Origin of the sequence: Methylobacter sp. (assembly GCF_023227905.1) — a bacterium.
Classification (GTDB): Bacteria; Pseudomonadota; Gammaproteobacteria; order Methylococcales; family Methylomonadaceae; genus Methylobacter_A.
In genome coordinates this window covers 1-41,823 of the sequence record NZ_JALOCF010000041.1, presented here as the reverse complement: position 1 = coordinate 41,823, position 41,823 = coordinate 1, and the positions used below count along the sequence as shown (strand labels likewise).

General features: G+C 48.1%; 36 protein-coding genes, 3 tRNA genes and 1 pseudogene. 12 read left to right on the top strand and 28 right to left on the bottom strand.

All coding sequences use genetic code 11. The features are described 5' to 3' along the window. Positions 1 to 621: 621 nt before the first annotated feature. A complete protein-coding gene (locus M0R47_RS15450) occupies positions 622 to 1,641 on the top strand; it encodes a hypothetical protein (protein WP_292556410.1) in 1,020 nt (339 codons plus the stop codon). A gap of 37 nt (positions 1,642 to 1,678) precedes the next feature. On the opposite strand, the gene M0R47_RS15445 is transcribed toward M0R47_RS15450, so the two are convergent. Continuing rightward, a complete protein-coding gene (locus M0R47_RS15445) occupies positions 1,679 to 2,686 on the bottom strand; it encodes a class I SAM-dependent methyltransferase (protein ID WP_292556408.1) in 1,008 nt (335 codons plus the stop codon). Positions 2,687 to 3,353: 667 nt separating this feature from the next. Between M0R47_RS15445 and M0R47_RS15440 the strand changes: the two genes are divergently transcribed. The 3 genes from M0R47_RS15440 to M0R47_RS15430 are packed head-to-tail and all read left to right on the top strand — an operon-like array spanning position 3,354 to position 9,027. Continuing rightward, complete coding sequence (locus M0R47_RS15440) at positions 3,354 to 4,499, top strand: efflux RND transporter periplasmic adaptor subunit (RefSeq protein WP_292556406.1); 1,146 nt, start codon at positions 3,354 to 3,356, stop codon at positions 4,497 to 4,499. Next, positions 4,496 to 7,624 carry a multidrug efflux RND transporter permease subunit gene (locus M0R47_RS15435; protein ID WP_292556404.1) on the top strand — a complete coding sequence of 1,043 codons (3,129 nt, stop codon included), beginning with the start codon at positions 4,496 to 4,498 and terminating at the stop codon, positions 7,622 to 7,624. Before M0R47_RS15440 ends, M0R47_RS15435 begins: the two co-directional genes overlap by 4 nt. 2 nt (positions 7,625 to 7,626) lie before the next feature. Beyond that, positions 7,627 to 9,027 carry an efflux transporter outer membrane subunit gene (locus M0R47_RS15430; protein ID WP_292556402.1) on the top strand — a complete coding sequence of 467 codons (1,401 nt, stop codon included), beginning with the start codon at positions 7,627 to 7,629 and terminating at the stop codon, positions 9,025 to 9,027. 634 nt (positions 9,028 to 9,661) lie between these two features. Here M0R47_RS15430 and M0R47_RS15425 read toward each other — a convergent pair. The 19 genes from M0R47_RS15425 to M0R47_RS15335 form a co-directional block, all read right to left on the bottom strand. Next, positions 9,662 to 9,737: transfer RNA gene (locus M0R47_RS15425), tRNA-His, on the bottom strand. Between the two features lie 33 nt (positions 9,738 to 9,770). Beyond that, positions 9,771 to 9,847: transfer RNA gene (locus M0R47_RS15420), tRNA-Arg, on the bottom strand. A gap of 5 nt (positions 9,848 to 9,852) precedes the next feature. Next, positions 9,853 to 9,929: transfer RNA gene (locus M0R47_RS15415), tRNA-Pro, on the bottom strand. Between the two features lie 249 nt (positions 9,930 to 10,178). Continuing rightward, complete coding sequence (gene fchA, locus M0R47_RS15410; protein WP_292556401.1) at positions 10,179 to 10,808, bottom strand: methenyltetrahydrofolate cyclohydrolase; 630 nt, start codon at positions 10,806 to 10,808, stop codon at positions 10,179 to 10,181. 946 nt (positions 10,809 to 11,754) lie between these two features. Further along, a complete protein-coding gene (gene waaA, locus M0R47_RS15405; RefSeq protein ID WP_292556399.1) occupies positions 11,755 to 13,020 on the bottom strand; it encodes a lipid IV(A) 3-deoxy-D-manno-octulosonic acid transferase in 1,266 nt (421 codons plus the stop codon). A 77-nt stretch (positions 13,021 to 13,097) separates the two neighbouring features. Beyond that, positions 13,098 to 13,547 (bottom strand): 50S ribosomal protein L9, encoded by a 450-nt coding sequence (gene rplI / locus M0R47_RS15400; RefSeq protein WP_292556397.1) that lies wholly within the window; start codon positions 13,545 to 13,547, stop codon positions 13,098 to 13,100. A 48-nt stretch (positions 13,548 to 13,595) separates the two neighbouring features. After that, complete coding sequence (locus M0R47_RS15395; RefSeq protein ID WP_292556415.1) at positions 13,596 to 14,444, bottom strand: hypothetical protein; 849 nt, start codon at positions 14,442 to 14,444, stop codon at positions 13,596 to 13,598. A 60-nt stretch (positions 14,445 to 14,504) separates the two neighbouring features. After that, positions 14,505 to 14,732, bottom strand: a complete 228-nt coding sequence (rpsR, locus tag M0R47_RS15390) for a 30S ribosomal protein S18 (protein ID WP_292556395.1) — start codon at positions 14,730 to 14,732, stop codon at positions 14,505 to 14,507. Positions 14,733 to 14,764: 32 nt separating this feature from the next. Next, complete coding sequence (rpsF, locus tag M0R47_RS15385; protein ID WP_292556394.1) at positions 14,765 to 15,220, bottom strand: 30S ribosomal protein S6; 456 nt, start codon at positions 15,218 to 15,220, stop codon at positions 14,765 to 14,767. 205 nt (positions 15,221 to 15,425) lie between these two features. Then, positions 15,426 to 16,955 carry a flagellar hook-length control protein FliK gene (locus tag M0R47_RS15380; RefSeq protein WP_292556392.1) on the bottom strand — a complete coding sequence of 510 codons (1,530 nt, stop codon included), beginning with the start codon at positions 16,953 to 16,955 and terminating at the stop codon, positions 15,426 to 15,428. A gap of 28 nt (positions 16,956 to 16,983) precedes the next feature. Continuing rightward, on the bottom strand, positions 16,984 to 17,442 hold the full coding sequence (gene fliJ, locus M0R47_RS15375) for a flagellar export protein FliJ (protein ID WP_292556391.1): 459 nt from the start codon (positions 17,440 to 17,442) through the stop codon (positions 16,984 to 16,986). Positions 17,443 to 17,471: 29 nt separating this feature from the next. Beyond that, positions 17,472 to 18,836 carry a flagellar protein export ATPase FliI gene (fliI, locus tag M0R47_RS15370; RefSeq protein WP_292556389.1) on the bottom strand — a complete coding sequence of 455 codons (1,365 nt, stop codon included), beginning with the start codon at positions 18,834 to 18,836 and terminating at the stop codon, positions 17,472 to 17,474. Continuing rightward, entirely contained in the window at positions 18,833 to 19,792 is a 960-nt protein-coding gene (locus tag M0R47_RS15365) for a flagellar assembly protein FliH (RefSeq protein WP_292556388.1), read from the bottom strand. The genes fliI and M0R47_RS15365 overlap by 4 nt, the downstream gene beginning before the upstream one ends. Next, complete coding sequence (fliG, locus tag M0R47_RS15360; RefSeq protein WP_292556386.1) at positions 19,776 to 20,783, bottom strand: flagellar motor switch protein FliG; 1,008 nt, start codon at positions 20,781 to 20,783, stop codon at positions 19,776 to 19,778. The genes M0R47_RS15365 and fliG overlap by 17 nt, the downstream gene beginning before the upstream one ends. Then, positions 20,776 to 22,605, bottom strand: coding sequence for a flagellar basal-body MS-ring/collar protein FliF (gene fliF / locus M0R47_RS15355; protein WP_292556384.1), 1,830 nt, complete (start codon positions 22,603 to 22,605; stop codon positions 20,776 to 20,778). The genes fliG and fliF overlap by 8 nt, the downstream gene beginning before the upstream one ends. Positions 22,606 to 22,627: 22 nt before the next feature. Beyond that, positions 22,628 to 22,942, bottom strand: a complete 315-nt coding sequence (fliE, locus tag M0R47_RS15350) for a flagellar hook-basal body complex protein FliE (protein WP_292556382.1) — start codon at positions 22,940 to 22,942, stop codon at positions 22,628 to 22,630. Between the two features lie 58 nt (positions 22,943 to 23,000). Beyond that, on the bottom strand, positions 23,001 to 24,410 hold the full coding sequence (locus M0R47_RS15345) for a sigma-54 dependent transcriptional regulator (protein WP_292556380.1): 1,410 nt from the start codon (positions 24,408 to 24,410) through the stop codon (positions 23,001 to 23,003). Beyond that, entirely contained in the window at positions 24,397 to 25,710 is a 1,314-nt protein-coding gene (locus tag M0R47_RS15340) for an ATP-binding protein (RefSeq protein ID WP_292556378.1), read from the bottom strand. Before M0R47_RS15340 ends, M0R47_RS15345 begins: the two co-directional genes overlap by 14 nt. 128 nt (positions 25,711 to 25,838) lie before the next feature. Then, complete coding sequence (locus M0R47_RS15335; RefSeq protein ID WP_292556414.1) at positions 25,839 to 27,311, bottom strand: sigma-54 dependent transcriptional regulator; 1,473 nt, start codon at positions 27,309 to 27,311, stop codon at positions 25,839 to 25,841. A 301-nt stretch (positions 27,312 to 27,612) separates the two neighbouring features. On the opposite strand from M0R47_RS15335, the gene M0R47_RS15330 reads away from it, so the two are divergent. From M0R47_RS15330 to M0R47_RS15315, 4 genes are all read left to right on the top strand, one after another. Continuing rightward, positions 27,613 to 28,863, top strand: coding sequence for a CNNM domain-containing protein (locus M0R47_RS15330; protein WP_292556376.1), 1,251 nt, complete (start codon positions 27,613 to 27,615; stop codon positions 28,861 to 28,863). 105 nt (positions 28,864 to 28,968) lie between these two features. Beyond that, positions 28,969 to 29,601 (top strand): FHA domain-containing protein, encoded by a 633-nt coding sequence (locus tag M0R47_RS15325; RefSeq protein ID WP_292556374.1) that lies wholly within the window; start codon positions 28,969 to 28,971, stop codon positions 29,599 to 29,601. A gap of 4 nt (positions 29,602 to 29,605) precedes the next feature. Further along, complete coding sequence (locus M0R47_RS15320) at positions 29,606 to 29,977, top strand: PilZ domain-containing protein (RefSeq protein WP_292556372.1); 372 nt, start codon at positions 29,606 to 29,608, stop codon at positions 29,975 to 29,977. A 493-nt stretch (positions 29,978 to 30,470) separates the two neighbouring features. Further along, a complete protein-coding gene (locus M0R47_RS15315; RefSeq protein WP_292556370.1) occupies positions 30,471 to 30,623 on the top strand; it encodes a hypothetical protein in 153 nt (50 codons plus the stop codon). A gap of 119 nt (positions 30,624 to 30,742) precedes the next feature. Here M0R47_RS15315 and M0R47_RS15310 read toward each other — a convergent pair whose 3' ends face one another. Together M0R47_RS15310 and yeiP are read right to left on the bottom strand one after the other, a co-directional pair. Further along, on the bottom strand, positions 30,743 to 31,882 hold the full coding sequence (locus tag M0R47_RS15310) for a methyltransferase (RefSeq protein ID WP_292556368.1): 1,140 nt from the start codon (positions 31,880 to 31,882) through the stop codon (positions 30,743 to 30,745). A 3-nt stretch (positions 31,883 to 31,885) separates the two neighbouring features. After that, positions 31,886 to 32,452 (bottom strand): elongation factor P-like protein YeiP, encoded by a 567-nt coding sequence (gene yeiP, locus M0R47_RS15305; RefSeq protein WP_292556366.1) that lies wholly within the window; start codon positions 32,450 to 32,452, stop codon positions 31,886 to 31,888. Positions 32,453 to 32,627: 175 nt separating this feature from the next. On the opposite strand from yeiP, the gene M0R47_RS15300 reads away from it, so the two are divergent. Next, positions 32,628 to 33,512, top strand: coding sequence for an NAD(P)-dependent oxidoreductase (locus tag M0R47_RS15300; protein WP_292556364.1), 885 nt, complete (start codon positions 32,628 to 32,630; stop codon positions 33,510 to 33,512). After that, the gene (locus M0R47_RS15295) at positions 33,505 to 34,275 is read left to right on the top strand and encodes a TIM barrel protein (protein WP_292556362.1); all 771 of its coding nucleotides are present in this window, start codon (positions 33,505 to 33,507) and stop codon (positions 34,273 to 34,275) included. The genes M0R47_RS15300 and M0R47_RS15295 overlap by 8 nt, the downstream gene beginning before the upstream one ends. A gap of 141 nt (positions 34,276 to 34,416) precedes the next feature. Here the strand turns inward: M0R47_RS15295 and M0R47_RS15290 are convergent, their stop codons facing one another. The 6 genes from M0R47_RS15290 to M0R47_RS15265 all read right to left on the bottom strand — a co-directional run bounded on the left by M0R47_RS15290 (position 34,417) and on the right by M0R47_RS15265 (position 38,924). Beyond that, on the bottom strand, positions 34,417 to 34,662 hold the full coding sequence (locus M0R47_RS15290; RefSeq protein ID WP_292556360.1) for a YfhL family 4Fe-4S dicluster ferredoxin: 246 nt from the start codon (positions 34,660 to 34,662) through the stop codon (positions 34,417 to 34,419). 43 nt (positions 34,663 to 34,705) lie between these two features. After that, positions 34,706 to 34,936 carry a 4Fe-4S binding protein gene (locus M0R47_RS15285; protein WP_292556358.1) on the bottom strand — a complete coding sequence of 77 codons (231 nt, stop codon included), beginning with the start codon at positions 34,934 to 34,936 and terminating at the stop codon, positions 34,706 to 34,708. A gap of 3 nt (positions 34,937 to 34,939) precedes the next feature. After that, positions 34,940 to 35,425: a pantetheine-phosphate adenylyltransferase gene (coaD, locus tag M0R47_RS15280; protein WP_292556356.1), complete on the bottom strand. Its 486-nt coding sequence runs from the start codon at positions 35,423 to 35,425 to the stop codon at positions 34,940 to 34,942. Positions 35,426 to 35,633: 208 nt separating this feature from the next. Beyond that, positions 35,634 to 36,191, bottom strand: a complete 558-nt coding sequence (rsmD, locus tag M0R47_RS15275; protein WP_292556354.1) for a 16S rRNA (guanine(966)-N(2))-methyltransferase RsmD — start codon at positions 36,189 to 36,191, stop codon at positions 35,634 to 35,636. Beyond that, positions 36,181 to 37,482, bottom strand: a complete 1,302-nt coding sequence (locus tag M0R47_RS15270) for a pitrilysin family protein (RefSeq protein WP_292556412.1) — start codon at positions 37,480 to 37,482, stop codon at positions 36,181 to 36,183. Before M0R47_RS15270 ends, rsmD begins: the two co-directional genes overlap by 11 nt. 77 nt (positions 37,483 to 37,559) lie before the next feature. Further along, the gene (locus tag M0R47_RS15265; RefSeq protein ID WP_292556352.1) at positions 37,560 to 38,924 is read right to left on the bottom strand and encodes a pitrilysin family protein; all 1,365 of its coding nucleotides are present in this window, start codon (positions 38,922 to 38,924) and stop codon (positions 37,560 to 37,562) included. Between the two features lie 312 nt (positions 38,925 to 39,236). Between M0R47_RS15265 and acs the strand changes: the two genes are divergently transcribed. Next, positions 39,237 to 41,174: an acetate--CoA ligase gene (gene acs, locus M0R47_RS15260; RefSeq protein ID WP_292556350.1), complete on the top strand. Its 1,938-nt coding sequence runs from the start codon at positions 39,237 to 39,239 to the stop codon at positions 41,172 to 41,174. A 155-nt stretch (positions 41,175 to 41,329) separates the two neighbouring features. Beyond that, positions 41,330 to 41,823: pseudogene (locus tag M0R47_RS15255) on the top strand (ABC transporter ATP-binding protein); the annotation flags it as partial.

Here is a 41,823-nt window from a genome sequence, read left to right as displayed (position 1 = left end):
GCGGCGGCAAAATTGTCATCGGCATTGTTTTCATCCCAATAGCCCCAGTGCAAATGCCCACCAAACAATATCGGTCCCAATTGACCTTCCGGTGAATCATACAGGGTGGCGACTTGTTCCGACTCTGAACCTAACATTGTGAACATCTCCTAATTTGTTATTTGGCATAAATTATCAAGCCGGCATACCGCCCGTATTCAGCTTTGCATTTTCTTTCGTTTAATCTGGACAGATCAAATCATAACTTCATATCAAAAACTGCATATAAAATCGGCTTTGCCCGATTATAAAGGCCCTTATTGCTAAAGACTACTTTTATATCGACTGCCGACTTCCGTTAATAGCCAGTGAAAACTATCCGACTTTATAGACAGCGATCCGCCCTATTAATCGGGCGCACTGTATTACCAAGATTTTATCAACCAGCATGCCAAACCGGGTATTTGGCTAAGCCCTTTCAGGGAATAGTTTTGTGTTATTTTCATCAACCATTCAAGGATTCCAAAATAGCTTAATACTGACAGCGCATTAAAATAATGAATAAATGGATTTCAATCTGCCTGATGCCTATAATGCAAAAAAACTTAACCGAAAAATGGTATTTATTGGGAGATCGTGGCAATGCACAATATTCTGAAAGAAAATTATTTTAACGAATACTATTCCAGCGGATTCGTGGAAACAAACTTATCGTTACCCGATGAACTGGTGGATGAAATCAAGCAACACTATCTAACAAAAGCGGAAGGCCATAACGACTTCCCGAAATTTTTCGTTAATAACGAGCATCAGGTCTATATGGAAGGCCGGGCATTAGGCCTTTTTTTTAATACCTTCCCCAACATCGCCAAAAAAATGGTGAAAAAACTTTATGACAAGACCTATAGAAAAGCCGTCTACGGTGAGCAGGCTTATATAGAAAAAGTTTTAAAATACCTGCTGAAAAACGATTTTCAGCGATTCTTTAAAACCCGTTACATAGTCGCTTCTTACGATATGTACCTGCGCAATGACTATCTGCGTTCAGCAGCGGGAATACACACCGACTTTCCCAATTTCCATCATTTTTATGAAACCGAAAATGACATTACCATCTATATACCATTGGTCGATCTCGATGATGAAAACGGCGGCCGAATTCGGGTACTGCCGGAAAGTAAATTAAAAGTTCCCGGTAACATATTGCTGAAATTCCTATACCAGTATTTTTCAGTAGACAGCAGCAACCTGGATGAGGACGGTTATGTGGACCCTGACAAAATCAGCCCGGAAGCCACTGCCGCTTTTGCCAGGAGCAAGCCGCATCAGGATTTGATGAATCTGTATAAAAGCGTTATCGGTCTGGCTAAAAGCCACTATGCCGATGATTTCCTAATGACTACCGAAACCAAAGGCAAGGTGCTGCTGTGGAACAACAAAAATTTCCATGCCGCCGAACGCTGGAAGAACGAGCAGATAGACAGGGAAGTCTATGTTATCAGGATGTTCCCGATATACGACGTCAATATCAAATTAAAAAGAAACCTTCACGGCAATCTGTTCAACAACTTCCTGCTGGATACCGAAAAGGGAGAAATCCACCGCTACGATCATCAGATTGACCTCAGCCAGATCCCTGCCGAGGCCAAATTGGAATTATGAAAACAGGCTACTTACCGGGAGCAATGAAGCTCAAGCATCATTTTTGTGCGCTGACAAAAAGGCACAGCCCGGTGATTGAGTTTAAGTGATAATAAGTCCACAGAATTTCAGTCAGCTGAACAATATTCAGATTGCCTTTATAAAACTCTTCATGAATCTTGTTTACGGTATGCAGAAAATGCGCACCCCAGACCTCTTTGCTGACATCATTGATAATAATGTTGCTAAAACCCACCTCGGATAACAGCTTCCGGTATTCCTCAACCGTTTCGATATGATTTTCAGGGCTTGGAAAAACGGCATGCTGCACCAGCCTTTCCCGGGATGTAAACAGCGTATCGGATAAAACCAGACGCCCTCCTTTTTTGAGAATCCGATGCGCATCTTCGAGGAATTTCCGCCGGGTTTCAAAATGAAACGCCGCCTCAATGCACAGAATATTATCGAAAAAATCATCGTCAAATTTCATATCGACTGCATTCATAACCTGGGCATTACATCCCGGCGCATTCTTTCGAACTGATTCGAGTTGTTTTTCCGAGATATTGATCGCCCAGACATTCTCGGCCGGATAATGATTCAGCAAACGCCGTGTTGACGCTCCCATTCCGCAAGCCACATCCAGAATTCGTCCTGTTTTTTCCGGTATAAAGTCCAGCAAAGCGTCTTGCAGCCGTTCGGATGCTTGATTCTGCGTGGCAGTCGTTTCGTCCCAGTAACCGATATTTCTGTATTCGGTTCCACCAAGTAAAATACCCATGATGCCATCGCTGCTGTAAAACGCCTGGTCATAATAATTATTAATCTGACTCGCAAGACTGTCCTTGTCGTAGCTGTTTTCCATTAACTCTGCATCGGCATCTTTGCGACGTGCAAATTCCACATCATCAGGCGACTGACCGACAACTTCGGTATCAAAGGTAAAATTCTTAACCAGTTTGGCTATATCGTCCGGCACATAGCCAATCAAATCGATCTGCGCGGAGATACTTTCGAATAATCGTTTTTTTAATAATTCTTTTAAATCATGCGGAGTATCAGTCATTGTTCGTCCTTTGTTAATCGCTTATCATTAAATTATGAAACTTTAGAAAAATAACAAGCCATAGATAAATAATAAAACGCGATAAATTGAATATAATTATAGCTAGTTACAAACCAAAATAAATTTGAATAGGCGACTCAATAGAGGGTACCCTAAGTTTTGTGAAAAGCCATTTTTCAGTTATCGGATAGGCCTTCGACTTTAAAAAATAATATTAAATCTAACTGTAAGCGGCTTTCCATTTCTGCAATGGAATCATCCATATTTAACTGACATTCAATACTAATCTTGTCTAAGCGCACATTCGATAAAAAGAGTAACGTCTAATAATAAAAATAAAAAATAATTAAATACCAAATCTATTCGTAAAAAATATACAGCACAGTCAACTTATCCACATTTGTGGCAATTCATATATAGGGTACCTAGAAATACCACCAAAGCTACCAACACTCGGTGTACAATAAGTATCAAATCAGAAACTGATTAGCCGACGCATATTTGCCCTGATTTAATCCCGTTTTTTAGCCTGTCAATAGCTTTAGCTAAATAACCTTGTTCGCAGATAAGTGCAGCTTGCACTTTATGAATATTTGCGACAAAACCTAAGCCTTCGACTATATTTTATTCATTTTGACCGTATAACCGGATAAATTCAAGGCATACCGTGAAACCCAATCTGCGCCTATTAACCCTTTGGATGTTTCTTTGCCTGCTGGCGCTAGGCTTGGCGGCATGTCAGGAGCAACATGCCCCCCCCGAATTTTCGCCGCCCGAGGTCACCATCCAACGGATTGAAGAGCGTACGATTCCCATAGAATGGGAATTCGTCGGCCAGACGGAAAGCTCCCGCCTCGTGGAAATCCGCACTCGCGTTGAAGGCGTGCTTGAAAAGCGTATATACGAAGAAGGTACGCTGGTGCAGAAAGGACAAGTGCTGTTTCAGTTGGACGACCGTCCTTTTGCCGCCGTCCTGGAAGGAGCAAAAGGGATGTTAGCCCAGCAGGAAGCCAGGCAGCAAAACGCTAAACGCAATTTGGCGAGACTTAGAAACCTGATATCGCAAAATGCGGTTAGCCAAAAAGACGTAGACGATGCGGTTTCCGACTTGGCAGAGGCCGATGCGTTGGTACTGACGGCCCGGGCAAATGTCACCTCAGCGGAATTAAACCTGAGTTACACCACGATCAAATCACCGTTAACCGGCTTAAGCGGGCAGGCGAAAAAAGCCGATGGCAGTTTTATCAGTCCAGGCCAGGAGGGTTTACTGACCACGGTGACCCAGACCGACCCGATGTGGGTCAAATTCAGCATTTCGGAAACACGTCTGTTGAAAGGCAACGAAGCCGTTGCAAAAAAACGGGTGCTGATGCCTGAAAACGGTGACTTTGCGATAGAACTTCAGATGTCCGATGGTTCGGCCTATCCCCTTAGCGGCAAAATGAATTTTTCCGATAAGCAAATTTCTACCGAAACCGGTACCAGCGGTTTTCGCGCCACATTTGAGAACCCCGACATGAAAATGGTTCCCGGCCAGTTTGTGCGGGTTAAATTGAAAGGGGCTGTTCGGCCCAACGCCATTTTAGTGCCTCAACGCGCAGTATTGCAGGGACAACAGGGCAAGTACCTTTATGTGGTCGGAACCGATAATAAAGCGGAAATACGTCCGGTCGAAATGGGCGATTGGTTCGGCGACGAGTGGATTATTGAAAACGGTTTAAAAAGTGGAGAACTGGTTGTCGTGGACGGCATGAGCCATGTGGTTCCTAATATGCCGGTAAAACCGCAGCAGCCTACCGGCGGTCAGTCGTGAATATTGGCTTTTTTATCAGCCGGCCTATTTTCGCGGCGATTCTATCGATAGTCATAGTCATGGCCGGCCTATTGGCCCTTCGTCAGCTGCCGGTGACGCAGTTTCCCGATATTGCTCCACCGCAAATCCAAGTGTCGGCCATCTATCCCGGCGCCAGCGCCGAAACCGTGGCGCAAACGGTGGCAGCGCCGATTGAGCAGCAGGTCAACGGCGCCGAAAACATGCTTTACATGAACTCGACCAGTTCATCTAACGGTTCCCTGAACCTGAGCATCGTATTCGACATCGGCACTGACATTGATAAGGCTCATGTCGACGTGCAAAACCGCGTCAAGATGGCCGAAGCGCAACTGCCGAACGAAGTGCGAAGGAGCGGCGTATTCGTAACAAAGTCGACACCCAACATTTTGCTGCTGGTGGCGATCAAATCGGATGGTCGTTTCGACCCGACCTATGTCCGTAACTACGCCAGCCTGCATGTAGTGGACAAGCTCAAGCAGATTCCCGGCGCCAACCAAGTTGCCGCTATCGGTTCCTCCGATTACGCCATGCGCATTTGGTTGAAACCTGACAATATGGCGCACTTCGGCATCACCACAACGGACATCCGTAACGCAATATCCCAGCAGAACACCCAGTTCGCCGTCGGCCAGATTGGACAAAAGCCGACCGCCCAACCCGTCGCACTGACCATACCCGTAGCGGCGGAAGGACGACTTACCAGTCCGAAAGAATTTGAAGACATTATCCTGCGCGCCCACAATGACGGTGCCGCCATTCGTTTACGCGACGTCGCAACGGTGGAACTGGGGGCGCAAAGCTACGACATGGTAACCCGGCTTAACGGGGAAAATGCTGCCCTGATAGCGGTGTACCAACAGCCAGGCGCCAATGCGCTGGATGTCGCCGACCAAGTCAGGGCAACCATGGACCGGCTGTCCGCGACGTTTCCGACGGGCATCGGCTATGAAATTCCTTTCGACACCACCGAGTTTGTCGAAATATCCATTGAGGAAGTCATCCACACACTGTTTGAAGCCATTCTTTTGGTGGTCGCGGTCGTGTTCTTGTTCCTGCAAAATTGGCGCACCACGCTGATTCCGATTTTAGCCGTGCCTGTGTCCATTATCGGCACTTTGGCGGGTATGTACTTGCTGGGCTTTTCGGTTAACACGCTCACCCTGTTCGGCATGGTGCTGGCTATCGGACTGGTGGTTGATGATGCTATCGTGGTGATCGAGAATATCGAACGCAATATTCGCGAGCTTGGGCTTAAGGGGCGCGAGGCCGCAACTCATGCTTTGTCTGAAGTTGCAGGCCCGGTCGTTGCCACAACGTTGGTGCTGATTGCCGTATTTCTTCCGGTGTCTTTCCTCGGCGGTATGACCGGACAACTCTACAAACAATTCGCCATCACCATCGCCATATCGGTCACTCTATCCGCTATCGTCGCCCTCACGTTGAGCCCGGCACTGGCAGCCATCCTTATCCAACCGGCCGAGCAGCAAAAACCGCGCCTGTTCCTCTGGTTCGACGCCGCGCTGGAAAAAACCACCCAACGCTATCTGGGCGGCGTCCGCTGGCTTTTCCGGCATACCGCCATCGGCATCATGCTGTATCTGTGCATGGTTGCCGCTATCGTCGGCTTGTTTAAAATCGTACCCACCAGCTTTGTTCCCCCTGAAGACCAAGGCACCTTGTTTACCATCGTGATGCTGCCTGACGCGGCCAGCCTGGACCGCACCAGTGCCGTAATGCAGAAAACGGAAGCCTTGGTAAAAGACAATCCGGCATTGCGCGATATAGTCTCCATTACCGGCATGAACCTGATGGATGGCGGCAGCGCCACCAATGCGGGACTGCTATTTCTCACTATGAAAAACTGGAAGGATAGAGTCAAACCCGAACTGCAAGCCGAAAACGTGCTGGGTAACTTGGCGAAACTAGCCTCCAGCATCAAAGAAGCGCTGGTAATACCGATGAATCCTCCCTCCATTCCCGGTCTCGGTATGGTCGGCGGCTTCGAATTCTGGCTACTCAATCAGGGGGCCGGCGATACCGCCGTTTTGGAAGCCATGACTCAAAAGGTTATCGCCAAAGCCAGCCAGCGCCACGAACTGACCGGCGTATCATCTACTATCAATTCCAGCTCGCAACAGCTATTCATCACCTTGGATCGAGACAAAGCCTGGGCGATGGGCGTGGCGATCGACGATGTGTTCGACACATTACAGGGCATGTTCAGCACCACCTACGTCAACGATTTCAACAAGTTCGGCCGCACCTACCGGGTGTTGTTGCAAGCAGCCCCGCAATACCGCAGCCGTCCCGAGGATATTGAAAAAGTGTTTGTGCGCAGTCACTCCGGCTCGATGGTACCTTTAAGCAGCCTGATCAGCGTACGTTACGCCAACGGCCCTAACTCCATCACCCGCTTTAACGGTTTCCCGGCGGCCCGTATTAACGGTGCGGCGGCTGCTGGCTATAGCTCTGGCCAAGCCATGGCTGCGATGGAGCAAGCGGCGCAAGAAGTTCTACCGGACAGCATGTCATTCGCCTGGGGCGGACAGTCATTTCAGGAAAAGGCTTCCGGCAGTTCATCCAGTTCCGCGTTTATCTACGGCATTATTATGGTGTTCCTGATTCTCGCGGCCCAATACGAAAGGCTGGTGCTGCCTTTCGCCATCATGCTGGCGGTTCCTTTCGGCTTATTCGGCGCTTTACTGGCCGTCTGGGCCAGCGGCATGGAAGACGATGTCTACTTTCAAATCGGCTTGGTCACGCTGATCGCACTTAGCGCCAAGAACGCCATACTCATCGTCGAATTCGCGGCGGAGAAACACGGACAGGGCATGGCTGTCGTGGATGCCGCACTGGAAGCTTGCCGGCTCCGTTTTCGTCCGATCCTGATGACTTCATTTTCCTTCATTCTTGGCGTATTACCCTTGGTCCTCAGCACCGGCGCAGGCGCAAACAGCCGGCACTCCATCGGCGTGGGCATTATGGGCGGTATGGTCAGCGCTACCCTGTTGGCCGTATTTTTTGTGCCATTATTTTTCGTGCTGCTGGAGAGGATCCGAACGCCGAAACAGACCGATAGCGCTATTTCAAGACAGGAAATCTAATTATGCGCCACATTGCTATTTCCCTATTGTTGCCTTTAACGCTAAGCGGCTGTTTTATGATCGGCCCGGATTACCAACAGCCAGCCGTATCGATACCGGATGCCTGGCGTTTTGCTCCTGCCGAAACCGTTGCGGCTAACGATACCCACTGGTGGGAGCAATTCGGCGATCCGCGCCTGACCAAGCTCATCGAGCAGGCGCTACAGCATAACAAAGACCTGCTGATCGCCACAGCTAGCGTCGAAGAATATTTGGGGCTCTACAGCATCGCCCGTTCCGATTTGTTTCCGCAAGTTAGGGGCACTGCATTCGGCCAACAGCAGCGAGATTCAGGAACAACTTACGGCGTTGCCGTCACTCCCGCTTATGACAACATACAGGCTGCTCTAAACCTGTCCTGGGAAATAGACGTGTGGGGCAGATTACGGCGCGCCACAGAAGCCGCCCGCGCCAATCTTTATGGACAGGAAGAAATCCGGCATACGGTAGTGCTTACTTTAGTCACCGGTGTGGCGCGCTCTTATGTGCAATTGCGTGAACTGGATCTGCGCTTGGAAATTGCCAAGCAAACTTTAGCCGACCGCAGGGAGGCCCTGCGTATTGCCCAAGCGCGTTTCGATGGCGAACTCAACTCAAAAGCTCAGGTGAGCCAGGCGAAATCGGAGGTGCATAACGCCGCCGCACTCATACCGCAACTGGAGAAACAGATAGCGCAAAAAGAACACGAGCTGAATGTGCTGCTGGGTCATAATCCCGCCGCCCTAGAGCGCGGCCTGCCGTTAGCCGAACTACGTTTGCCCGGCGTACCTGCCGGTTTGCCTTCCGAATTACTAGCCCGGCGCCCGGATATACGCCAAGCGGAACAGGACTTAATTGCCGCCAATGCCAATATCGGCGTCGCTAAAGGTGAATATTTCCCCAAATTTACGCTAACCGGAAGGCTAGGCACTGCCAGCGCCGATTTTAGCCAATTACTGTCGGGGCCTTCAGGTATGTGGAGTTACGGCGTAGCGCTGGCTATGCCTTTGTTTACCGCAGGCAAAATTGCCGGCCAGGTAAAAGCTGCCGAGGCGCGTGAGCAACAAGCCTTATTCCGTTACCAACGCACCCTGTTGCAAGCTTTCAGGGAAACCGAGGATGCGTTGATAGATAATACTAAGACCCTGGAACAGGTGCAGGAACTTAGCCGACAAGAAACTGCTTTGAGCGAGTATTTAAAGCTGGCATGGTTGCGTTACAACAACGGTCTTACTAATTATCTGGAAGTGCTGGATGCTCAGCGCAACCTGTTCGACACAAAGCTTGCTCTTGCAACAGGCCGTAGCAATTCATTGCAGGCACTCATCAATCTATACAAAGCGTTTGGCGGCAGCTGGGTGGATAAGGTGTCAGAAAATCAATAGCCTTTATTCGGTTTCAACTCCAAAGACGAGTGCTATCATAAAAAAGTAACCGATTCAGCAGAAACGATACCTGGTAGTGGTTCAGTTTGAAGTTTGATTGGCTGAACTGCCGCCACATCTGAGAGCAATGGCGCAATTTAGTTTAATGACAGAATTGCGAGAATCCAACGTAACCAGCTGGAATGGAACCAGATCAACATGCAAAGGCGCGTTTGCTTGGATCCACCCGGATCAAGCGAAGGCTGGGAAAGCAATTGGCGTACCGTTAAATGATGTGGCTGTTAACATTATTAGAGAACAACTTGGTAAAATAACCAGCGTTAGGTGTTTGTGTGCAAAGGAAAGACTGTTTTAAGGGCTAATAATCATGCTTGGAAAAAGCATTATTGCGAGCGGGGATTGATGATTTTCGTTGGCATGATTTACGCCGCACTTAGGCAAGCTGACATATTCAAGCGGGAACGCCGTTAAATGTTCTTCAAGAACTTGGCAAATGGACTGATTATAAAATGGTTCTTCGCTATGCTCATCTAGCACCTGAGCATTTAGCACAACATGCTGCTAATGTGGTCACGAATTTGGGCACAGTTCCTGAAAGGAAGATTGTAAATATCAGTTAAGTGCTTGATATAGATGGGGTGAACGATGGGGCTCGAACCCACGACAACCGGAATCACAATCCGGGGCTCTACCGACTGAGCTACGCTCACCATAATATGGTGTGTTACGGGATATACAACGAATGGCGCGCTTGGCAGGACTCGAACCTGCGACCCCCAGCTTAGAAGGCTGGTGCTCTATCCGGTTGAGCTACAAGCGCCGAATTGGTCGGGGTAGAGAGATTCGAACTCCCGACATCCTGCTCCCAAAGCAGGCGCGCTACCAAACTGCGCTATACCCCGACGATCTTCTTGTAATGGCTTGCTAACTTCCCAACCACCCTGGAAGAGCTGTCTATAATAACGATGTTCACTTATATCGTCAACATTTATTTTCGTTACATAGGATAATTTTTTCAAGGAAATTACAAACGACTCAATTTACACTTGCCTAACGAAACATCAATAATATACATCAAACACCCCAGATATAATTATTTTTCATATATAATCAATAATATAAGAAGCGACTGTTTACATTACTTTTAACGATTAAAGCTTGGCTTTAACGATTTGATAAACTTCTTCCGCCGCCACATCGGCGCCATTCAAAATAGCTTCCAGCTCGGCTAATTTCGCATCAGCAAAGTCTCTGTCTTTAAGCCCTCCAGCATTAATATAAACATTTAATGCTGCACTTTTTAGCGCACCGTAAGCCGCCATGACAGCAACACCTGCATCACTGATTACCCCTGCATTACCTTTTTCTGCAGCAATTCTGCTCAATGAAATTGCTTCTGCGCAAGCATGTGCGCATTTTAAGGGTACTATCGTGGCTTCCCTTAATGCCGATTGTATTGCCTCGCTACGCGTAGCCTTTTCTTCGTTAGAATCTTTTGGCAAACCATATGTTGACATTAAGCGATCAAAAACATCAACGTCAGCTTTGATCATGCTTGTCAGTGTTTCTCGCAACGCTTCTGATTTTTCCAGCAAGGCCTGCATTTCAACTTCAACTTCAGCGTACCTAGGCTTACCTATCGTCAAATTACAAACCATACTGACTAAAGCCGCAGCTTGAGCTCCCATGACCGCTGCCGCGCTACCACCACCAGGAGTAGGCGACTTGCTAGCCAATTCATCAATAAAGGCCTGAACTGATTTATCTTTTATTTCATTCATATGGTGTAACGTCTCTTCAATATAACCAGCTAAGTAAAACTTATAAAAACAGCGAGGACTCTCAAAACAAAAAATTTATCTGCATAATTACAAAGACTATCTTCGAAGATATTCACGGCATAAATATGCGGTCTTATCATACAAGGAAAAATCAACGATATTACCGAACCACAAGTGACCTTTGCTTCCAAAATATTAGCAAAACCCCACTTGAATCTGCATCGTTATAACGAGTTGAATGTCTCATTAGCTTAAAACCCGGAGGCCGTAGCGGATACAGAGGTTTACATTATATGAATCCGATTACATGAACCCGCGATGATAAATATATTTAATTATGAGCGATAACGCACAGATAGTTTTCATATATCTATTATTATTTTAATTAAATACGTTTTGGTGCAAACCACCAAACTTAAGATTGATCAGCCCTCCTCCTAGTGCTGTACCTACTAGCGGTATTTACTGATAATACACCGCTTAACCTCCCTGCCGTTTCCAGCAAGGCATCGGGAGGTTTTTTTTGCCTGTTTCCTCTACCAACCATCCAAGAAAAACCAGCCGATATGCGCCTAAATCACCGAATATAAGCCATATTATTACCTATCAAGTCAAGTAACCTTATCGCATCATTGCCCTTTCATTAAGGTGCATATTGCCGTTTAAGTTATAAAACAAGCTTTCTTTCTCACTGCGATACAAGCATAAAACTAACAAGCAGCAGAATAAATATTAAATATATTTATAGCCACCTTATTATCCAGATAATATCAAGGCACTTATTGAATATATACGCAAAGAAACCCAATGCAGACGCATCAAGCAGATCATGCCGAATCGCTCCACAAATACTTCGCTGATCCGGTAAAAGCATACTCTTTGCCTAACTGAAAACAGGTCATACATCGATCTTATCGATGCCGAACAAATGTACCGGTAGTGCAAGCTAAATTAAAATATCCTGGATAAGCATGTCAAAAATTCTGGTGATCGCGCCTTGGTTCTGCCGAACAAATACCTTGCCTTTTTCAACCAAGGATTGCCTATACTCGGCATCCACATACAAGGCAATCATCGAATTGATTATCTCGCCTTCATCCTGGCATTGTATGGCGGCATCCTGCCTTAGTACGCCTTCAGCTATTTCCTTAAAGTTTGCCATATACGGACCAAACAAAACCGGAGTTCCAACTGCGGCAGCCTCAAGAATATTATGCCCACCAACAGGCACCATACTCCCGCCGACAAAAGCCACATCAGAGGCCGCGTAAAGCATCTTTAATTCGCCCATAGTATCGGCCAGGTAAACATCATCGTACGAACGGCAAATTTCGCCAGACGTGCGCATTACCACAGCCAGCTGATTCTGCTCACACAGCTTTTTCACCTCAACAAAGCGCTCAGGATGCCTTGGCACAACAACTAACAATAATTCAGGAATTTTTGATTTTATTTCTTTATAAATCTCAAGAAATATTGCTTCTTCATCTTTGTGGGTGCTGGCAATCAACCAAACAAACCGTCCGGCAAACAATTCGGCTTTTAATTGCACGCCTTGCTGAATAACTTCATTTGAAACATCAACATCAAACTTTATATTGCCTAGCGTTCCAACCGTTTCGGTTTTTGCGCCAATAGCGGCAAACCGGCAGGCATCATCTTGGGTTTGCGCGGCAATTGACTTGACGCAAGCTAAAGCAGGGGAAATAAGGGCAGGGATTTTTCGATAACCACGTGCCGACTTTTCCGATAAGCGGGCATTGATAATGTACAAAGGAATTTCATTTTTACCGCAATAGGCAAACAGATTTGGCCAAATCTCGGTTTCCATGATGACAGCCATTCTAGGCTTAAAACACCGCATAAACCGGTTGATCGCACAGGGTATGTCATACGGCAAGTAGACATGCTCCACACTGTCTTGCATTATCGCTTTAACCCGGGCAGATCCTGTGGGCGTTGTGGCCGTGATTAATAACGTTGCATTGGGGTATTCCCGTTGTATCTTCTTGACCAGAGGAAATAAAGCTTCGACCTCCCCCACTGAGACCGCATGAAACCAAATAACGTTCTGGGGAAAGCTTTTTTTGTAGAGAGCAAATCGCTCACCCCACCGGTATCGATATGCGGGCGCGCTAATGCTTCGCCAGATCAGGCGAACTAATATGAAAGGAATTAAGAGATAAAAAAGGCAGGAGTAAAAAGATCGCATAATCAAAAAGTTAAGGCATCAGGGATGATTTTACTCGCCCCCTCAACCTTTTACTCTTTTTACCTTAACCTTAGTTATTATGCTTCAGCAGCAACTTTAATAGGCATTTTTACAACGACATCGGTATGGCAACTAATGTCAATCTGATATTCGCCAATTTGACGAATAACACCTTGAGGCAAACGAATCTCATGCTTTTCAACTGAAACACCTGCTTCGGTAATAGCGTCAGCGATATTTTGCGTTCCTATTGAACCGAACAATTTGCCTTCATCGCCAGCCTTATGCGTAATAACAATCTGAAGCTTCCCTAATGCATTGGCGCGTTCTTGAGCCGCACCCAGCTTTTCAGCTGCCGCTTTCTCAAGTTCTGCGCGACGCGCTTCAAATTCAGCAATTTTAGTAGCTGTTGCAGCAACAGCCTTACCATACGGAACAAGATAGTTTCTGCCATAACCTGCTTTAATGACAACCTTATCACCCAAGTTACCTAAGTTCGCTATCTTTTCAAGAAGAATAACTTCCATCTTTCATTACCTCATTATCGGATTTTATCCGGCTATTTTTTTACGCCATCAAGGCGTTTGTTGATTCGAAATTTTATTTCGTAAGTTCATCCATGCATCGCTCAGCCCAACTATAGCAACCGGCAACATGGCATGGGGTATCAAAAACATTGTCACATAAAACATCGGCACTATATAACGGCCCATTTTCATCGCGGCAAATACAGTATGCAATACTGCCGTTCCAATAAATGTGTATAGCACAAACAGCAAAATAGCGATATTCCATGAAATTTCAGAAATCACACCGGAACTTAATGATGCAATAACTACCACTAAAATACTGCCTATTGCTAGTCTTGGGGGCGTACTCAATGACAAAAACTCTTGTCTAAATCCACCGGGATTATACAGCAAAGCCTGCCACCACCGCCCTAGAAACAGGCCGAACAGCAAGCCAAACACCGATGCGGCCGCAACGATTCCCGTCATATAACGGGACAGCATATCAAGCGTACGCTGTACATCTTCAACAGGAGCATTTGGAGGTACCATTTGTGAAAGCATAGCCTTCCACATTACTGCCGGCTCGGGATTGTAGAGATAAAAGCCAATAACCCCCAAAATACCAAGCAATACCGCAATTTCAACTGTTAGCGACAAATACCGACCTTCCCTTAGGACGATTGAAATCAACCAGACAGGACCCCATAGCACCATTCCATATAGCAATACAAACTGATAACTGCCTAACAGGAAAAATCCAAGCACCCCCGCTATTGCAGTTGAACACCCCAAAACCACTAAGCCTTCGACAGCTCCTCGTCTTAACGTGACGAGAGCGACGGAAGCCGAACTTACTATACTCACTGGAGGCATGATCAGTGACACTATAGCGAGAGTAGAAGCCACTATCATGGCTTGCATCCGTCCCCGCATAATATACTCAGCTAAAAAGCCCACTGATCGTCCAGCGTATTATTTGTGAGCGTCGCAGAAAGGCAATAATGCAATAAAACGTGCTCGTTTAATTGCAACGCCTAATTGTCTTTGATACTTGGCGCTGGTTCCTGTAATGCGGCTAGGAACGATTTTACCGGTTTCAGTGATGTAATCACTTAATAAATCCAGGTCTTTATAATCGATCGCTGTTCCACCTTCTGCACTGAATCGGCAGAATTTTTTGCGTCTAATGTTACGTGCCATAATAATTCTCGTAAATCCAAGTGTTAAAAATGTTATTCAGAAGCCAATGCGTCAGCGTCAAAATCTTCGTCGATATCATCAAGATCAGCTTCGTCATCAGTACCTGCAACTACTGCTTCTCTGGCCGCCGCATCTTTAGCTCTTGATTCAGCTACTTTATTTTCTTCGGCTGTTGATGTAGCAATGATAGATGGCTCAGTAATAGCCACTTTTTGCAATAAAGTCATACTACGCAAAATAGCATCATTAAAACGAAAGCCACTTTCTAATTCCTCCAAAGTAGCTTGATCACACTCGACATTCATCAGCACATAATGCGCTTTATGAATTTTATTGATTGGATAAGCCAAGTGTCTACGACCCCAGTCTTCCAAACGATGAATTTTACCGGAGGCGGTTTCAATAGTTGATTTATAACGCTCAATCATCGCAGGAACCTGAGAACTTTGGTCCGGATGAACTAAAAAGACAATTTCATAATGTCGCATGATTTTTCCTTTCGGGTTAAGCCTCCCACCTCTGTCTTAATAAAGATGGTAAAGCAAGGAGGAGCCGATAGCTCCTAAGAACCGCGCATTATAGATGCTTTTTCAGGTATTGGAAAGCGTGCAGTTCAGAAACGACATCACTCCCAAGAAAAAAGTCAATATCTCAGCACAACAAGCGTAATATGGAATACGAACCCCTGATTGTCTATGCGTAAATACTCAACAAACCTTTACTAACGACAGCCCGTCCGCTTGCGACCTCTTGTTCCACCTCATCAATTTCATCGCCGGCAACAGTCATTGGCACCTGCCTTTGACCATCAGCCGTTTGTGCAAAATTTTGCGATTGCGGACGGCCTTGATCCGACGTGGGTCCTTGAAAAACGTTAGCCTCCACCAAATTAAGATGCTGGGCGCCCATCATCTCCCGCAACTTAGGAATGGAGGCCTCAAGTGTTTCTCTTACAACTGCATGTTGCGCTGTAAATACAACAGTTGCCTGATCATCCACAACATCAACGCGAACCGATATAGGCCCCATATGCGGTGGATTCAACCTGATCTCCGCCGAAGGTATTGTTCGGCTGTTCATCCACACGATCCGCTCCCCCAAATCTTTACTCCATTCCGGATGCGATAGCGGCTTGTTCATTGCTGGAACATCTGTTTTATTATCGACAATCTTATTAGGCAGGGCCATATCCGATCCAACCCGAGGCAAAGTTTTTTCTCCTTCCAAACTCAAGGCCTGCGACTCAATCCGCCCGGCCTTCTCAGTTTGTCCCGAATTCTGAAAATCGTTTAAATTAAAACCCTGTTTATCCGAAACCGGTAGACGGAAAACCGTTTCACCTTGTAACCTGTTTTCGGAAATATTAGCCGACTGATTCGGTCTAGCAGTTGCAATCGACGGTTTCGTAAAAGACAGCAACCCAGCCTCGTTATCGACATCTGCAGATGCCAAATTATGGGCTGCTTTTGCTTGTTCGGCTTGCATTACCGGAGGAGCGATAACAACTGCGGCCAACAACTCTTCCGTTATGCCATTATTTTCAACAACCGTTAATTGGGCATCATCGCCCTCCGCCTGCCCCTTATCAGGCCTATCATTGCCCTGCCCCAAATTCATTTGATCCGGCGCATCCATAACAACAACGCCTTCCAGGTTTTGCCCAGCTTCAGCGACCACACCCACGATGTCTTGCTCGGGCGAAACAGCTTTTTCATCCATTCTTTGCGCACTTTGTTCGGCAGGAGCAGCCATTGCAATTACATTCTTCGTGCTTTGCGGGACTGAAGCAGCCATTGCAATCACCTCTTTCATGTTTTGCTCGGCCATTTTGGCTTTTTCTCCAGCCGAAGCGTCTAATCCGATATATTTCAATGTATCCGTTACCGCAGCCAAGGCAGCCTCATGATCGACATCACCTGCTGTTTTGTATGACGGCGGCAAATCATTGCCTAGTAAAGCGGCAAAATCCTGCATACCCACTTTGTCTTCGGGCAAATCGGCAACGCTCTGCAGACCGCCGACACCTTGTAAAGCAATAGGATCTGATATCTGCACGGGCGCGGGACCCTCTGTTTTCATAGTGCTTAACAGCTCAATCTGCACAGCTAATGCACCCGAGAAACCCTCGGAAATACCCGCGCCATCAAGCAAAGGCGGAGTCACGCTTTCAACTGCGGCACTGCTTGACGCCAAAGATGATAAATTTGCACTTTCAATAACCATAATCAATCCCCTGAGATTCAATTAATTATTAAGCATTTCCTATGCCACTGGAGTTATTGCGACCGATTCTGGATGCTCGCTCATCCTGCTCTTGCTGTTCCCGTTTAGCCTCTTGCTTCATCTCTACCACTAGAGCTGAATCGCAAACCTTCTGCAAGCTTTGGGTTTTATGATGCAGCTCTTCCCATATTTTTCTTTTGGCTGTCACTTCAGCTTCAATTGAATTCAGCGTTTGTTCCTGCCCCATTATTGCCTTATCGAGCTTGTCAATAAATGACCTAAACTCCAGAAGCTGCGCAACATTCACGCCCTTACTGCCCAACTGGTCAAACCTATCCTGATATTCCTTCCGATAGTTTCTTAATCCTTCAACTTGCGCCTGCATGCCCTGGAGTTTTCTCTGAACTGCGCCCAGCGTTTCCAGGGCGTTTTTTTCCTGAGTCGCTTTAATTTCTATAATTGTTTTAATGCGTTGCGATTTTTTCATTTATGCCTTTTCTCGAGGAGACCTGACCATCAGTCGTTGGCAGCCCTGTTTACGCCCAACAACACCGCCAGCTCTTGTAAACTTCGATTAATATCAACCGGCTCATCCATGTCCTGCTGCAAAAAATCTAAAATCGCCGGATTTTTTTCAATAGCCTTGTCGAGCCTGGGATTCGACCCCGCCTGATATGCGCCGACACTGATTAAATCGCGATTTTGTTGATAGAGCGAATATAACCGTCTTAATTCCCGCGCCATTTGCATATGCCCGGCGTCAATAATGTCCGGCATGACCCGGCTGATTGACGCTTCTATATCGATAGCCGGAAAATGCCCGGACTCAGCCAAGCTTCTTGACAAGATAACATGCCCATCCAGCACCCCCCGGGCTGCATCGGCAATGGGATCATTAGTATCGTCACCCTCGGCCAGAACCGTATAAAAAGCGGTGATAGAGCCGCCACCATGATCGGCATTACCGGCGCGCTCGACCAAATGCGGCAATTTGGCAAAGACCGACGGCGGGTAGCCCTTGGTAGCAGGGGGCTCGTCAATAGCTAGGGCAATTTCGCGATGCGCCTGCGCAAATCGGGTCAATGAATCCATCAGCAACAAAACATCAAGCCCCTGATCACGAAAATACTCGGCGATACTGGTCGACAATAACGCCGCATGAACGCGCATCAAAGGGGGACAATCCGCCGGCGAAACCACCACGACCGCTCTTTTAAGCCCGTCTTCACCCAAAGTCTTCAGCACGAACTCATTAACTTCTCGGCCTCGCTCGCCAATCAGCCCGACAACGACAACATCCGCTGTCGTAAATTTGGTCATCATGCCCAGCAACACGCTCTTTCCAACGCCGGTGCCCGCAAACAAGCCCATACGCTGCCCTCGACCCACGCTAAGTATCGAATTTATTGCCCTGACACCAACATCAAGCGGCTCTCGTATAGGCTTTCTCGCTAGGGGATTGATCGGCACGCCGTTGAGTGAAATCAGCGCATCCGTTTTCAGCGGGCCTTTACCATCAATCGCATTGCCGGCGCCATCCAGCACACGCCCCAGCAATCCGAAGCCGACTCTGGCCAGACTATTTTTACCCAGGGGAATGACCCGACAATCCGGCTCAAGCCCATGAACTTCAGCAGTCGGCATCAAAAAAATTCGTGCATCGGAAAAACCCACAACTTCCGCTTCAATCATTCTGCCGTTTTTGGTCTCAATGCGGCAGCGGGAACCGATAGCCGCTCGGCAGCCCACGGCTTCCAGCGTCAAACCGACCATACGGGAAAGCTTGCCTTCAACAACAAGCTCAGGGACATGCGCTAATCTTTCAGAATAAGGTTTTAAGTTAGCCAGCCAAATTCGTGACCGATCCGCATCCGGAATCACAAACTTTTATCCTCGGCAACTGCTCCTGCGTCGCCTAAAGCGCCTGCTGTTGATGCTCTCGGCAATCGCTCCCTGTATTGCTCTACCTCCTCCATCCCTGGAGTCGTACCTCCTCCATCCCTGGAGTCGTCGGTAACTGCGTCTTGTGCTATCGGCAACTGCGCCGTGCGCTGCTCCTCTATCTCTGTCCGGGGAGCCGTACCCTCTGGCTCGACCGCCACGGCTGGAGAAATTGCCTCAAGGGTGCCGGCAGCCGTCTTGCAATCGCTCTCCCGCTCGCCGCCTAATAAAGTAGCGATAACGGCAGCCAATCGATGCTCTACAGTCGCGTTAACATGAGAAATATCGGTGTCAACTTCGCAACCGCCGCGAGTAATCAACGGGTCCTCAAGGATGGCCCAGCTTGGCGACATCTCATCCAACGCTAATGCAGAGCGCACCAATTCGGCATCTTCGGGATGTAATTTCAAGCTAATTTTTTGTGACGCCAGCGGCAAGACATTAATTGATTCCCGAACAACAGCAATGATTTGCCCCGGATCCAACTTGATTTCCCGGCGTATCATTTGTGTTGCGATGGCTATTACCAGTTTAACCAGCTCTTTTTCCACTTCCTCATCAAGGCGCTTAAACGGCTCGCTTAAAGATTTCAAAAGGCTGACTAGTGTTGCCGCCTGGCTTTGCAGCAAATGTAAATTATCTTCGTAGCCTTTTTTTGAGCCTTCATCGAAGCCTTGCTGAAAACCATGCATTTTGCCTTGCGCAAACGCTTCGTCGTACGCCTGCTTTTGCATGGCTTCAATTTCATCGACCGTTAAAATCGGCGTCGGCTCATCCTCAAGCTCCACCGTCTCCGATTCCCTGGCCTCTGCTCCGGAGACGTCCGGCATGCTCCATAATCTTAACGACTCCAGTTCGGCTGCTGTAAACCTGTGCGCCTTAGATGAGTTCTTCACCGCCGACTCCCATTTGTATCTCGCCCGCATCCGCTAATTTTTTAGCAATAGCCAATATATCTTTCTGCGCCAACTCTACTTCGCTTAGCTTGGCTGGAGGCGAAGCCTCCAAATCGTCACGCAGCATTTCTGCCGCCCGCTTGGACATATTGCTGAATATTTTCTCCTTAAGCTCACTGCCCACACCCCGCAGCGCCAACAACAGTTGTCCGGTTGAAACTTCGCGCAACAATGTTTGCATGCCTCTTTCATCAATTGAAGTGAGATCTTCAAAGGTGAACATTTTTTCCTGAATTTCTAGAGCCAGTTCAGACCTGTGCTCGGCAATGCCTGACATGACTAAATCTGCGGCGCTGCCATCGAGGAAATTCAAGATATTAGCCACCGCATCAACACCGCCGATATTTGTCGACTTAACATTATCAGAGCCGGTGAGTTGTTTTTCCATGATCTGGTCCAACTCGCGCAGAGCGGATGGCTGGATGCCTTTCATCGTCGCAATTCTCATCATCAAATCGGCACGCATGTTTTCGGGCAGGAACATCATCACATCAGCCGCCTGCTCGCTATCCATCAAAGACATAATAGTTGCGACAATCTGAGGATGCTCCAAACGAATCATGTCGGCAATCGACCGGGTATCCATCCATTTCAGTTGTTCAATACCTTTGGTATTGGTGCCCTGTAAAATCCGGTCAAGGATGCTGTTCGCTTTATCCGCGCCCAACGCGCTGATCAGCACATTACGAATATACTCATCGGTATCCATCCCCAAGGCAGTTTGTCTTTTTACCGTAACGATAAATTCCTCAACCACCTCATCCATCATGCCGGTGGAAATCTCTCCCACGCTTGCCATGGTGATACCTAAAATCTGCACTTCCCTGGGCGTCATATGTTTTAGAACGAGTGCCGCCCTATCCATTCCCAATGCCAGCAACAATACAGCGGCACGATCAACTTGGGTTAACTGCTTTTCCGCATTAGCCATCTTTTTTAATCCAGGATTTAATAACTTGTGCGACTACTTTCGAGTCATCGTCGACCAATCTCTTCACATATTCCAAACGATGTTCGTAACTCTGGGGCACATCCAAAAGCAGCAGATCCTGCATTTCCTTTTCAGTAGGTATCGCAAAGCTTGTGTTTTCTTGACCGGCCGGCACAGCGACAGGTACACCTTTTTCGTCAAGGCGAACGGTCCCTCCCATGGCGGCGGCCTTTTCTTGAGCCTCAGCCAAAGCCGCGGCTTTTTTCTCTTCCAGATCCCGAGCGACAAGACTGCGCATGGTAGGGCGCAGCACCCCGAACAACAAGAATAACACGGCCAATACCGCAGCAGCTTGTTTCATAAGATCAAGAAACCAGCCCTGCTCCCAAACGGGTATCGCCGGCAACTCCTCAACAAGTTCGTCTATTTTGAAAGCCACGTTCGTGACCGTAACCTGATCACCCCGGCTGCTATCAAACCCTACCGCCTGCTTAACCAGATCACTAAAGCGATGAATGTCTTCCTGAGAATAAGGCTGCGCTTTAACGGTGCCATCGCCCTGGGACACATGCCGGTCATCAACGACCACGGCCACTGATAATCGGCGCAATGCCCCAGTAGCCAACCGGGTATGAGTAATGGTTTTATCGAGTTCGTAATTCCTGGTGGCATTTTTTGCAAGCGACCCCGGCGTAGCAGCCGAATTGGCCGCCGTAGCTGGTGCATTTGCAGCGGTCGTTGCCGGTGCCGGCGTTGCTTCCGGAGCCGCGCCTGCCGGAGTAGGTTGATTTGATAACGCGCCGGGCACACCTTGAGTTGCGGATAACGAATTTTGCTCTTCGGATGTCTGCTCGCTTCTTAAAGCCGGCAAATCCGGATTGAACATTTCTTGCGTTCTGTCAGTCTCGGTAAAATCCACATCCGCTGAGATTTGTACGCGCATTCCGTCGCCGCCCACCAAGGGAGATAAAATATTTTGAATGCGCCCCATCAGGTGTTCTTCAATATTCTTCTTGTATTCAAACTGCTTGGAGGTCAAATTGCCCGCTACTGATGAATCATTGCTATTTAATAACTGACCTTTCTGATCGACGACTGTTACTTGCTCGGCGTCCAGTTGTGGCACGCTGGACGCGACTAAATGAATGATTGATTCGACCTGGCCTTTATCCAGCGACCGGCCTTGATACAAATTGACGATAACGGAAGCGCTGGGTTTTTTACGCTCCCGCACAAACACCGACTGAACGGGCATCGCTAACAGCACCCTAGCCGATTTTACATTCTGTATAGCCATAATGGTTCGGGCAATCTCGCCTTCCAAGGCTCTCTGGAAGCGCACTGTCTCAACACTTTTACTGGCGCCGAAGCCCTGGTCTTTATCCAGCAGCTCGTATCCCAGGCTATTACTTTTGGGCAAACCCTGCGCCGCTAATTTGAGCTTTACGGCACTTACCTGATCCATCGGCACCATAATAGCCCCGGAGCCGGTTTCGACTTTATACTTAATATTTTCCTTATTGAGAACGTCAAGAATTTCAGACACGTCACTTTCGCCGATCTCGGAGTACAAGCGTCCGTAAGAAGGCTCCTGAGACCATAAAACAACAGCAACGCCAATAGCCACACTAAGAGCCAGGCCCAGCATCAGCCCCATCTGGCGCGCGATGGTTAGCCCTGCCAAACCTTTAAGGGCGGGATGCGCATCGACCTTGGTCGCAAAAATATGAGACGCTTCACCATCAAGATGCCCCTTGCCCTTTGACATTGGGTCCTGCTGGCGATTTGCCTGAATTAGACTATTACCGCTCTGTTCACTCATGTTTTATTTACAGTTTGCCGCACTACATGGGCATATTCATGACATCTTGATAGGCTTCAACTAGCTTATTTCTGACCTGTAGCATTGCCTGAAATGAAACGCTAGCCTTTTGCGAAGCCACCATGACCTCAGCCAGACTGACGTTAGTATCGCCCGACTCAAAAGCCTCCGTCATTTTTCCGGCGGTTTGCTGGGTGTCATTAACAGCCCCTATGGTCTGCTTTAACATTGCCGCAAAGTCAGCGCCGCCACCGGTCTCCTGGACTTTACTGCCACCGGCTTCAAGCGACATTGCCCGCATCTGAGCCAAAACTTGGTTGACATTCATCTCACTCATGGGGTTTTCCTCTTACATTTTTATAGTACAGAGTCTAAAGCATTTTTAATGCCACATGTTAACATGAAATAATTACCCCCGAATCTTTCATCCTGGCCATCTTATACCGGAGCGTTCTGGGACTAATGCCCAATTTTTCAGCGGTTATCTTACGGCTGCCATTTTCCTTCTGTAAGGTCTGCAAAATGATGTTTTCTTCGGCCGAGCGAACCCCTTCGCCCAACCCCCCAATCTCGACCACTTCACTTTTAGCATCAATTAGATACGACGATTCACTTGCAGCAACTAAAATCTCAGCTGAAGGAGTATTAGTCATAACAGCCATCATTGGCCCCGTATCCTCAAACACCAAATCATCAACCGTAATCTTATCGCCAATCCGCAAAATAAGTGCCCGCTGCACCACATTATCCAGCTCCCTGACATTACCCGGCCAACTATAGGCTGACATTTTTTTAACAGCCTCATTATCAAATTCAGGCAAGTTTTTGCCGTCCATCATGTGCCGCTGCATCAATTCCCGTGCCAGCGGCAAAATATCGCCCGGCCTGTTGCGTAACGGCGGAATATTAATAGGGAACACGCTGAGGCGATAATACAAATCCTCACGGAACCGTCCCTGCTCCATCTGCTCTTTTAACTTCTGATTGGTGGCCGCCAAAATTCTGACATTCAACTTGATTTTTTTATGACTGCCCAGACGTTCGACTTCCTTCTCTTGCAATACCCGCAATAATTTCGCCTGCAGGCCTAAATCCATTTCGGCTATTTCATCCAACAACAAAGTGCCGCCCTGCGCCTGCTCAAATTTTCCGGGCATGGCCTGAACCGCTCCGGTGTAAGCGCCTTTCTCATAGCCGAACAGCATCGCTTCCAGCATGTTTTCAGGAATTGCCGCGCAATTTACCGCAATAAACGGCCCCTGGTACTGCATTGAATTTTGGTGAATATAGCGGGCAATAACCTCTTTACCGGTTCCGCTTTCACCCTGCAGCAGCACGGTAACATCGGTTTTAGCGACTTTGGCGGTCAGGGCATAAAGTTTTTTCATGCTTTCGTCCTGCACGACTCGCTCACTAGCGGCTTTATTTGCGGCCAACGGATTGGCCGACACATAATCGGCCACCTTGCTCACCAGCGCCTGCGCGTCAAATGGTTTGATTAGATAATCGGAAGCGCCGGCTTGCATGGCCTCGACTGCCTTGGGAATGGTTCCGAAAGCCGTCATCAGCAGCACCGGCGTTTCCGAATACTTGTGCTGCATATTTTTCAACAATTGAAAGCCGTCCATAACCGGCATCTGTACATCGCTAACGACCAGTTTAAACTGACCATGCTCCAGCTTGATTAGCGCTTCAGTGCCATTGCGAGCCGAAACCACACGATATCCGCCTATCTCCAGGGTGTCACAAAGCGCTTCGCATAATGACAGATCATCCTCAACAACCAACACATCATACTGTTTCATGTCTAATCTCCATTTGATGGTGATTTTTACCGGACAAATCTGTCTGGAACAGATTTGCATTTACCCGAAGGGCATCAGGCAGGGAAGCCTGATGTGAAAAACCGCCCGGCAACAAGTTATATGCCTGATTTATACAAGGAAGGACTAACGTAAAAGTGGTTCCACGCCCCGGAGTGGACTCAACAGACACATGGCCGCCATGCGCTTTCACTACGCTGTCGACGACAGCCAAACCCAATCCGGTACCGTGGATCTTGGTCGTGAAAAACGGTTCAAAAACCCGCTGACAAAGCTCTTGGGCAATACCCGGCCCATCATCCTTGATAGCAATCCGCAACTTATAGTCATCAAGCTGAACCACTGAAATTTGTATACATCCAGCCTGCCCTACGGCATCGACTGCATTATTCAATAAATTAAGCAGCGCACCGCGCAAGGCATTTTCATTACCCAGCATTGCATCATTTTGCGCGTCATTGACAATCTGCAGATCAACCCCGCCGCTGCCGGTATATTCTTTTACCGCTTCCCTGAGGTGATTTAATAATTCGGCCAATGAAAAAGACTCCATCGCCAGGCGCCCGTCTTTGGCAAAAATCAACATATCGTTAACCTGCCTTTCCAAATACTGCAAGCGCTCCAGAATTTTCTGAGAAAACCGCTGCCGCTTTTCGCTATCCAGAGCCGGGCTGCTCATTTGCGACGCATAGAGTATGGCTGTAGCCAGCGGCGTCCTGACCTGATGCGCCATACTCGCCACCATTTCTCCCATGGCCGACAACTGCTTTTGCTGATTCAGCGTATCCTGTAAATTTCGCATTTCACTGACATCCGATAGCAAGACAATTTGCCCGGAATCGGCAGGATCACTGCGTGCAATATCTCTGCTGACGGTCATATTGACCCGTTTGCCGTTACGCAATTGACGCTCATGAGGATTACCAACAGGGATCAGGCTGCGGATGACAACATCAGACCAATCCATGCCAACCAGAGGCTCGCCCAAAAAATCGGTCGCCACCGCGTTACAATCCAAAATTTTGCCGCCCGCATCCAGCACAATAACGCCTGCGGGAAGCGCCGCCAGTATTTTTTCCAGGCGACTGGCGAGCTTTTCTTTTTCTTCAAGGGTTTTGAGCCGTTCACTATGAGCGAAGGCGAGTTCCCCATGCAGCTTAGCAACCTGCTCTTCCAGACCTTGGTAAGAAACAGATAAATTCTGGGATAGCTCGTTAAAAATCCGGAACGCATCGGTGAGCTGTTCGGTTTTTTGCTTTTTTTGAGTGGTGTGAATATTCATGTCTGATCGCCCTGGTTTACAACTTAAACTTAACGTTAAGAAAAGAAAGCAAAAATCAGACCAAATATTATTGATTATACTTTCAATAGCTTACACAATGCGTGACAAAAAAATGACATTACTCCTTATTAACGCTGCAAATCATATTTGCGCAGTTTTTCAACCAATGTTGTACGCCGCATATTCAACCGCTTGGCGGCGTGAGCCACTACACCACCGCATTCGCTTAATGCCTGGCGTATCAAATCGATCTCTAAATCATTCAAATATTCTTTCAAATCTATGCCCTGCTCCGGCAGTTGCGCCAAGTTACTCACTGTCCCTTCAAAGGTATTCATTGCTCCTTCAAAAGCCTTGATAGCTTCAACTTGCTCAGACTGCTCATCTTCTTCTATATCAGCCGCTTCGATACCATCAAGAATTTCTTCAGGAACTTGGTAATGTTGAAATTTTTCCGGCAAATCAGCGGCATCAATAAGCCCTTTGGGTTTAATAATGGCTAGTCTTTCAATTAAATTTGCCAACTCCCGAACATTTCCAGGCCATTCATGTTGCATCAGCATAGCCATTGCCGCATTGGTTAGTCGCACTGAACCGCGATTGGAAGCTTCCATGCGCTCGACAAGATCATTCACTAACAGCGGGAGATCCTCAGTCCTATCCTTTAGAGCCGGTATTTCAATAGGGAAAACATTTAAGCGGTAAAACAAATCCTCACGAAACCGGTTTTCTTTAATCTCATTTTCAAGATATCGGTGTGTTGCAGCAATAACCCGTACATCGCATTGTATGGTCTTGTTACTGCCTACGCGCTCAAAGGTCCGTTCCTGCAATACACGCAATAGCTTAACCTGCATAGCCAAAGGCATGTCGCCAATTTCATCCAGAAAAAGAGTTCCACCTTCCGCCATTTCAAAACGCCCTTGCCGGGCGTTTAAAGCCCCGGTAAACGCGCCTTTCTCGTGACCGAACAACTCGCTTTCCAGTAATTCGCCCGGAATGGCGCCACAATTTATAGGTACAAACGGCTTGTCTTTTCGAAATGAAGCATCATGCAAAGCACGGGCAACCACTTCTTTTCCTGTTCCGGATTCGCCCAAAATTAGAACCGTTGCGTCCGACTCTGCAACCTGCTCAATTAATTTGCGGATACCGGCAATGGCCTGACTCTTGCCCTTTAGCCGATCAACTGAAGACGAGCGACGATCTGACTCGCTTCGCACCATAAAAGTTTTTTGCGCGCCGGACACAAGCAACTTGTCAAGTATCGGTTTCAAAACGGGGTGCGTGGCAGGCCATTCCAGCACATGAAATACGCTATTTGTGATTGCGGTCGGAACCTGATGCGCCGTGCCCTCAGCAATCACAAAGATAACAGGGACTTTATTTACCCGTTCGACAATATTACTGATTACAGTTGCCTGCTTTTCAATGCCGTCACCGACAAAAACCCCGGATAACTGGTCAGTTTCGGTAAAACAAGATGCATAATCCGCTGAGCCGGCAGTATCTATTTTATATTCCATAAACTGAAAAATCGTTTCCAGTTGCTGGGTTCTTATTTTATTGTCGTCAATTAACAAAACACGCGGCAACGCCATATTTCTTATACCCGTTTCCCATATTAAGGTCATTAAGGTTTAGCCATACAGTTTCCGCAACAATAACTGCGCTCATCACTCGGCACGACCTTAAAAACAATCCTTTTTAATTATTTAGCTATTTGACTAAAGTTAAGCATCGAATCACCATCCTGTCAAAATTCTTTTTATTTCATACTCTTCTAAGGCCTTTTTAATGTGATTTACACAGACAAAATAGCACGCACTCCCTATCCAGGCTTGACAAATATTTCTCATAATAGACACTAGGGTTGTTTTCATAACCTTGAGCGCGCTTTCTTTGAACGATATTCCCCTTAGCATGCTGTTTGGCATGCTTGCCGCTATGCTTATTTTTTCCGCTTTTTTCTCCGGCTCGGAAACGGCTTTAATGACGCTAAACCGTTATCGGTTAAGGCATTTAGTCAAACTAAAGCACCCCAGTGCAATCAAAGCGCAACAATTACTGCAAAGGCCCGATCGCTTACTTGGCCTGATTTTGCTGGGCAATAACTTTGTTAATAATTTCGCTGCATCAATAGCCACCGTTATTGCGATTAAACTCTATGCCGACGAAGAAGCCATTGTAGCTATCGCTACCGGTATTTTAACGATCGTAATGCTTATCTGCTCGGAAGTAACGCCCAAGACACTGGCTGCAATCAAGCCTGAACTGCTTGCCTTTCCGGCCGCCTGGGTCTACACCCCCTTACTAAAAGTCTTTTATCCTGTCGTTTGGCTCGTCAATTTATTTGTTAATCTGTTACTCCGCATAGTCGGTGTCGACGTCAAAAAAAACCGCCATGACCCGCTCAATAAAGACGAATTAAAAAGCATCATTAGCGATGCAGAAAGCTTAATGCCTGTTCGCTATCAAAAAATGCTGATGGGCATACTCGAACTCGAGTCGGCGACCGTTGAAGACATTATGACGCCGCGCAATGAAATTATCGGCATAGACCTTGAACTGCCGATCGAAGACATCATCGCCAAAATAAAAACCAGCCCGCACACCCGGTTGCCGGTCTATAAAACCAGCATCGACAGGATTATCGGCTTTATCCATTTAAGAAAAATACTGATCTTGCTTAACCAGGAAGATTTTGACAAACAAACCATCATCAACTGCTTGGATAAACCCTCGTTTATCCCTGATAGCACCCCCGTGCATAACCAAATGCATCGTTTTAAGCATGAAAAAATCCGCATAGGCCTGGTAGTTGATGAATATGGGGATGTGCAGGGCCTGGTTACGCTGGACGATTTATTGCAGGAAATTGTCGGCGAACTGATCACAGAAGATGTCGCTGTAAGAGCGCAAGGCGACGGCAGCCATCTGGTTGATGCCAATATTACCATTAGGGAATTAAACCGCGTCACGCAATGGTCGCTCCCTACGGAAGGCCCCAAAACGCTCAATGGGCTTATCATTGAGTTTATGGAAACCATACCCGAAACCGGAACCAGCATTAAATTGCATGGCTACCCGCTGGAGATCATAAAACGGGATGAAAATAGCGTTAAATTGGTTAAATTCCTGCCCCAAAAATAAACTATTCCCCTTCCGGTTGAGTTATAGCCAAAAAGCGAATTTCTTGAATAACTAAAATAATACCGTCTATAATCAGGGTTCGTTTAAAGATGGGCCATTAATCCAATGCCAAAACTCACTGTTTTTTTTAAAGATAAAGTTATCCATTCTGGCTTGTTTGAAAACGGTATTGTGCATATTGGACGCGATGAAACCAACGATTTGATTATTGACAGCATGGCAATCGCTCCGGCTCACGCCGTCATAATTATTCGCGATGACGCTTGCACTGTTAAGCAACTCAACGATGAATTTCCGTTAATCATCAATGGAAAAAAAACCAAAGCTTGCAATCTCAATGACAACGACACAATATCGATAGGCAAGCACGACATTGTTTTCAATACCGTAAAATTTATAGCCCCTGAAGCATCCAATAACCCCATTGACGAAGACGTAAAATTGCTCAATCAGGAAATTGATAATGAATTACAAATTCCTGCCGCTAATTTGCAAATCATGAATGGCAGCAATATTGGTAAGGTTTTGCAATTAAAAAAGTCCATGACCCGGCTTGGCCATGACGGCAACGGCGTTATTGCAATATTAAAAAGGAAAGAAGGTTACTTTGTCTCCGTATTGGAAAATGCCGGTACAATAACCATAAACAACGAGCCGTTAAACGATAAGCCGCTAAAATTAAACATGAATGATGTGCTGGTTGTTAACAACACATCCCTGCAATTCTTTTTGAATTAAATCCATGCATTCAATAGAAGACAACCGCCAGTTTCATCGCATTCTTTATACAGACAAAGCCGTTCTAAACTGCGACGAAAGCACATGGCATTGCGAAATCATTGATCTGTCCTTAAAAGGCTGTTTATTACGCCTTGAACTTCCCTGGGAAGAAGATCCGGAGAAACTCTACACCCTCACATTACGATTGTCCGAACAGGTCCAAATAAAGATGGAACTAACCCCAACGCACGTTGTAGGTAATAAGGTGGGCTTTAAATGTGAGCATATCGATCTAGACAGCATTTCCGAGCTACGTCGCTTGGTTGAACTCAACCTTGGCAACAGCGCTTTACTGGAAAGAGATTTGTTGTCGTTATCGAATATTATAGATTAGCTATATAACCCGCCGAAATTAACGCAAACTAGCCCTATTAGCCAATGGGTCGCAAATTTAATCAACATACTTTCATTACTGCCGTAAGGCTTCCTTGCAGGTTCTTGCGTCGGCAACCTATCATTAAAACCTACTTATCCCAACCTTCCCTGTACGGCCGCATCGACTTCAGCCATGCCATTATATTAATAATGATGCGCGGTTTTGTGCAATCGTATCCTCATTCATAGCTGTCTATTTAGTTTTATTAAAAGCGTACTTAACTAAATATCATTAAACGCTCGGCATAAATCACTCTTCAACCCCCGATATTTACTAGCTTTAGACTGCTTGTGCGCATTCTGCCAAACACCAGCAAATTCGAAATTCAATTGTTTTCATATAAGAAACTATTAATCAATAATCATTGATATTGTCAACCAATATGCACGCAAGTATAGTTATACTCAACGTTGATTACTTCTTACCTAGTAAATAGCAAAGGATCTTTAAAATGACTGATATTCAAAGAGATATTTTAATAGGACTGATATTTGTCGTCGGTATTTTGGGTTTTCTTTCCGGCGAATTTATTGTTTCCACAATTATGTTTGCAACAGCCGCCATATTCAGCAATATATTTCTTAGCCAAAGATTACACGGCTAAAGTTTTTCATTATCTCTCGTTATCCTACCTCAAACAGTGTCTCTCCTGTTTGGCTTCTCGCTCTCGACGCTTACGCGCCGGGAGTTTTTTTTGCCTGATTTTTTGTTATTTTCTGCAAATTAGCTCGCCAGCTTCGCCTTGACGATAACGAATTTCGAATTGGATGCAATGATGGAATGCGCGCCAAAAAGGCGATCAAGATAGCTGTGATAATCTAAATGCCGATTACCGATTACCCATAACTCGCCGCCTTTACGCAGCACCCTCTTCGACTGCTTGAACAAACTAACGGCAATCTGGTCACCCACGGTATTTTGCTGGTGGAACGGCGGATTGCACAGTATCAGATCGGCCGATTCCGATTCGACTTCCACTAAGCCATCGCCGACACAAAAAGTCGCCACGCGCCGATCTTTGAAAGCTCGCTCAAAATTATCCCTTGCCGATGCTACTGCCATAAAGGATTCATCGATAAAATGCACGGTCGCCGCCGGGCAGCGTTCAGCGGCAATTAAACCGACCAGGCCGTTGCCGCAACCCAAGTCGATAATATTGCAGGCATCCTGCCGGAATGGCAGATGCTGGAGAAAAAAGCGCGTCCCTATATCGAGACTGTCGCGCGAAAATACATTGGCATGGTTGCTGATCAGGTAATCGGTATTTTCAAGCCGGTAACTCGCCGGATAAGGGCTAGGCGGAACAACCAGCCCCACATCAAGGCAAGCAAAAATCAGTCGCGCCTTTTTTTTCGCCAGTGAAGTTGTAGTCGGTCCGACCAGGCGTTCCAGCAATTTCCAAACCGAAGACGGCAGGGTTTTGATCATGCCCGCTACAATAATCCGGGTTGACTCGGTTAAATGCGGGCGCAAGCATGTCAGCTCATCTTCTAATAAAGCCAATGTCTTCGGCACCTTAATCAGTACCAGGTCGAATGCCCCCTCCGGCATTTCAAGACTGCTCAGCAAACTGACGCTGTGCTCAGGCAAGTTGTTTGCGGCAAGATTGAGCCGCGTCGCCTGCTGCGACAGATAGGAATCCGACAGCGCATAAGGCCGGTAAGCATTCAGCGCCACCGCCAACGCGCCAAAGCTGTCATTCACGATCAAGATCCTTGCACCCTCCGTTAGCCCTGACTGTTCGGCAAGCGTATCGAGAAGATATTCGTCAGCGGCATCCCAGGCGCGCAGCAATTCCCTCGGCCGTTTCGGCAGCCGGTTCAGTTCAAACTCGCCTTGGGTAACGGTTAAACGATTCGTCATGGCTCAAGCGCGGGACATGAATTTTCCGGTCTCGGTATTGATCTTGATTAGTTCCTCAGGCTCCAGGTATTCGGGCACCTGAACTTCCAGCCCGGTGGTCACTCTGGCGGTTTTGGTGCGCCCTGACGCCGTCGCGCCCTTAATGGCCGGAGCCGTCTCCACGATCGGCAGTACTACGGAACTCGGCAATTCAATACCCAGCACCGCATCGTCCACCAACAATGCCACGATGCCTTCCAGTCCTTCGGTCAGATACTCGATCTGGCCTTCCAAATCTTCGCTGCTCAAGCTGTACTGGGTATAATCCTCCATATCCATGAAGATATAGCTATCCCCGTCCACATAGGAAAACTGCACCTTGGCCCGAACCAGATCGGCGTCCTTGAAAAAATCATCGCCTTTTAGCGACTCATCGAGTTTCTGGCCGGTTTTAAGATTGGTAAAACGGATCTTGTACAAGGTTGACGCGCCACGGGATGATGGACTTTTAGCATCGAACTGCTTAACCACATGCGGCACGCCGTTTATTTCAACCACCATGCCTCTTTTTAATTCACTCGCCTTTGCCACGCAGAATTCCTCTCGATTAAACTTGCCGACAAAAGCGCAGCAAGGGTTTATATTAAAATACAGTGCAGGATGATCCTGCATGCGGCCATTATACCGTAGAATCGGCCTCCAGGCGTTATCAGGCCTTGGCTAAGCTGCGTTTCATTTCGACCGTTAACCCATAAAAACTAAAACTATGTCAGATAAATACCCCACCCTCGGCTTCATCGGCATCGGCCTGATGGGCAAGCCGATGACCTTGCGTTTGCTGGATGCAGGCTTTAGCGTCAATGTCTGGAACCGCAGCCCTGAAAAGCTCCAACCGGTCGCTGATGCAGGCGCCAAGGCCTGCGCTTCCGTTGCCGAACTCGTCCGTTCCTCCGAGGTAATTATCCTGTGCCTCGCCGATACGGCGGTCGTAGAAGCCATCGTCCGCGATGATATTTTAGCCAGCGGCGCAGCCGGCAAGTTGCTGATTGACTTATCGAGCATCCACCCTGAAAACACCCGGCAATTGGCAGCGCTGCTGCATGAAAAATGCGGCATGGGCTGGGTCGATGCGCCGGTTTCCGGCGGCGTTGCCGGTGCCGAACATGGCAATCTGGCGATTATGGCAGGCGGTAGCGCGGAACATATCGACATTGCCCGGATCGTCCTGGCGCCGCTGTATAAGCAATTAACCCACATGGGCGAAGTGGGCTGCGGCCAGATCACCAAGATCTGCAACCAGATGATCGTCAGCTGTAATGTACTGGTTATTGCCGAAATGATGGCGCTGGCCAAACAGGCCGGAGTTGATGCCCAGCAAATACCCGTAGCACTAGCGGGCGGCTTTGCCGACTCCAAGCCCTTGCAAATCACAGGCGCCGAAATGGCGACCGAAACTTTCGAGCCGGTCAAATGGCGGGTCAAAACCCTGCTGAAGGATTTGAACATGGCGGTAGATTTATCCGTCAAACAGGGCAATGCCGTCCCGATGTCCGCGCTGGCCTCCCAGTTGATGCAACTGCACGGTAGCCGCGGCTATCTGGACCAGGACCCCGCCACGTTAATCAAACTCTACAAAAAAACCGATGCTTAAATTTACCGCCAACCTGAGCCTGCTATTTACCGAAGTTGCGCTGATCGACCGCTTCAAGGCCGCCAGGCAAGCGGGCTTCAATGCCATTGAAATCCAGTTCCCTTACGAGTTAAGTGCAGCCGCCATAAAAGACCAACTGGACGAGTACGACTTAAAACTGGTTTTATTTAATGTGGCCGCTGCCGATTTATTGCAAGGCGGTGAGGGATTGGCCTGCGTGCCTGAAAGGTGCGGCCAGTTTAAGGATGCCCTCGCCCAGACCGTCGATTATGCGCAGCTGTTACAACCGGAAGCTGTCAACGTCCTGCCGGGTCGCTGCCTGGATAACAGCCGGCTGGAACACTATCTGGAAACCTTCAAGGAAAACCTGGGATTTGCCGTCGAGGCCTTTGCGCCGTTAGGCATCAAAACCGCGTTTGAAGCGATCAACATCCACGACATGCCCGGATTTATCCTCCATAGCGGAGCGCAAATGCTCAGCGTCCTGGATCAGCTAAACCGTCATGAACTATTGATGCAGTACGACATTTATCACATGCAAATGATGGGCGAAAAGCCTGAAGCATTTATTGCCGAACATGCCGATCAAATCGGCCATATCCAGTTTGCCGATTGCCCGGGACGGGGCCAGCCCGGTACCGGGCGGATTGATTTCAAACAGATGTTTTCAGTTATCGAGAAATCAGGCTATTCAGGATGGGTCGGCGCAGAATACAAGCCGGTTGGAACTACGATTAAAAGCCTGGATTGGCTAACGCCTTAGACGTCAACTAAAAGCATAAAACCACGAAGGACACGAAGTTTTTACCTTGGTTTTCCTTCGTGTCTTCGTGGTTAATTAATCTATTACGCTTTGCTGATTGAATAACGGTGCGCACGGCGCACCCTACACAAACCGAAGAGCCTAGCCTATCAACTTCAGATACTTCTGATACAGGCCTTCCTTGTCCTCGACATGTTTGGGATCTTTATCAATACAATCGACCGGGCAAACATCCATGCATTGCGGCACATCATGATGGCCTACGCACTCGGTACATAATTCGGGATTAATGACATAAATATCCTCGCCTTGAGAAATCGCACCATTCGGGCACTCCGGCTCGCAAACGTCACAATTGATGCATTCATCATTAATAATAAGGGCCATACATACTCCTACACATTACAACACTGACGAGCAATAAACTTGCTCAACTAAATATACTCAGGCACTTCTTATATAAAGTGTCTTTTATCTTTTCAATACTATTGTTAGGACAAACCGATTCACATAAGGGTTCGCCATAACGTTCCTTGCATTCTGTACACAAGGAGGAGTCTATGACATAGGCATCCTCCGTCTGAAAAACGGCCTCATTAGGACACTCAGGCTCACAAACACCGCATCGGGCGCATTTATCTTCATTGATGGTCAGCGCCATATTTTACTCGGGTTTGAATTTGTTGATTAAACTTTGGTGAACAAGATCAGGAACAAAACAGGACACGTCTCCGTTCAATTGCGCAATTTCACGGATCATGCTGGAAGAAATAAATTCGTATTGTTCGGCCGGGGTTAAAAAAACGGTCTCCAGTTCCGGCGCCAGACGCCGGTTCATTCCGGCCAGCTGAAACTCGTACTCAAAATCGGATACCGCCCTCAAGCCCCGCAAAATTACATTGGCGCCCTGCTGTTTGGCGCACTCGACCAGCAAGTTATCAAAACCGATCACCTCCACATTGGGAAATTCAGAGACAACCGCTTTAGCTAAACCCACCCGTTCTTCCAGAGAAAACAGTGGCGCTTTGCCCCTGTTTACCGCTATGGCGACAATCACTTTATGGTAAAGCCTCGACGCTCTGGCAATCAGATCCAAATGCCCATTAGTGATAGGATCAAAAGTACCCGGATAAATTGCAGTGGTTTGCATAGTGTGAGCTTTTCAAAAAAGCGGCAATTCTATACTAAGAACCGGTTTTTAAATACTCATTTAGTATTGGATCAAGGCAAAAGGCAAAAGGGCTAAGATCGGACATTATGCTGGAGTCCGATCTTTTCGCCTTGCGCCTTTTGCCTTTAGCCTGTTCTTCAATATCGAATGCTTGACGGATATACCGAGCGCAAACAATTAACAACCATTATCCAATCCGTTCGAACAAATGATAGCCGACTTCACCCGCGCTTTTACTTTTCAGCTGCCGCCAATTTTCAGGCATTCCTGCAAAATCAAAATGCCGTTCCGTTTCAACATAAATCTTGGCATGCCTGGCCAGCCAACCATTCTGTTCCAAGTGATTGCAGGTTTGAACCGCCAGATTCTGGCCGAACGGCGGATCGAGAAACGCCACATCAAAGGCTTCTGCGTTCCCCCCCAGATAGCGTAATACATCGCTTTGCACGACTTTTATCCGGTCGGCGGCAGACAGTACAACGGCATTGTCTCTTAAACAACGGCAGGCCTGGGCATTGCTTTCTACCTGAATGACCGACCTGGCGCCTCGGGAAGCGGCTTCAAAGCCCAAAGCGCCGCTTCCTGCATATAAATCCAGACAATTTTTGCCGACAATTTCATACTGCAACCAGTTGAACAAGGTTTCCCTGACTCTGGCGGGCGTGGGCCTTAAGCCCGGAGCATCGACAAAACTTAACTGCCGGCTGCGCCAGTCCCCGCCAATAATCCTGAGCTTATTTTTCACTCTTTTTTGCGCTCCCGCCTACGGTGATGGTTTGCATTAACTGCGGGTCAACACGACGCTTAAAAGCGTCTTTTATCGATGCCACAGTCACTTTCTCGACGTTTTGCTGGAAAGTATCCAGATAATCCAGCGGCATCTCATAAAAGCCGATCATCGACACGTAACTGGCCAGTTCTTTATTGGTATCGAAACGCATCGCAAACCCGCCGGTAATATTCTTCTTGGCGGCAGTCAGTTCGGCTTCCGTAGGCCCTTGCGCAATAAAATCGGCCAGGGTTTTATTAACCACTTCCAGCGCTTGCCCGGTCTGGTCGTTGCGGGTTTGCAGGCTTATCGCAAACGGCCCTTTCCTGAACAGCGGCGCAAAAGAGCTGCTCGCGCTGTACGCCAGACCTCGTTTTTCCCTGACTTCATTAAACAACTTGGACACCAGAACAGCGCCGCCCAGAATATGATTGCCGACATACAGATCAAAGTAATCGGGATCTTTACGGTAGGTGCCGGGCATCCCGACCAGGACATGCGTTTGCGAGGACGGAAACTCGATATGCTGCTTGCCTGCTTGCACCGGCATAGCCACTTCCGGCAACGATTCCGGCTTTTGGCCTTTCGACAAACCGGAGACCAGTTTCTCGGCAGTTTGTTCCGCCTGCTGTTTGGATAAGTCGCCGACGATCACCACCATCGCATTGGCGGCCACATAATATTTTTGATAAAAACTGCGCAGGTCCGTACTCTTAAAGTCGGACACCGTGGCAATCGTACCCGGAGTCGGGTGCCCGTAGGGATGATCGCCATATAAAGCCTTGTAATAGGCAATCCTGACTAGCTCGGCAGGCGATTCTTCCTGCTGCTTTAACCCGGCCAGAGTCCGGTTTTTTTCGCGTTGAAAATCGGCTTCGTTAAAACTCGGGCTGGCCAGAATGACTTGCACCGTCTCCAGCGCTTTATCGAATAACGGCTTATCCGTTAAGGTACGAAGCGAAACGGAAGCCATATCGCTGGAAACACTGGAGCCGAATTGCGCGCCGACGCTTTCAAAGCGCAGGGCAATTTCGTCGGCATTCCATTTCCCTGCCCCGGTATCGAGCAGCGCCGACGTTAATGCAGACAGGCCGAACTGGCTCCTGTCACGCGCACTGCCGGCATCGAAAGCCACCTGTATGTCCACCATCGGCAGGCCTTCGGTATGCACATAATAAACCCGGCTGCCTTGCTGCGTTTGCCAGTGTTCGATTTTTGCAGCGGCCTGCGCCGGGCTGCAAAAAGCCGCAAACCAGATCATCAACATAAAGCTGAGTTGAGCAGCTTGTCTGCTCAAACGAAACTTATGCCCTTTGGGTATAAAACTTAGCAGATGAATACGCATTATCTAACTCCTTTTTCGGTCTTGGTCTCGGTAATGTGCCCAGTGATAGGCAAAGGTTCCAAATAAGCGACACTCAACTTATCTTCAATTAAGTATTTGCGCGCCACATCGCGCACCTGTTCTGCGCTAACCTGATTGACCTTATCGACATATTCATCTACTTTTTTCCAGCCCAGGCCGACTGTCTCCAGCGTACCTAACTGCATGGCCTGATAGAAATTGGAATCCCGCTCATAAACGGCCTTGGCTAGAACCTGCGCCTTAATCCGCTGCAACTCGTCGTTATCGACCAGTTTTATTTGCAGCTTGGCAATCTCTTCCTTTAGTGCATTTTCCAAATCCCAGACGGTTTTTCCTTCGGCGGGCGTTGCTTCCAGCGTCAGTATTTCCGGCAACCTTGAATACAAGCTATAGCCGGCACCAACGGATACGGCTATTTGCTTGCCGCGCACCAGCCCCGATTCCAATCTGGCGCTGCTGCCGCCATCCAGCACACCGGCCAAAACTTCCAACGCATACGCTTCCCACTCATTTTGCGCGGTTGTTAATACCGGCACTTTATAGCCCATAAGCAGATAGGGTAGTTTGGCCGGTAATTTAACTGTCATTTTCCGTACCCCCAGCTGCTCGACTTCAGCCTGCGGCTTTGTCGCTTTCAGGTCGCTGGGCTTAAGCGGGCCAAAATATTTTTCCGCCAGCGCAAAAACCGCTTTGGGCTGCACATCCCCTACCACCACCAGCGTCGCGTTATTGGGCGCATACCAGCGTTGATACCAGGCCTGAAGGTCTTCCACCTTGTAATTTTCAATATCCGAAGGCCAACCAATCACGGGATTTTTATAAGGGCTGTTGGTATAGACCATCGCATTAAAATGCTCCTGCATTTTGGCCTGCGGATTATCGTCCGTGCGCATCCTGCGCTCTTCGGTTACCACCTGTAGCTCCTTTTTCAACTCGTCGGGCAGCAAATGCAGATTGCGCATCCGGTCGGCTTCCAGCTCAAAGCTGACCGCCAGCCTGGAAGCTTCCATAGTCTGGAAATAAGCCGTGTAATCGGTGCCGGTAAACGCATTTTCATCGCCGCCGTTTTCGGCGATGATCCGCGAAAACTCGCCCGGAGCATGCTTGTCAGTGCCTTTAAACATCATATGCTCAAGCATGTGGGAAATGCCGGTAATGCCGCCCGGTTCATAACTTGAACCCACTTTGTACCAAACTTGAGACACCGCAACCGGAGAGCGGTGATCCTCCTTAACCAGCACTTTCAAACCGTTCCCAAGCACATGCTCCGACACTTTAGTCTCGGCACTGCTTGCAAAAACCGGTAGCCACAATAATGCGGCGCATAGTAATCGATTGTTCATAAGTCCCTCTTAGATGAATGTTAAAATACTTTCCAGAAAAGCCCCGGGGCACATCATTTGCTGAGCCTGATAGTAGCAGGGATAAAATAGCTCTGAATAGCTATACTTGAAAAAATAAGCCACTATTAAATGTATCTGCTCTGTATAGAGATACTGATTCTACGGAAATGGCACAAATCTTTTCAACTTTATAACACTGATGCCAATCACAGAATGCTCAGACATTATATATCGCCTCTAAAAGCCGATGCTGTCCATTCCATGCCGAATAAACACGCCTTACCCTTTTTCAATCAACCCCAAGGATAACCAATGTCAGATGAAAAAATTTATGACATAAAGCCGGAAATAACAGCTAAGGCGCACATTACCGCTGAAACCTATAAAGCCCTGTATCAGCGCTCCATAGCCGAGCCCGAAGCTTTCTGGGCTGAACAGGCTAAGCTGTTTCTGGATTGGAGCAAGCCTTGGGACAAAATCAGCGATTGCGATTTCAAGACCGGCCATATTCGCTGGTTTGAAGGCGGCAAGCTCAACGTCAGCGTCAACTGCGTGGACCGTCATCTTGCCACTCGCGCCGATCAGGCCGCCATCATCTGGGAAGGCGACGATCCGGCACAGGACAAAAAAATCACCTACCGGCAATTGCATGAACAAGTCTGCAAGTTTGCCAATGTGTTAAAAGCACAAGGCGCCCAAAAAGGCGACCGCATCTGCATTTACCTACCGATGATTAGCGAGGCGGCGGCAGTAATGCTGGCCTGCACCCGCATCGGCGCCGTGCATTCAATCGTATTCGGCGGCTTTTCCGCCGAGGCGCTGAAAGACCGGATTCTGGATGCCGATTGCCGGTTTCTGGTGTGCGCCGACGAAGGCCATCGCGGCGGCAAGATCGTACCTATTAAAGCCAATGCCGATGAAGCCGCCGCAGCCTGCCCCGGCCTTGAAAAAGTCATCGTCATCAAGAACACCGGCAATGCCGTCGACTGGCACGAGCAACGCGATGTCTGGTACCACGAAGCAATGGCAAACGCGTCAGCCGACTGCCCGCCCGAAGCCATGGACGCCGAAGACCCGCTGTTTATCCTGTACACATCAGGCTCCACCGGCAAGCCCAAAGGCGTTTTGCACACGACCGGCGGTTATCTGCTGTACGCGGCCATGACCCACAAATACGTGTTCGATTACCACGACGGCGACATTTACTGGTGCACCGCCGATATCGGCTGGGTCACCGGCCATTCGTACATGATCTACGGCCCACTGTGCAACGGCGCCACCACCTTAATGTTCGAAGGCGTGCCGACTTACCCCGAAGCCGACCGCTTCTGGCGAGTCATCGACAAGCATCAGGTCAATATTTTCTATACCGCGCCGACCGCGATTCGCGCGCTGATGGCGCAGGGCGACGAGTTCGTCAAGCGCTGCTCGCGCCGCAGTTTAAGAGTGCTCGGCACGGTCGGCGAACCGATTAACCCGGAAGCCTGGGAATGGTATTACCATGTCGTCGGTGATGGCCGCTGCCCTATTTCCGACACCTGGTGGCAAACCGAAACCGGCGGCATCATGATCACCCCGCTGCCCGGCGCAATCGCTTTAAAACCGGGTTCCGCGACCCTGCCCTTTTTCGGCATCAAACCGGAAATCATCGACAACGAGGGCTGGATCAGGCAAGGCGCCGCCGAAGGCATTTTAGTCATTAGCCGGTCATGGCCGGGACAGGCGCGCACTGTTTACGGCGACCATCAGCGCTTTATCGACACCTATTTTAAAAACTACCCCGGCTATTATTTTACCGGGGACGGCGCACGCCGCGATAAGGACGGCTATTTCTGGATTACCGGCCGGGTTGACGACGTGATCAATGTCTCCGGCCATCGCATGGGCACCGCGGAAATCGAAAGCGCGCTGGTGCTGCATGAGCATGTCGCCGAAGCGGCGGTGGTCGGCTATCCGCATGACATCAAGGGGCAAGGCATCTACGCCTACGTGACTTTGAATGTCGGCATCGAGCCTACTGAAGGGCTGCGCCAGGAACTGGTCGAGCTAGTCAAAAAAGAAATCGGCCCGATTGCCCACCCGGATATCATCCAGTGGGCGCCGGGCCTGCCCAAAACCCGCTCCGGCAAAATCATGCGCCGTATTTTGCGTAAAGTGGCGTCCAATGAAATCGACAGCCTGGGTGATACATCGACGCTCGCCGACCCAGCAGTGCTTGACGATATTATTGAGCATCGGGCTAATAAATAACTACTGTTACACAAGCTACTTAAAAACACCACGAAGACACGAAGAACACGAAGAAATATATAAACTTCGTGTTCTTCGTGTCTTCGTGGTGAAAATTTCTTAGCCATTGCTTAACATCAGTTAATCAATTAGCCCCCGCTTACGAAAAACAACCAATGAACATCATCTTTAAAGAATACGGTCGGGTTGTCTGGCAGAAAAAATGGTCTTTCCTGCTGGCCTTATTCGCGCTGGCTTCCGCCGCCACTCTCGATTTAGCGGCGCCGATTTACTATAAAAACATTGCCAACGGTTTGGCCGCGCCCTATTCCGACGCCACCTTGGCACTGCTATTGGACAACCTGAAGCAGGTCGCGATTATTTACGCGTGCATCTGGCTGTCCTGGCGCTTGCTTGAAATCGCTATTATCCCGCTCGATGGCGGCGGCGTTAACCTGCTGGAAAAACGCTGTTTCGAGATACTTAAAAAGCAAAAATACGTTTTTTTCGAGAACAGCTTTTCCGGCAGCCTGATCAAGCAGGCCAACCGATTCTCCCGCTCCTTTGAAATCATCATGGACTGGTTTTTGTTCCAGTTTTTCATGAACATTGTCGCGGTCAGCTTTGCCTTTGCGATCTTCTACCGGCAACAGCCCGAATTCGCCTGCTA

Bases quoted from the DNA above. Each gene is read 5' to 3' on its own strand.
- M0R47_RS15290 (WP_292556360.1), bottom strand. From the start codon at position 34,662: ATGGCCCTTATTATTAATGATGAATGCATCAATTGTGACGTTTGCGAG.
- M0R47_RS15340 (WP_292556378.1), bottom strand. From the start codon at position 25,710: ATGAATATTCACACCACTCAAAAAAAGCAAAAAACCGAACAGCTCACC.
- fliJ (WP_292556391.1), bottom strand. From the start codon at position 17,442: ATGAAAAAATCGCAACGCATTAAAACAATTATAGAAATTAAAGCGACT.
- rplI (WP_292556397.1), bottom strand. From the start codon at position 13,547: ATGGAAGTTATTCTTCTTGAAAAGATAGCGAACTTAGGTAACTTGGGT.
- M0R47_RS15265 (WP_292556352.1), bottom strand. From the start codon at position 38,924: ATGAACAATCGATTACTATGCGCCGCATTATTGTGGCTACCGGTTTTT.
- M0R47_RS15325 (WP_292556374.1), top strand. From the start codon at position 28,969: ATGCCAAAACTCACTGTTTTTTTTAAAGATAAAGTTATCCATTCTGGC.
- M0R47_RS15310 (WP_292556368.1), bottom strand. From the start codon at position 31,882: ATGACGAATCGTTTAACCGTTACCCAAGGCGAGTTTGAACTGAACCGG.
- M0R47_RS15295 (WP_292556362.1), top strand. From the start codon at position 33,505: ATGCTTAAATTTACCGCCAACCTGAGCCTGCTATTTACCGAAGTTGCG.
- M0R47_RS15285 (WP_292556358.1), bottom strand. From the start codon at position 34,936: ATGGCGCTGACCATCAATGAAGATAAATGCGCCCGATGCGGTGTTTGT.
- M0R47_RS15345 (WP_292556380.1), bottom strand. From the start codon at position 24,410: ATGAAACAGTATGATGTGTTGGTTGTTGAGGATGATCTGTCATTATGC.
- fliE (WP_292556382.1), bottom strand. From the start codon at position 22,942: ATGAGTGAGATGAATGTCAACCAAGTTTTGGCTCAGATGCGGGCAATG.
- M0R47_RS15450 (WP_292556410.1), top strand. From the start codon at position 622: ATGCACAATATTCTGAAAGAAAATTATTTTAACGAATACTATTCCAGC.
- rpsF (WP_292556394.1), bottom strand. From the start codon at position 15,220: ATGCGACATTATGAAATTGTCTTTTTAGTTCATCCGGACCAAAGTTCT.
- M0R47_RS15445 (WP_292556408.1), bottom strand. From the start codon at position 2,686: ATGACTGATACTCCGCATGATTTAAAAGAATTATTAAAAAAACGATTA.
- M0R47_RS15300 (WP_292556364.1), top strand. From the start codon at position 32,628: ATGTCAGATAAATACCCCACCCTCGGCTTCATCGGCATCGGCCTGATG.
- M0R47_RS15380 (WP_292556392.1), bottom strand. From the start codon at position 16,955: ATGGTTATTGAAAGTGCAAATTTATCATCTTTGGCGTCAAGCAGTGCC.
- coaD (WP_292556356.1), bottom strand. From the start codon at position 35,425: ATGCAAACCACTGCAATTTATCCGGGTACTTTTGATCCTATCACTAAT.
- M0R47_RS15395 (WP_292556415.1), bottom strand. From the start codon at position 14,444: ATGATAGTGGCTTCTACTCTCGCTATAGTGTCACTGATCATGCCTCCA.
- waaA (WP_292556399.1), bottom strand. From the start codon at position 13,020: ATGCGATCTTTTTACTCCTGCCTTTTTTATCTCTTAATTCCTTTCATA.
- acs (WP_292556350.1), top strand. From the start codon at position 39,237: ATGTCAGATGAAAAAATTTATGACATAAAGCCGGAAATAACAGCTAAG.
- M0R47_RS15335 (WP_292556414.1), bottom strand. From the start codon at position 27,311: ATGGCGTTGCCGCGTGTTTTGTTAATTGACGACAATAAAATAAGAACC.
- fliG (WP_292556386.1), bottom strand. From the start codon at position 20,783: ATGGCTAATGCGGAAAAGCAGTTAACCCAAGTTGATCGTGCCGCTGTA.
- M0R47_RS15430 (WP_292556402.1), top strand. From the start codon at position 7,627: ATGCGCCACATTGCTATTTCCCTATTGTTGCCTTTAACGCTAAGCGGC.
- M0R47_RS15270 (WP_292556412.1), bottom strand. From the start codon at position 37,482: ATGTTGATGATCTGGTTTGCGGCTTTTTGCAGCCCGGCGCAGGCCGCT.
- fchA (WP_292556401.1), bottom strand. From the start codon at position 10,808: ATGAATGAAATAAAAGATAAATCAGTTCAGGCCTTTATTGATGAATTG.
- rpsR (WP_292556395.1), bottom strand. From the start codon at position 14,732: ATGGCACGTAACATTAGACGCAAAAAATTCTGCCGATTCAGTGCAGAA.
- fliF (WP_292556384.1), bottom strand. From the start codon at position 22,605: ATGAGTGAACAGAGCGGTAATAGTCTAATTCAGGCAAATCGCCAGCAG.
- M0R47_RS15320 (WP_292556372.1), top strand. From the start codon at position 29,606: ATGCATTCAATAGAAGACAACCGCCAGTTTCATCGCATTCTTTATACA.
- M0R47_RS15315 (WP_292556370.1), top strand. From the start codon at position 30,471: ATGACTGATATTCAAAGAGATATTTTAATAGGACTGATATTTGTCGTC.